General features: G+C 71.6%; 34 protein-coding genes and 1 tRNA gene. 7 read left to right on the plus strand and 28 right to left on the minus strand.

All coding sequences use genetic code 11. The annotated features are described in order from the left end of the window. The 5 genes from G5C51_RS12365 to G5C51_RS12385 all read right to left on the minus strand — a co-directional run. On the minus strand, positions 1–957 hold a 957-nt coding region (locus G5C51_RS12365), incomplete at its 3' end, for a lytic transglycosylase domain-containing protein (RefSeq protein WP_165236426.1). 120 nt (positions 958–1,077) lie between these two features. Then, positions 1,078–1,983, minus strand: coding sequence for a serine hydrolase (locus tag G5C51_RS12370; protein ID WP_165236428.1), 906 nt, complete (start codon positions 1,981–1,983; stop codon positions 1,078–1,080). 103 nt (positions 1,984–2,086) lie between these two features. Continuing rightward, a complete protein-coding gene (gene polA, locus G5C51_RS12375; RefSeq protein WP_165236430.1) occupies positions 2,087–4,822 on the minus strand; it encodes a DNA polymerase I in 2,736 nt (911 codons plus the stop codon). A gap of 26 nt (positions 4,823–4,848) precedes the next feature. Further along, the gene (locus G5C51_RS12380) at positions 4,849–5,397 is read right to left on the minus strand and encodes a DoxX family protein (RefSeq protein WP_165236432.1); all 549 of its coding nucleotides are present in this window, start codon (positions 5,395–5,397) and stop codon (positions 4,849–4,851) included. A gap of 93 nt (positions 5,398–5,490) precedes the next feature. Then, positions 5,491–6,192 (minus strand): TetR/AcrR family transcriptional regulator, encoded by a 702-nt coding sequence (locus G5C51_RS12385; RefSeq protein WP_165236434.1) that lies wholly within the window; start codon positions 6,190–6,192, stop codon positions 5,491–5,493. A 151-nt stretch (positions 6,193–6,343) separates the two neighbouring features. Between G5C51_RS12385 and G5C51_RS43760 the strand changes: the two genes are divergently transcribed. Beyond that, entirely contained in the window at positions 6,344–7,414 is a 1,071-nt protein-coding gene (locus G5C51_RS43760) for an IS701 family transposase (protein ID WP_165236436.1), read from the plus strand. Positions 7,415–7,428: 14 nt separating this feature from the next. Here G5C51_RS43760 and G5C51_RS12395 read toward each other — a convergent pair whose 3' ends face one another. Together G5C51_RS12395 and G5C51_RS12400 are read right to left on the minus strand one after the other, a co-directional pair. After that, a complete protein-coding gene (locus tag G5C51_RS12395; protein ID WP_165236438.1) occupies positions 7,429–7,929 on the minus strand; it encodes a PaaI family thioesterase in 501 nt (166 codons plus the stop codon). A gap of 93 nt (positions 7,930–8,022) precedes the next feature. Next, positions 8,023–10,320, minus strand: coding sequence for an FdhF/YdeP family oxidoreductase (locus G5C51_RS12400; protein WP_165236440.1), 2,298 nt, complete (start codon positions 10,318–10,320; stop codon positions 8,023–8,025). Positions 10,321–10,437: 117 nt separating this feature from the next. On the opposite strand from G5C51_RS12400, the gene G5C51_RS12405 reads away from it, so the two are divergent. Further along, positions 10,438–10,905: an SRPBCC domain-containing protein gene (locus tag G5C51_RS12405; RefSeq protein WP_206313745.1), complete on the plus strand. Its 468-nt coding sequence runs from the start codon at positions 10,438–10,440 to the stop codon at positions 10,903–10,905. Between the two features lie 76 nt (positions 10,906–10,981). Here the strand turns inward: G5C51_RS12405 and G5C51_RS12410 are convergent. Then, a tRNA-Leu gene (locus G5C51_RS12410) sits at positions 10,982–11,056 on the minus strand. A gap of 188 nt (positions 11,057–11,244) precedes the next feature. Between G5C51_RS12410 and G5C51_RS12415 the strand changes: the two genes are divergently transcribed. Next, positions 11,245–11,856 (plus strand): response regulator, encoded by a 612-nt coding sequence (locus G5C51_RS12415; protein ID WP_165236488.1) that lies wholly within the window; start codon positions 11,245–11,247, stop codon positions 11,854–11,856. Here the strand turns inward: G5C51_RS12415 and G5C51_RS12420 are convergent. The 13 genes from G5C51_RS12420 to G5C51_RS12480 all read right to left on the minus strand — a co-directional run bounded on the left by G5C51_RS12420 (position 11,804) and on the right by G5C51_RS12480 (position 30,188). Beyond that, positions 11,804–12,637, minus strand: a complete 834-nt coding sequence (locus G5C51_RS12420; RefSeq protein WP_165236442.1) for a phosphatase PAP2 family protein — start codon at positions 12,635–12,637, stop codon at positions 11,804–11,806. The genes G5C51_RS12415 and G5C51_RS12420 overlap by 53 nt on opposite strands. A 107-nt stretch (positions 12,638–12,744) precedes the next feature. After that, positions 12,745–13,461, minus strand: coding sequence for an ABC transporter ATP-binding protein (locus tag G5C51_RS12425; RefSeq protein WP_165236444.1), 717 nt, complete (start codon positions 13,459–13,461; stop codon positions 12,745–12,747). Further along, positions 13,458–14,321: an ABC transporter ATP-binding protein gene (locus G5C51_RS12430; protein WP_165236446.1), complete on the minus strand. Its 864-nt coding sequence runs from the start codon at positions 14,319–14,321 to the stop codon at positions 13,458–13,460. The genes G5C51_RS12425 and G5C51_RS12430 overlap by 4 nt, the downstream gene beginning before the upstream one ends. A 5-nt stretch (positions 14,322–14,326) precedes the next feature. After that, on the minus strand, positions 14,327–16,108 hold the full coding sequence (locus G5C51_RS12435; RefSeq protein ID WP_165236448.1) for a branched-chain amino acid ABC transporter permease: 1,782 nt from the start codon (positions 16,106–16,108) through the stop codon (positions 14,327–14,329). A gap of 5 nt (positions 16,109–16,113) precedes the next feature. Continuing rightward, positions 16,114–17,043, minus strand: coding sequence for an ABC transporter permease subunit (locus tag G5C51_RS12440; RefSeq protein ID WP_165236450.1), 930 nt, complete (start codon positions 17,041–17,043; stop codon positions 16,114–16,116). A gap of 98 nt (positions 17,044–17,141) precedes the next feature. Next, positions 17,142–18,395, minus strand: a complete 1,254-nt coding sequence (locus G5C51_RS12445; protein WP_165236452.1) for an ABC transporter substrate-binding protein — start codon at positions 18,393–18,395, stop codon at positions 17,142–17,144. Positions 18,396–18,639: 244 nt separating this feature from the next. After that, positions 18,640–19,239, minus strand: a complete 600-nt coding sequence (locus G5C51_RS12450) for a hypothetical protein (protein WP_165236454.1) — start codon at positions 19,237–19,239, stop codon at positions 18,640–18,642. Between the two features lie 73 nt (positions 19,240–19,312). Then, positions 19,313–20,194, minus strand: a complete 882-nt coding sequence (locus G5C51_RS12455; RefSeq protein WP_165236456.1) for a trypsin-like serine protease — start codon at positions 20,192–20,194, stop codon at positions 19,313–19,315. 88 nt (positions 20,195–20,282) lie between these two features. After that, positions 20,283–21,518: an endonuclease/exonuclease/phosphatase family protein gene (locus G5C51_RS12460; protein WP_165236458.1), complete on the minus strand. Its 1,236-nt coding sequence runs from the start codon at positions 21,516–21,518 to the stop codon at positions 20,283–20,285. Between the two features lie 13 nt (positions 21,519–21,531). Beyond that, the gene (locus tag G5C51_RS12465; protein WP_165236460.1) at positions 21,532–24,087 is read right to left on the minus strand and encodes a glycoside hydrolase family 78 protein; all 2,556 of its coding nucleotides are present in this window, start codon (positions 24,085–24,087) and stop codon (positions 21,532–21,534) included. Continuing rightward, positions 24,084–27,758, minus strand: coding sequence for a hypothetical protein (locus tag G5C51_RS12470; protein ID WP_165236462.1), 3,675 nt, complete (start codon positions 27,756–27,758; stop codon positions 24,084–24,086). The genes G5C51_RS12465 and G5C51_RS12470 overlap by 4 nt, the downstream gene beginning before the upstream one ends. Continuing rightward, entirely contained in the window at positions 27,755–29,044 is a 1,290-nt protein-coding gene (locus G5C51_RS12475; RefSeq protein ID WP_206313747.1) for an MFS transporter, read from the minus strand. The genes G5C51_RS12470 and G5C51_RS12475 overlap by 4 nt, the downstream gene beginning before the upstream one ends. Before the next feature lie 130 nt (positions 29,045–29,174). Beyond that, positions 29,175–30,188 (minus strand): substrate-binding domain-containing protein, encoded by a 1,014-nt coding sequence (locus tag G5C51_RS12480; RefSeq protein WP_165236464.1) that lies wholly within the window; start codon positions 30,186–30,188, stop codon positions 29,175–29,177. Between the two features lie 119 nt (positions 30,189–30,307). Between G5C51_RS12480 and G5C51_RS12485 the strand changes: the two genes are divergently transcribed. The 4 genes from G5C51_RS12485 to G5C51_RS12500 all read left to right on the plus strand — a co-directional run bounded on the left by G5C51_RS12485 (position 30,308) and on the right by G5C51_RS12500 (position 34,935). Then, on the plus strand, positions 30,308–31,759 hold the full coding sequence (locus tag G5C51_RS12485) for an L-fucose/L-arabinose isomerase family protein (protein ID WP_165236466.1): 1,452 nt from the start codon (positions 30,308–30,310) through the stop codon (positions 31,757–31,759). 157 nt (positions 31,760–31,916) lie between these two features. After that, entirely contained in the window at positions 31,917–32,615 is a 699-nt protein-coding gene (locus tag G5C51_RS12490) for a response regulator transcription factor (RefSeq protein WP_165236468.1), read from the plus strand. A 5-nt stretch (positions 32,616–32,620) separates the two neighbouring features. Further along, positions 32,621–34,015: a sensor histidine kinase gene (locus G5C51_RS12495; protein ID WP_165236470.1), complete on the plus strand. Its 1,395-nt coding sequence runs from the start codon at positions 32,621–32,623 to the stop codon at positions 34,013–34,015. A gap of 419 nt (positions 34,016–34,434) precedes the next feature. After that, positions 34,435–34,935: an NUDIX hydrolase gene (locus G5C51_RS12500; protein ID WP_165236472.1), complete on the plus strand. Its 501-nt coding sequence runs from the start codon at positions 34,435–34,437 to the stop codon at positions 34,933–34,935. A 21-nt stretch (positions 34,936–34,956) separates the two neighbouring features. Here G5C51_RS12500 and G5C51_RS12505 read toward each other — a convergent pair whose 3' ends face one another. The 7 genes from G5C51_RS12505 to G5C51_RS12535 form a co-directional block, all read right to left on the minus strand. Then, positions 34,957–36,198, minus strand: coding sequence for a DUF1501 domain-containing protein (locus tag G5C51_RS12505; RefSeq protein WP_165236474.1), 1,242 nt, complete (start codon positions 36,196–36,198; stop codon positions 34,957–34,959). A gap of 19 nt (positions 36,199–36,217) precedes the next feature. Continuing rightward, entirely contained in the window at positions 36,218–37,516 is a 1,299-nt protein-coding gene (locus G5C51_RS12510) for a DUF1800 domain-containing protein (RefSeq protein WP_165236476.1), read from the minus strand. 76 nt (positions 37,517–37,592) lie between these two features. Then, positions 37,593–39,026, minus strand: coding sequence for a pyruvate kinase (pyk, locus tag G5C51_RS12515; RefSeq protein WP_165236478.1), 1,434 nt, complete (start codon positions 39,024–39,026; stop codon positions 37,593–37,595). Between the two features lie 127 nt (positions 39,027–39,153). Further along, entirely contained in the window at positions 39,154–39,852 is a 699-nt protein-coding gene (locus G5C51_RS12520) for an SIMPL domain-containing protein (RefSeq protein WP_165236480.1), read from the minus strand. Positions 39,853–40,016: 164 nt separating this feature from the next. Next, positions 40,017–41,465, minus strand: a complete 1,449-nt coding sequence (locus G5C51_RS12525) for a lysine N(6)-hydroxylase/L-ornithine N(5)-oxygenase family protein (protein ID WP_165236482.1) — start codon at positions 41,463–41,465, stop codon at positions 40,017–40,019. Then, entirely contained in the window at positions 41,462–42,898 is a 1,437-nt protein-coding gene (locus G5C51_RS12530) for a pyridoxal phosphate-dependent decarboxylase family protein (protein ID WP_165236484.1), read from the minus strand. Before G5C51_RS12530 ends, G5C51_RS12525 begins: the two co-directional genes overlap by 4 nt. A gap of 165 nt (positions 42,899–43,063) precedes the next feature. Beyond that, on the minus strand, positions 43,064–43,926 hold an 863-nt coding region (locus G5C51_RS12535), incomplete at its 5' end, for an ERAP1-like C-terminal domain-containing protein (RefSeq protein WP_206313749.1).

Here is a 43,926-nt window from a genome sequence, read left to right on the forward strand (position 1 = left end):
GGGGTCGGGAGTTTCGCTCGGCGGGTCGCTCGGACCACCCGTCGAGGGCGGAGGGCTCGGCTTGTTCGACGGCGGCGTGCTCGGGTCCTTCGGACTCGGGCTCGAACCGGGCGTCTTCCCGCCGCCACCCGTCGGCTCATCACTCCGATGCCCCGGCAGCGCCCCCTTACCATCCGGCACCTCATGCGCGCCGCCGTCGCGGTAGAACTTCAGCCACGACAGCACCGTCCGCACATACGCGTCCGACGGGTTGTAGCTGAGGATCGCGCGCCGCAGATCGGCGTCGTTGGCGAGGTCGCGGCCGCCCGCGCACAGGTACTTCGCGGCGGCGAGGGCCGCGTCGTAGGCGTTGTTCGGGTCGCGCTTGCCGTCGCCGTTGGCGTCCTGGCCCCAGCGGTTCCAGGTGCCCGGGATGAACTGCATCGGGCCGACGGCGCGGTCGTGGGTCTTGTCCCCGTCGTACGCGCCGTTGTCGGTGTCGGTGATGTTGGCGAAGCCGTTGCCGTTGAGGACCGGGCCGCGGATGGGGCTCTTGGTGGTGCCCTCGGCGTCGACATTGCCGCCGCGGGCGTGGCCGGATTCGACCTTTCCGATGGCGGCGAGCAGCTGCCACGGCAGATTGCAGCCGGGCTGCGAAGTGTTGAGTTCGGCGGCAGCCTCCTGATACGCGTCGAGGAGGGTGGCCGGTATGCCCGCTTCGCCGCCGCCGGCCGGCGTCGCGCCGCTGCCTTCGGCCGGGGTCTTCAGCGGGGGGAGGTCGGTGTAGTACGGCCGCGAGTCGTCTCCGGATATGCCGGGCTCGTCGTCCGCCTGGGAGTCCGCGAGGTCGCTGTTCTTGCCGGGTTTGTCGGGGAGGAGTGCGGGGGCTCCGGAGGCTCCGAGCCCGGCCATGGCGACCGCGGCTATCGCCGCGCTCGCCGCCCCTCTTCGCAAACGTCGGCCGAAAGGCGCTGCCATTGCGTTACGTCCCCTCCTATGGCGCTTATTGCCGGGCATCCCGGCCCGCGGCCCGGCAATACGCGTGACAGTAACCCAACTTCAGGTGCGGATCTACCGGGCCCAAGCGACAGATTTGCGTCAGTCCTGGTCGGTCAGGACGCGGCCTTCCCGGCTTTGCGGCGCCGGGTCACCCAACTCGGCGTGGACGGCCCGCGCGACCCGTTCGACGGTGCGAACGCCGGTGTCCATGGAGGCGCTGCCCGTCGTCAGCACCGCGATGCGGTAGTCGCGGTCGCCGCCGCCGACCGTGCCGACGCTGTGCACGCGCCAGCCGCCCGAGGGGCGCGGCAGCCAGCCGTTCTTCAGCCGCACCCGGGCGCCTGCCGGGGCTCCGGCCGTTACGCCCCAGCGCTGGCCGGTGCGGATGTGGGCGAGCAGGTCGCGCATGTACGCGCGGGAGGCCGGGGTCGCGAGCGGCGAGTCCTTGCGGGTGAGGTGGTCGAGGAGGATGAGCTGGTCGCGGGCGGTGGTCTGGCTGAGGCCCCAGTAGCGGCCCCAGCCCAGCTCGGTGTCGCCGAGACCGGCCTTCTCGACGAAGCGCTGCATCCGTTCGCGGCCGACGTGGCTCCACAGCCGGCTGGCGGCGTTGTTGTCGGAGGCGGTGATCATCGGGCGCAGCTGCTGCTTCTCGGACGGGCTCAGCGTGCGGTGCTCCAGCTTCGCGCGGTACGCGACCGCCTGCATGATCATGAGCTTGGCGACGCTGGCGGTCTCGATGCGGCGGCCCGCGTGGTACGAGCAGTCGAGGCCGCGGCGGGCGTCGTGCACCGCGAACGCCGCGGTCCCGGGCCGCCCTTGCAGCGCCGTGCGCAGGCCGCGCTCCAGCTGCCGCGCGATCCCGGGGTGGTCCTCGGAGGCGCAGGTGACGGCGGCGGCCCGGGGGGTCGGCGCCGCGGCCGCCTGCCCCGGCAGCGCGCAGGCGAGCAGAGCCGCCAGCGTCACGGTGGGCAGGAAGCGAGGTGCGGCCGCGTGCGTAACGCGCATGGGGTGTACTCCGGCTGGCTGGTGGTCACATGAGGGACACACCAGCCTGCCGAACGCGATCACTTACCTGCCGCCGACGCGCCGGGCCGCGGCCGCCTTTCGCTCAGTGAGCAGCCGACTCCCAGTCAGGACCCACACCGACCGACACGTCCAGCGGCGCCCGCAGTTGCACGGCTCCCGCCATCTCCCGGCGTACGAGCTCCTCGACCTGCTCGCGCTCCCCCGGCACCAGCTCCAGCACGATTTCGTCGTGCACCTGCAGCAGCAGCCGCGAGCGCAGCTCCGCCGCCCGCAGCGCCTCGTCGACCCGCAGCATCGCGATCTTGACGATGTCGGCCGCGGTGCCCTGGATCGGCGCGTTGAGCGCCATCCGCTCGGCCATCTCGCGGCGCTGCCGGTTGTCGCTGGTGAGGTCCGGCAGGTAACGCCGGCGGCCCAGGATGGTCTCCGTATAGCCGGTGGCCCGCGCCTCGTCGACGACCCGGCGCAGATAGTCCCGTACGCCGCCGAAGCGCTCGAAGTACTGGTCCATCAGCTTGCGCGCCTCGGCCGCCTCGATGTTCAGCTGCCCGGAGAGCCCGAAGGCGGAGAGACCGTAGGCGAGCCCGTACGACATCGCCTTGATCTTCCGGCGCATCTCGGCGTCGACGCCGCTGCGCTCCACGCCGAACACCTGGGAGGCGACGGTGTCGTGCAGGTCCTCGCCGGAGGTGAAGGCCTCCAGCAGGCCCTCGTCCTCGGAGAGATGGGCCATCACGCGGAGCTCGATCTGGCTGTAGTCGGCGGTCAGGAGGGACTCGTACCCCTCCCCGACGACGAATCCGCGCCGGATGGCCCGGCCCTCGTCCGTACGCACCGGCACGTTCTGCAGGTTCGGGTCGGTGGAGGACAGCCGGCCGGTGGCCGCGACGGTCTGGCTGAAGGTGGTGTGGACGCGGCCGTCGGGCGCGATCGTCTTGATCAGGCCCTCCACCGTGGACCGCAGCTTGGACTGCTCGCGGTGGCGCAGCATGATCACCGGAAGCTCGTTGGTGGTCTGCGCGGCCAGCCACGCCAGGGCGTCGGCGTCGGTCGTGTAACCGGTCTTGGTCTTCTTCGTCTTGGGGAGGTTCAGCTCGCCGAAGAGCACCTCCTGCAGCTGCTTGGGCGAGCCGAGGTTGAACTCCCGCCCGGCCGCGTCATGCGCCTCCTTGACGGCCTGCTGCACCGCACCGGCGAACTGCTGCTCCATGGCCTGCAGATGCTCGCGGTCCGCCGCGATCCCGGCCCGCTCCATCCGCGCCAGCAGCGCGGATACCGGCAGCTCCATGTCGTGCAGCAGCTCGGCGGCGCCGACCTCGTCGAGCCGGGTGCCGAACGCCTCACCCAGGTCCAGCACCGCCCGTGCCTTACGCATCAGCGCATCTGCCTCGGCCTGCTCGTCGGCGCCGAGCGCCAGCTGCCCGTCGTCGGCCGCGGCGGCCGGCTCCAGCTCGCGGCCCAGGAACTCCACGGTCAGCGCGTCCAGCGCGAAGCTGCGCCGGCCGGGCTGCACCAGATAGGCGGCGAGGGCGGTGTCCATGCCGATCCCGGCGAGGGACCAGCCGTGCTCGCCGAAGACGCGGAAGAGTCCCTTCGCGTCGTGCACCGTCTTGGGCTTGTCCGGGTCGGCCAGCCAGGCGGCGAAGGCGCGCTCGTCGCCCTCGTCCAGCTGCGCCGGGTCGAACCAGGCGGCCGGCCCGCCGGCCGCGGCCAGCGCCACCTCGGCGACGCTGCCGGTGCCCAGCTTCCACGTGTCCACGGTGGCGAGGCCGAGCGGCTGCGCGCCGTGCTCGGCGAGCCAGCCGGCGAGCTCGCCGTCGCCGATGACGGTGCCGTCCACCTCGACCCCGGCCTCGGGGGCGGCCGGCTCGGCCTCGGCGACGCCCGGGTCGGCGGCCATCAGCCGGTCGCGGAAGTTCTGGTGCCGGAACTCCAGCGCGTCCAGCACGACATTGAGCGCCTCGCGGTCGTACGGCTGCCGCGTCAGCTCGTCCGGGCGGGCGTTCAGCTCGACGTCGCGCACCAGCTCGGTCAGGCGGCGGTTGAGCCGGACGGAGTCGATATGCGCCCGGAAGTTCTCGCCGCCCTTGCCGGTGATCTTGTCGGCGTTCTCCAGCAGGGCGTCGAAGGAGCCGAACTTGCTGATCCACTTCACGGCGGTCTTCTCGCCGAAGCCGGGGACGCCGGGGAGGTTGTCGGACGAGTCGCCGCGGATGGCCGCCACGTCGGGGTAGATGCCCGGCGGCACTCCGTACTTCTCCTCCACATAGGAGGGGGTCATACGGGCCAGCTCGGAGACGCCGCGCATCGGATACAGCACCGTGACGTGGTCCGAGACGAGCTGGAAGGAATCGCGGTCGCCGGTGACGATCAGGACCTCGAAGCCCTCGGCCTCCGCCTGCGTGGCCAGCGTGGCGATGACGTCGTCCGCCTCGAAGCCGTCCACGGCGAAGCGCCGCACATGCATGGCGTCGAGCAGCTCGCCGATCAGCTCGACCTGCCCCTTGAAGTCGTCCGGGGTCTTCGACCTGTTCGCCTTGTACTCGGCGAACTCCGCCGACCGCCACGTCTTCCGCGATACGTCGAACGCCACCGCGAGATGCGTAGGCGTCTCATCGCGCAGCGTGTTCGCCAGCATCGACGCGAAGCCGTAAATCGCGTTCGTCGTCTGCCCCGTCGTGGTGGAGAAATTCTCCGCAGGCAGGGCGAAAAATGCCCGATATGCCAGAGAATGTCCATCCAGCAGCATCAGGCGCGGTCGGGTCGTCTTCGGTCCGTTCTCAGCCACGAAAGCGATCCTCCCACGGACCACTGACATCGCCGTAACTCCGGACCACTCTCCCGCTACACCGCCCGCAGCACCAGCGTCACCGCCGCCGTCCCCGCGGCCAGGCCCAGCGCGGCGGCCGCCCAGCCGAAGCCGGAGCGCTGCCACGGCCGGCCCGCGTCCAGGGCCAGCCGGCCCGGGCCCGTGAAGGCGACGGCGGTGGCCGCCGTCAGATACGTCAGCGCCAGCTCGTATCCCTCGTAGACACCGGCTTCCAGCTCGGTCGCGATCGCGTTGATCATCGTGCCGACGATCGCCGCGCAGCCGAGCGGCGTCAGCAGCCCCGCGGCGAAGAGCAGACCACCGCCGGTCTCGCTGCACCCGGCGACCACGGCGAAGAGCTTGCCCGGCTCGTAGCCGTCCCCCGCCATCTCCCCGGCCTCCGCCTCGAGCCCACCACCACCGAACCAGCCGAACAGCTTCTGCGTCCCGTGCCCGGCGAGCAGCAGCCCGAAGACGACGCGTACTAGCAGCAGCCCGACGTCTTCTGCGCGCACGCCGGCCCGGGCGGCGGCGGGGCCGGCCTCTCCTGCGGGGCTCCTGATGCCCGAAGTGTCCATACTCATCCGCTCGTTCCCTTCGTGACGACAGCGCGCTCGGCACGATGCTGCTGGGCGGGCGGTGCGGATGGGCGGGACGGAGCGTGGATCGCGGCGGATTCAGTCAGGTCGCCGTGCCTCCGGCACACGGGCAGCCGCCTCGTAGCCGCTCAGGAACAAGTCCACACCGTTCTCGATGAGCCGCTCCACCAGCTGCGGATCCACGCCCCCGCTGTACTGACTCAGCACCAGGTGCGGATGCAGCACGAGCCCGGCCAGCTGCAGCGCCGCCACCTCGGTGTCCGCGATGCGCAGCCGGCCGCGGGCGACGAGGCGGTCGAGGGCCGCCGCGATCGCGGCATGCTGCCGCGTCGGCCCGCGCTCCAGCCAGGTACGGCCGAGTTCAGGGAAGCGCCGCCGCTCGGCGGCGATCAGGTCGCGCAGCGCGAGGACCTCGGGCGTGGTGAGGCCCTGCACCCAGGCGCGGCAGGTCTGCACGAGCGCGGCGCGCACGTCCACCGCCTCCGCCAGCCGCTCGTGGATCACTGCCTGGGACTCGCCGAGCGCCTCGTCGAGGGTCTGCCCGATGACGGCCATGAAGAGCCGTTCCTTGCTGCCGAAGTGGTTGTAGAGGGTGACCTTCGAGACGCCCGCCTCGGCGGCCAGCAGGTCCACTCCGGCACCGAAGCCCTCGCGCAGGAAGACCCGGCGAGCGGCGTCGAGGATCGCCTCGCGTTTACGGGCGGCACGCGGGCCACTGGGAACGGCCGGCGCCGGCGCGGCCTCGGCGCGGGTGCCCGCGGTCTTCCTGCGCGCGTCCATGAACGCTGCCTCTCCTAAGTGACTTCCGGCCCAGTCAACTCCGCCTATTCAACTGCACTGTTGAGTGCGCACGACAGCCGGTGGCCCTTGACAAATGAACCATACAGTTCAGTACGGTTGACCGAGTGCGCTCCCACCGGAAGGGACATCCATGCCACAGCGACCACCGCCCGACTTACCCGAGCTCCCCGCCCTGCTCGACGAATGGTGCGAGCATCTCTTCGCCTCCTTCCCCCGCCGCGACCAGCGCGAAAAAGGCAGGCTCTACCTCCGCGGCCTGCTCACCGCCCACGGCCGCAAATCCATCCGGCACATCGCCGGCGACCGCGCCGGAACCGCCCAGGAACAGCGCCTGCAGCACTTCATCACCGGCTCGACCTGGCCCTGGATGCCGGTACGGGCCGCCCTCGCCGACCGCCTCGCCGGCGCCGCACCACCGGCGGCGCACGTGGTACGCCCGCTCAGCCTCCCCAGATCCGGCACCCAGTCCGTCGGCATCGCCCGCCGCTACGACCCGTACCGCGGCCTCACCTACCGCGGCCAGCAGGCCATCGGCGTCTGGCACACCACCGCCCGGCTGAGCGCACCCGTGCACTGGCGCCTGCTCCTCCCCGGGGACCACCCCGCGGCCGAAACCATCCAGGACTGCGCCGCCGCTGCCGTCATGGAGGCCACCCGGCTCACCTGCCACCGCCGGCCCGTCATCCTCGATCTGCCCGCCACCGGTACGGCCCTGGATCACCTCACCACGGCCGGCCTGCCCGCACTGGCCCGCACCAGCACCCACGCGGCCTGCACCATCGCCGACCCCGCGCTGCGCGGCTACACCGGCCGCACCCTGCCCGCCCGCCGCATCCTCGCGCTGCGCGCCCGGTTACGGCACCGCACCCCCGGCGCCGTCACGGTCCGCGTCACGCTGCCGCACCGCTCCGGCCACGTGCTGCACTTGTTCGCGACCGGATCCGCCCCACCACACCTGTGGCTCGCCAACACCCATGCGGCACCGAGCGGCAGCCCCACCGCGCTCGTCGCCCGCGTACGCCAGGACCTCGCCCGCATCGGCACCCGTGTCGGCCTGGCGGACTTCGAAGGCCGCTCCCTGGCCGGCTGGCACCGCCACATCACGCTGGCCTCAGCCGCGCACGCGGCGACCGTACTCGCGCTGCGGACACCGGAAGCCGCCCCGGCCACCACCACCGGGGCCGTCAGGCACCTCGCCTGAGGCGGCCCGACCGCTCAGCCCGCCGCCCGCCCGTTCTGCGGTGCCACGTCCCGCAGCAGGCACGTCAGCCGCGCCGTGCACACCCGGCGGTGCTGTTCGTCCGAGATCACGACCTCGTACGTGGCCGTCGTCCGGCCCCGGTGCACCGGCGTCGCGACGCCCGTCACCACGCCGCTGCTCAGGCCGCGGTGGTGGGTGCAGTTCAGGTCCACGCCGACTGCCATCTTCATCGGGCCGCCGTGCAGCATCGCGCCCACCGAGCCGAGGGTCTCGGCCAGTACGGCGGAGGCGCCGCCGTGCAGCAGTCCGTACGGCTGGGTGTTGCCCTCGACCGGCATCGTGCCGACCACCCGGTCGGGGGACGCCTCGAGGACCTCCACGCCCATCCGCTGCCCCAGTGCTCCGGCGGAGAACAGCGCCTCCAGATCCACCCCGACGCCGGCGAAGCGGTTCAGGACCTCCGCCGGGAACTGCGTCTTCGTCCTGGTCGCGGTCCGGCTGTTCTGCTCGGCCATGGGGAGCGGCTCCGATCGGGTGCGGCCGCACGTCCTCGAGTCGAGCGGCCTTGCTGCGTACAACAGGTGATGGATGCAGTCTGCACCCTTACCTCACCGCACCGCTGTGACCGCCGTCTCCGACGTCGGCTCGAGCCGCACGACGAGTGACTTGCTCGCCGGCGTATTGCTCGTGTCCGCCGTCGCGTCCAGCGGGACGAGGACGTTCGTCTCCGGGTAGTACGCCGCCGCGCACCCGGGCGCCGTCGCGTAATGCACCACCCGGAACCCCGGCGCCCGCCGCTCGCGCCCGTCCTGCCACTCGCTGACCAGGTCGACATACGACCCGTCGGGCAGCCCGAGCCGCTCCGCGTCATCCGGATTCACGAGCACCACCCGGCGCCCGCCCTTGATCCCCCGATAGCGGTCGTCGAGCCCGTAGATGGTGGTGTTGTACTGATCGTGCGACCGCAGCGTCTGCAACAGCAGCCGCCCCTCCGGCACCTCCGGATACTCCATGCCCGCCGTCGTGAAATTCGCCTTCCCCGTATGCGTGGGGAACCGCCGCTCGTCGCGCGGCGCATGCGGCAGCGTGAAGCCGCCCGGCCGCTCCACCTTCCGCTCGAAGTCCTCGAAGCCGGGCACCACCCGGGAGATCCGGTCCCGGATCCGGCGGTAGTCGTTCTCGAACTCCGCCCACGGAACGACGGACCGCTCACCGAGCACCGCCTGCGCCAGCCGGCACACGATCGCCACCTCGGACAGCAACTGCCCACTCGCAGGCGCCAGCCGCCCCCGCGACGCGTGCACCATGCCCATCGAATCCTCGACGGTGACGAACTGATCCCCGGTCGCCTGCCGGTCCCGCTCCGTACGCCCCAGCGTCGGCAGGATCAGCGCCCGCGCGCCCGTCACGACATGCGACCGATTCAGCTTCGTCGATACGTGCACGGTCAGCCGCGCCCGCCGCATCGCGTCCTCGGTCACCTCGGTGTCGGGCGACGCGGAGACGAAATTCCCCCCGACCGCGAAGAACACCTTCGCGTCCCCGTCCCGCAGCGCCCGGATCGCCCGCACCACGTCATGCCCGTGCCGCCGCGGCGCCGCGAACCCGAACTCCTTCTCCAGCGCATCGAGGAAGGCCGCCGCAGGACGCTCGAAGATCCCCATCGTGCGATCGCCCTGCACATTGCTGTGCCCGCGCACCGGGCAGACTCCCGCCCCCGGCCGCCCGATATTGCCGCGCAGCAGCAGGAAGTTGACGATCTCCTTGATGGTGGGCACCGCGTGCTTGTGCTGCGTGAGCCCCATCGCCCAGCACACGACGGTCTTGTCGGCGGCGAGCACCATCTCCAGGGCCTTCTCGTACGCCTCCATGCCGAGCCCGGTCGCCTGCTCGAACGCGTCCCGGTCGAAGGCGCGGGCGCACTCCTCGTACGCCTCGAAGCCATGGGTGTGGGCGGCGACGAAGTCGTGGTCGACGGCGCCGGCCTCGAAGATCCCGCGGGCGAGGGCCCGGAAGAGTGCCTGGTCGCCGCCGATCCGCACCTGGAGGAAGAGGTCGGTGAGGGGGGTGCCGCCACCGGCGAGCCCGTGGGCCGTCTGCGGATTCTTGAACCGCACCATGCCCGCCTCCGGCAGCGGGTTGACGGTGATGATGCGGGCGCCGTTGGCCTTCGCCTTTTCCAGGGCGGTGAGCATGCGCGGGTGGTTCGTGCCCGGATTCTGCCCGGCGACGATGATGAGGTCGGCCTGGTAGAGGTCCTCGAGCAGGACGCTCCCCTTCCCGACTCCGAGGGTCTCGGAGAGGGCGGACCCGGACGACTCGTGGCAGAGATTCGAGCAGTCGGGGAGGTTGTTCGTACCGAACTCGCGGGCGAAGAGCTGATAGAGGAACGCGGCCTCGTTGCTGGTCCGTCCGGACGTATAGAAGACGGCTTCGTCAGGGGACGCGAGGGCGTTCAACTCCTCGGCGATGAGCGAGAAGGCCTTTTCCCAGGACACCGGTTGGTACGTGTCGGAGCCCTCGTCGAGGAACATCGGCTGGATCAGCCGCCCCTGCTGGCCGAGCCAATAGCCGCTGCGGCGGGCGAGGTCGGAGACGGGGTGGCGGGCGAAGAACGCGGGCGTGATGCGCCGCAGCGTGGCCTCCTCGGCCACCGCCTTCGCCCCGTTCTCGCAGAACTCCGCCGCATGCCGCTTGTCCGGCTCCGGCCAGGCGCAGCCCGGGCAGTCGAAGCCCTCCTTCTGGTTCACGCGGAGGAGGGTGAGGGCGGTGCGCCGTACGCCCATCTGCTGCTGCGACATGCGCAGCGCGTGGGTGATGGCGGGAAGACCGACGGCGGAGTCCGGCGGGGGGCTCACCTCGGGGGCGTCTTGAATCGGGTCGCCTGCGGGAGCTTTGCCAGCCATGGAGGGTCACCTTCTCGGAGGTTGTGCACGCTCTTCGCATCCTGCCACGGGCCGCCTTCGCCGGGTCCCCCGGCGTGGCTGCGGCGAGCCCTCGCCCGCGGGCGCATGATCGACTCCATGGAGAACACCACCTTGACGCACCCGCCTGTCGCGTACGCCTGCATGCTCGTCCGCACTCCGGCGGAGACGGCCTTCCGGGCCTTCGCCGATCCGGCGGTGACGACGCGGTTCTGGTACAGCAAGAGCAGCGGGCCGCTGGTGGCGGGGGCGTCGCTGCGGTGGGAGTGGGAGACGTATGGCGCGGCGGCGGATGTGTGGGTGGAGGAGGTGCGGGAGCCGGAGCTGATCCGCTTCGCGTGGGGGAATGCGGAGCGGCCGACGGTGGTGGAGGTGCGGTTTACGGGGCGGGGGGCGGATGCCACGTTCGTGGAGGTGCGCGAGACGGGGTTTATGGGGTCCGGGGCCGAGGTGGTGTCCTGGCTGAACGACACGGTCGGGGGCTTCACGACGGCGCTGTGCGCGATGAAGGCGTGGCTGGAGCACGGGATCGAGCTCGGTGCGGTGCCGGATCATCATCCGGCGTGAACTCCGCCGCAAACGAAAGATCGCCACCCATGTGGGTGGCGATCAGCGGAGTCGAACCTTCGAATCGAAGGAAAAGTGCCCCGGGTCGGACTCGAACCGACACTGTATGGGTTTTGAATCCATCGTCTGCTGCCAATTGGACTACCGGGGCCCAGCGGATCGCAGGTCTACGACCTACCAGCGTTAGTAGAGCTTACAGGAGGTAGGTACCCTCGTGGGTGCCCCCTGCCCCGGAACCTCACCGAGGAGCGCACCACCGTGAGCGCCGCCGACGACGCGACCACCCCGGCCACGCCGGATGCCGAGCCGAGCCCCGCGGATACCGCGGGGGACGAGCATGTGCCGCCGCAGACCACCCGCGTGGTCATTGCCGAGGACGAGGCCCTGATCCGGCTCGATCTCAAAGAGATGCTCGAGGAGGAGGGGTACACCGTCGTCGGCGAGGCCGGCAATGGTGAGGAGGCGGTGAAGCTCGCGCAGGAGCATCGGCCCGACCTCGTCATTCTCGATGTGAAGATGCCCGTCCTCGATGGCATCTCCGCCGCCGAGCAGATCGCGGCTGACTCCATTGCCCCCGTCCTCATGCTCACCGCCTTCTCGCAGCGCGAGCTCGTCGAGCGGGCGCGGGACGCCGGCGCCATGGCGTATCTCGTGAAGCCCTTCTCCAAGAGCGACGTCGTCCCCGCCATCGAGATGGCCGTCTCCCGCTTCACCGAGCTGAAGACGCTCGAGAGCGAGGTCGCGGACCTCACCCAGCGGCTCGAGACCCGCAAGCTCGTCGACCGCGCGAAGTCGATCCTGCAGACGCAGTACGGGCTGACCGAGCCCGCCGCCTTCCGGTGGATTCAGAAGACCTCGATGGACCGGCGGCTGTCGATGCAGCAGGTGGCCGAGGCCGTTATCGAGGACGACTCGGAGAAGAAGAAGGCGAAGAAGAAGGACGGGGAGTAGGGGCGGGGGTCGGCTGCACTCGGCCTGCCGCGGGCGGCGCCTTTCGTACGAGCCATTCCGTCACTCCCGTCGCCGGGCCGCGGCCGGCCAGCAGCAGCGCGCCCGCCAGTGCCGCGCCGAGGATGGCGCCGGCCGCCACGTCGTGCGGGTAGTGGGCGCCCACCAGCACGCGGAGCAGCGCCGCGGCCGCGCCCAGGGGCAGGGCCAGGGCGGCCCAGCGCGGGCGCAGCAGCGTTACGCCGATGGCCAGGGCCGCGGCGATGGTGGCGTGGTTGCTGGGGAAGGACCAGTCGCCCGGGGGCGGGCAGGTGGCGAGGGCGTCGACGCCCGGGACCGTACGGCACGGGCGGGCCTCGTCGACGGCGAGCTTCAGGGCTTCGCTGATGCCGTACGCCGCGACGGTCGCCGCTCCGGTCAGGCCGACGCCCGCCAGCGCGGAGGCGTCGCGCCGGCGCAGGGCCGTCCAGGCCAGCCATCCCAGCAGTGCGGCGAGCGCCAGCAGTGTGCCCTCGGTCGCCGCCTCCAGCAGGGTGTGCGCCCAGCCGGGGGTGTCGGCCGCCGCGTCGCTGAGGGTGCGGTACGCGTCCGCCGAGGCGCCGTCGCGTATCTCCACGGGGTCCGGGGTACCCACACCGCCGGGGGCGAGCCAGACGAGAGCGGCGACGGCCGCCGCGAGGAGTCCGGCGGCGAGCGCGAGTGCCCGAGCGGCGGCGGCGGCGGTAGCGGGGGCTGCAGCGGAGGCGGTGTTCGTGCGCTGTTCAGCTGGAGTTCGTCGTCCCATGACCGGGACGCTACGGGCGATCACTCCCCCGCTTCCGCCGTCTAACGGCAAGACCCACCCCTGACGAAAGTAAGGGGTGGGTCCGGTCTGCCGTAAAAAGCGAGCTGTCAGTCCTCGCCCAAGTACGCCTTCCTGACCGACTCGTCGTGCAGGAGCTCCTGCCCCGTACCCGACAGGACGATCTTTCCGACCTCCATCACATGCCCGTGATTCGCGAGCGACAGCGCCGCCTGGGCGTTCTGCTCGACGAGCAGGATGGTGGTGCCCTGCGACTTGAGCTCCTGGATGGTCTCCATGATCTTCTGCATCATGATCGGCGAGAGGCCCATGGACGGCTCGTCGAGCATCAGCAGCTTGGGACGCGACATCAGCGCCCGGCCCATGGCCAGCATCTGCTGTTCACCGCCCGACAGGGTGCCGGCGGCCTGCTTGCTGCGTTCGCCCAGGATGGGGAAGAGCTCGTAGGCGCGCTGGACGTCCTTGTCGATTCCCGCGGCGTCGCGGCGCAGGAAGGCGCCGAGCAGCAGGTTCTCCAGGATGGTGAGGCGCGGGAAGATGCGCCTGCCTTCCGGGGAGTGGGCGAGGCCCATGGCGACGATCTTGTGGGCGCCGACGCCATTGAGCGGCTGGCCGTCGAAGAAGATCTTGCCGCCGGCCGGCTTGAGCAGGCCGCTCAGGGTCCGCAGGGTCGTCGTCTTGCCGGCGCCGTTGGTGCCGATCAGGGTGACGACCTCGCCCGCCTCGACCTTGAACGAGATGCCTTTGACGGCTTCGATCTTGCCGTAGGCGACGCGGAGGTCCTCGACCTCGAGCAGTGCGGTCATCGGTCGGACTCCTTGCTGTGCTCGGCCGCCGCCACTTCGGCGGCTTCCTCCGCGCCCGGTGCGCCTTCGAAGGGGGTGCCGAGGTAGGCGGCGACGACGCGCTCGTCACTCTGGACCTGGGCGGCCGTGCCTTCGACCAGCTTCTCGCCCTGTACGAGGACGGCGACCCGGTCGCACAGGTTGAAGATGAAGCGCATGTCGTGCTCGATGACGAGGACGGCGATGCCCTGGTCGCGGATGGCGAAGACGAGGTCCTGGGTGGCCCTGGTCTCCTGCGGGTTCATGCCCGCGGTGGGCTCGTCCAGGAGGAGCAGGCCCGGTTCGCTCGCCAGCGCGCGGGCGATCTCGAGTTTCCGCTGCTCGCCGTACGGGAGGTTGCGGGCCAGGTGGTCGCGCTTCTCCGCCAGGCCGGTGAACTCCAGGAGCTCCATGGCGCGGGCTTCGCTCTCCCGCTCGGCGCGCTTGAAGCCGGGGCCGCGGAGCAGCGCCGACCAGAGGCCTTCCTTCGTCCGGGTGTGCCGGCCGACCAGAACGTTCTCCAGGACGGTCATGTTGGCGAAGAGCCGGATGTTCTGGAAGGTGCGGGCCACGCCGGCCTGGGTGACCAGGTGGGAGCGGGCCGGCAGGACCTTGCCCTTGTAGTTGACCTTGCCGTCGGTGGGCGTGTAGAGCCCGGTCATGCAGTTGAAGAGGGTGGTCTTGCCGGCCCCGTTGGGGCCGATGAGGCCGACGATCTCGCCCTCGTTGACCTGCAGGTCGACGTCGCGTACGGCGGTGAGACCGCCGAACCGCATGGTCACGCCGCGGGCGTCGAGGACGGTGGCGCCGGTCTGGGTGACCGGGATGGTGTCGCTGGTCATGTCGTTCACACCCCAACCTTGGTGAGGCCGGGTTCTTCGCCCTTGGGTACGTCGAGTTGCCCGGTTTCCTTGAACTCCAGTTGCTTGCGGCGGTCGGCGATCAGGCCCTCGGGGCGGAAGCGCATGAGGAGGATGAGTGCGACACCGAAGATGAAGAGCTGGTAGTCCGCCAGGAACTGCAGCTTGTTCGGGATGAGGTAGAGCAGCGATGCGCCGATCAGCGGTCCGGTGACGGTGCCCATGCCGCCGAGGATGACGGCGGCGAGCAGGAACGCGGAGTTCGGCGGCACGGCCTCGACGAACTTGTACTGGGTCGGGGTGACCGTGTACGTGACGTGCGCCTGGATGGTGCCGGCGAAGCCGGCGAGGGTGGCGCCGAGGGCGAAGGCGAGCAGCTTGAGCCGGAAGCCGTTGATGCCCATGGCGCGGGCGGCGGTCTCGTCCTCGCGGATGGCGACCCAGGCACGGCCGATACGGGACTGGTCGGCGCGCCGGAAGACCATCACGACGACGGCGGTGAACAGCAGCATCAGCAGGAAGTAGTTGGAGAACCTGCCGAGCTCGACGCCGAGGATCGTGTGCGGCTCACCGAAGTTGAAGCCGAAGATCTCCAGTTCGGGGATGGACGGGATGCCGTTGGGGCCGTTGGTGAGGTCAGGCCCTGAGGTGCCGTCCATGTTCTGCATGGCGATACGGAAGATCTCGCCGAAGCCGAGGGTGACGATGGCGAGGTAGTCGCCGCGCAGCCGCAGGGTGGGGGCGCCGATCACGACACCGAAGACCAGCGAGGCCAGGGCGCCGGTGAGGACGGCGGCCCAGAACGGGAAGGTGGTCCCGATCGGGGAGCTGGGGGCTCCGGAGACGAGGGCCGCGGTGTAGGCACCGACGCCGAGGAACGCCACGTAGCCGAGGTCGAGGAGGCCGGCGAGGCCGACGACGACGTTGAGGCCGAGGGCGACCGTGGCGAAGATCAGGATGTTCGTGCCCAGGGAGGCGTACTGGTCGCTGCTCTGGGTGAACGGGAACGCAAAGGCGGCGACGAAGGCCGCGGTCGCGGTGACGTTCTTGTGCTTGCCGGTGAGCCGGGCCAGCTGCTTGGTGAGGCCGGCGCGGCCGATGGCGGGCGCGAGGAAGGCGATGAAGATGACGTAGCCGAGGAACGGCGAGCCGTCTTCCGCGTCGATGCCGTAGGTGAAGGCGTACAGCCCGAGGCCGAAGGACCCGGCGATGATCAGGAGTTCGGCCCAGGAGGGCAGCTCCTTGGCTTCGCGCGCGGTCGGGGCCTTCAGGGAGTGCACGAACTTCTGCCAGGCGTTGGCCGGCGGGTCTTCCCCGGCGGGTACGTCGGCGGGAAGGCCGAGCGCGCCGAGGGCGAGGATCAGGGAGGCGACCAAGGCGATCCAGCCGCCGGGCTCGAGGTTGGCGAGCCCGCCGAGTTCCACCGCGATGGCGATGACCGTGAACGCGGTGGTGGCGAAGACGCCGAGGGCCAGCAGCCGGACGGCGCTGTTGCGGCCGCCGGGGGTGAGCCAGCGCAGTCCGCGTACGCCCTGGGTGGAGAGGGTGAAGGCGAGGACCAGCAGGGAGCCGACGAGGGTGAGCAGCTGCAGTCCGCCGGGGTAGCCGGTGACGGTCAGATTGCCCGGGAACTCGTCGGTCCAGGTCCAGGCGAGCCAGGTGGACGCGAAGGTGGCGACGGCGCCGACGAGGGTGGTCAGCCGGGCGCCGGCGGCGGGCAGGGGGATGACGCCCGCGGGCGTCTCGGTGGTGGGTGTGGTGACAGTCATGCGTATCACGCCCGATCCGCGACGCGTTCGCCGAGCAGGCCCTGGGGCCGCAGCAGCAGTACGAGAATGAGCAGGACGAAGGCCCAGACGTCCTTCCAGGCTCCGCCGCCGAAGGAGGCGAATCCGGGGACGTTCTCGATGTAGGCCGTTGCCATGGACTCGGCGAGGCCGAGCACGACGCCGCCGATCATGGCGCCGTAGATGTTGCCGATGCCGCCGAGGACGGCGGCGGTGAACGCCTTGAGGCCGGCGATGAAGCCCATCTTGAAGTTGACCTCGCCGTAGCGCAGGCCGTGCGCGATGGCGGCGATGGCGGCGAACGCGGCACCGATGGCGAAGGCCATCACGATGATGCGGTCGGTGTTGATGCCCATCAGCTTCGCGGTGTCCGGGTCCTGCGAGGTGGCCTGCATGGCGCGCCCGGAGCGGGTCTTGGAGACGAAGAGGCCGAGGGCGATCATGCACACCGGGGCGGCTATCAGCAGGAAGAGGTCGCCGCGCTCGATGCTGAAGGCGCCGAAGTCCAGGCGCGGGCCCGTGAATTCCGGGAAGGTGCGGGACTTGGTGGCGTCCGGGTACCAGGCCCAGATGGCCTGCTGGAGTGCGATGGACAGGCCGATCGCGGTGATGAGCGGCGCCAGCCGGGGGCCGCCGCGCAGCGGCCGGTAGGCGAAGCGCTCGGCGCCGACGCCGACGAGCACGGAGCAGACCACGGCGAAGAGGATCATGAGGGGCAGGGCGAGGGCCAGGCTGGTGCCCTCGGGCAGCCACAGGAACGCGGTGAGCGCGCCGAAGCCGCCGATCATGAATATCTCGCCGTGGGCGAAGTTGATGAGCTGAACAATGCCGTAGACCATCGTGTAGCCGATTGCGATGAGTCCGTACAGCGCGCCGAGTAGCAGGCCGTTGGCAAGTTGCTGCGGCAGATCGTTCACCGCGGGGCCTCCGAAGGGTTGTCAGATATGGCCGCGCGGGGGCGCTGTGGCGCCCCCGCGCGTTAGGTGCATCAGTGGGCCTGGTTACCTCGGGTTGGTCACTGACCGCCCTCGAACTCACCGCTCTTGACCGGGACGTGCTGCAGCTTGCCGTCCTTCTTCTTGACCTCGTAGAGGGACAGCTGCTTGTTGGTGGTGTCGCCGAACTCGTCGAAGCCGACCTCACCGGTGACGCCGGAGAACTTGATGTCCTGCATGGCCTCGGTGATCTGCTTGCGGGCGTCGTCGCCCTCGGGCAGCTTGCCGTCGTTCTTCTCCACGACGGCCTTCACGGCCTGGATGATCGCCCAGGTGGAGTCGTAGGCGTAGCCGCCGTAGGCGTCGTAGCCCTCCTTGTAGCCCTCCGCCTTGTAGCCCGACATGAACTTCTTGGCGGTGTCCAGGGTCTCCAGCGGGGCGCCGACGGAGCTGGCGATGTCGCCCGCGGCGTTGGCCTTGGCGAGCTTGACGTACTCGGGGCTGAACAGGGCGTCGCCGCCGACGGTCGGGATCTTCGCCCCGGCCTTCTTGATCTGCGCGGCGAGCGGGGCACCCGCGGGGTACTCCATGCCGGCGTAGACGAAGTCGGCGTTGGCGGCCTTGACCTTCGTGGCGACGGCGGAGAAGTCCTTGTCCTCCGGGTTGATGTGCTCGGTGCCCACGACCTTGCCGCCGAGCTTCTTGAACTCTTCGGCGAAGGTGCCCGCGAGGCCGGCGCCGTAGGTCTTCTTGTCGTCGATGACGAAGACCTTCTTGAGCTTCTTCTCCTTGAACATGTAGTGCGCCGCGTACGGGCCCTGGATGGCGTCCGTGGTCGAGGTGCGGAAGTAGGTCTTGAAGGGGCGGGCCTTCTGGTCGTCCTGCCACTTCTCGCCCTGGGTGAGCGCCGGGTTGGTGTTGGCCGGCGAGACCTGGACGAGGTTGGCGTCGGCGAAGACCTTCTGCATCGACTGGCCGACGTCGGAGTTCAGCGGGCCGACGACGCCCATGACCTCCTTGTTGCCGACGAGCTTGGTGGCGTTGGTCTGGCCCTGGGAGGCCTGCGCCACGTCGTCGAGGCTGGTCAGCTCGAACTTGACGCCCTTGACCTCTTTGTTCTTGTTCGCGGTCTTGACCGCGAGGTCGGCGGAGTTCTTGATGCCGAGGCCGAGGGCGGAGAGGTCGCCGGTAAGCGGCGCGTCCAGACCGATGGTGACGGTGGTCGTCTCGTCACCGCCTGACTTGTCGCCCTCGTCGCGGGAGCCGCACGCGGAGAGCGTGAGCGCTCCTACGGTGACCCCGGTGGTAAGTATGAGCAAGGAACGGTGACGCACGATCAGTCCTTTCCCCTGGCGGCCTCCTCGCATGAGTGGCCGTTTCGCGGTGCCGCATCCGTATGATCTGCGCCGCGGTGACTGGCCGTGACTCTAAGGCGCGGCTAACTCGTGTGGCAGAGGTGCAGGCCATGCTGTGACTCTCTTGTTATGACCGACACCACATTGGCCTCCCGGGGAGCGGTGACCTACCTCACCTCTTCGCAGAGCGGACACGCTCGGGGACTCAAAGTTGCTGTTGGGGTCATGTACCGGGTGAGGCGGCGCGCTTGGGGTGTTCGCATAGCGCACGGAGTGCCGCGGACAGGTCGGTGGCGTACCGGTCGCCGAGAATGGCGCTGTAAACCTGTATTGCGCGCGTGTTACGGAGCGTCACGTCGAGAAAGGCCATGCTGGCGTTGAGTGGTACCCCGGCGCACTGTTCGACCTCGAACGTAACGGTGAATTTCACCTTTTGGCCCGGCGGCAGCTTTATCGGCAGCGGCGGTCCGGCCTTCAGGTGGAGGCCATCGTAGCCCTGGGTGACATGGGTGAGAGCGGCACCGGTGGAAGATTCCGCCGTCAATCGAACGTGAAATACCTTTTGCCCGGAAATAGGGCCATCGATTTCGACGTAGTGCAGCTCGGTGGACTGCAGCGGATACGGCATCAGCGACTCGGTCGGCACCGTCGGCACCGGGGTCGCGGGCCTGGTGGCCAGCCCGTATCCAGTGAGTCCGGCGAGCAGCAGCAGCCCGGCCGTGATGATCACGGAGCGCCGGGTGCGGTCGGGCAGCGCCGTCCACCGGTCGGTGAGCCGCGGCTCGTCGTGGCCGAGCACCTCCGGCTCCGGCGGGGCGTCCATGCCGGAAAGCTAAGTGCGCCGCGGCGGCACGGCAAGTCGCTTGCCACCGCGGCGAGTTGGGGTGATAGGAGGGTCAGGGGAGCTTTACGTGCGGGGCCAGGAAGTCGCGGGCGCCCGTGGTGTCCAGGCGGTAGGTGACGTTGGTGGCGTAGCACGGGGTGTCGCCGGTGACGGTGGTGGCGGCGAGGATGAGTTTGCCGCCGATATGGGCGAAGTTGGGACCGCCGGAGTCGCCGTAGCAGGCGCCGCCGTCGCCCTGCTGCTCGTGCATGCTGAGGCGGATCCAGGCGTCGTTGAGGGCGTTGTACGACACCGGCGCCTTCATCCGTACGCCGCCGCCCGGGTGCACGTGCCCGCCGGGGAGCCGCTCGGCCTCCTCGGTGCCGTAGCCGACGACCGTGAAGTCGGTCTTCTTCAGACCCTGCGGGCCGAGCTTGGACAGCTGCCCGGCGGTGGGGAGCGTGGCCGGGGTGAAGCTCCAGCGCTTCGCGAGGGCCTTGGCGTCGACGTTCACCACGGCGATGTCGTGGGTGTCGGAGGACGGGCCCGGATAGCCGGGGTGGCTGACGGCGGTGCCCGGGACGGCGACGGCCGCCGAGATGGCGTCGGCGTCGCCCGGGTGCGCGGCGTGTGCGGCGTCGAGGGCGCCCTGCACGTCCTGGTCGAGGGATACGGAGAGCTTGGCGCCCTCGGGCCAGTCGGTGGTGCAGTGCGCGGCGGTGAGGAAGGTGTCGGCGTCGACCAAGGTGCCGGAGCAGAACCAGTCGACGCGGTCCGGGGTGGCCGGGTCGGCGTCGTTGTCGTACTGGACGATCAGGGCGCCGGTCTCGGTGCGCTCGGGGGCCGGGGTGGCGTTGTAGGAATTGATCGCGGCGGCGGGCTGCGCGGCGAGCACGGCGGCTATCGCGGCGGTGGCCGCGGCGGCGCCTGCGACGAGCTTCGGGGTACGTCTCACGAGCACCTCTCCGGTGTGTGGCGCCGCGGGGTGGCGGCGACTCGCTGGGTATTAAAGCGCGTCGCCGCCACCCCTGGACCCGGTTGGTTCAGCTCAGCTGCTCGGTGCGGCAATCGCGGGGCGGTTCGCCCGACTTGATCAGGCAGACCCGTAGCGCCACCGAGTCGGGGCCGGCGACCGAGCCCGTCGTGCTGTAGCAGGAGTCCGCCATCTGCGGGTCGGTCCTGGTGATGAACTCCGCGTTCGTCGCCGGGTCGTAGCCGGTGGCCCGGACCGCGTAGCCGTCGGCCTTCGTGTCGCAGACGCGCAGCTTCGCGGTGCCGTCAGCGAAGGTCGTGAGGTTGCCGTTGCCGGACTGTCCCTCCGCGCCCGCGACGACACCGGCCGACTTGCCGACGGCCTTCCCCGGCAGCTTGAGGTCGACCACCAGCGCGCGGTGGTCGGAGTCCGGCTGCTGCGGCACGGCGGCCGCCGCGATGTCGAGCGAGGGCGAGGCGTACGCGTAGTCGATCCGGGCGATGGGCGTGTCCGCCGGGAAGGTGCAGCCGGCGTCGCCGCGGTGCAGGGCCGTCCACGCGTCGACCCAGCCGGCGTCGGCGAACCAGGGGATCAGCCGGTCGTACGGGCGGGCGTTGAAGTCCCCGGTCATCACCACCGGCTCCTTCGCGCTGCCGAGCGCCTCGATGGTGGCGCGCGCCTCGCCCTCGCGCTGCGCGAGGCCTGGCTCGTCGTAACCGGCGGAGTAGTGCGTGGTGTAGACCCAGACCTTGGTGCCGCCCACGTCCACCTGCACGCCGTGCAGCCCGCGCCGCACATGCTCGCCCTCGGGGAGCGGGATGTGCTTCTCCTGCTCGATGGGGAATTTCGACAACAGCATGTTGCCGGCCTCGCCGGTGTGCCCGCCGGTGTTGTTCTCGCTGTTGGTGCGGTAGGTCGCGTACGGGTAGAGGTCCTTGAGGTTCTCCGCGAGCACGGTGGGCTGGTCGCCGTGCCAGGCGTCCTTGTGGTGGACCTCCTGGAGTCCGATGACGTCGGCGTTCTGCGCGCGTATCGCCGCCGCCGTACCGTCGAGGTCGTCGGTGCCCGGCACGGCGTCGTCGGCGTCGACCGGGATGCCGAAGTGGATGTTGTACGTCGACACCCGCAGCGTGTCGCCGGCCGCCGCGGGCGCGGGGTCCTTCCCATCGCAGTCGTCGACCCCCGGAGCCTCGGGGGCGGCCTCCGGTGCGGGCTGCGAGTGCGCCGTCACGCTGCCGCCCGCGAGCAGTGCGGCCGTGGCGAGGGCGGCGACGAGGTGGCGTCCGGCTCTCTTCCGATGGAGCATGCGTCCTCTTCCTTTAGGGGAGCGTGCAGGGGTCGGTGATCGTCCAGCTGTGCCGGCCGTGTCCCACGGCCACGGGCTCGCCGCCGTCGGGCAGATGCACGGTGGCGCGCGCCCCGACCGGCACCGCCACGTCGAGAGAGAACCGGCCGTCCGCGCGCCGCCAGGCGACGGACGCCTCCCCGTACGGGGTCAGATGGCGGGCGGCGGCGTGGTCGAGCGCGGCGTCGGGCAGCGGCCGTACCGTGATCTCCCGGTAGCCGGGGGCGGCAGGCGCGAGGCCGGCGACGGTCCGGTGCATCCAGTCGGCCACCGCGCCGAGCGCGTAGTGGTTGAACGACGTCATCTCGCCGGGGTTGATCGAGCCGTCCGGGAGCATGCTGTCCCAGCGCTCCCAGATGGTCGTCGCGCCCATGGTCACGGGATACAGCCAGGAGGGGCAGCTCTTCTCCAGCAGCAGCCGGTAGGCCAGGCCGGCGTGCCCGCAGGCCGTGAGCGCGTCGGCGATCAGCGGGGTGCCGACGAAGCCGGTGCTGATCCGAAAGCCGTTCTCCCGGACCAGCTCCGCCAGCCGCCGCCCCGCGTACTGCCGCTGCTCCGCCTCGGGCAGTAGCGCCCAGCAGACCGCCAGCGCGTACGCGGTCGGCGCGTCGCTGTGCACCGCACCGTCGGCGGCGACATACGTGCGGGCGAATGCCTCGCGGGTACGGTCCGCGAGCCCGGCGTAGTGCTTGGCGTCGGCGTCGCGGCCCAGCAGCGCGGCGGCCTGCGCGACGATCTCCGCGGACCTCGCCAGATGGGCCGTAGCCACAACGCCCGGATCGGCCTTCGCGGCGAACGGGTCGTCCGGCGGCGCCGTCGGGTCGAGCCAGTCGCCGAACTGGAAGCCGCCCGTCCACACACCGTCCGTGGTGAGCGAGGCGATCCGGTCCACCCAGCCCCGCATGCTGCCGAACTGCCGCTCCAGCACCCCGGCATCCCCGAATCGCTGGTGCAGCACCCACGGCACCACCGTCGCCGCATCACCCCACGCCGCGGCCGTGGGGTGCCCGTCCCCCGCCATGTCCGGGATGTCGCGCAGCACGTCCGGGATCACGTACGGCACCGAGCCGTCCGGCAGTTGGTCGGCCGCCAGATCGGCGAGCCAGGAGCCGAGGAACCCGGCGGTGTCGAAGAGGAAGCTCGCGGTCGGCGAGAAGACCTGAATGTCCCCGGTCCAGCCGAGCCGCTCGTCGCGCTGCGGGCAGTCGGTGGGCACGTCGAGGAAGTTGCCGCGCATGCTGCGGACGACGTTGTCGTGCAGCTGCTCGAGGTCGGGGTCCGAGCAGCTGAACCAACCGGTGCGGCGCAGGTCGCTGCCCACCACGACCGCCTGCAGGTCCTCGGCCCGTACGTCCGGGACACCACTGATCTCGGCGTACCGGAAGCCGTGGAAGGTCAGCTCGGGTTCGAGCATCGTCTCGGCGGCGTCGTCGAGCACGTAGCTATCGGTGGCCTTCGCGCTGCGCAGCGGGCGGGTGCCGAGCTCGCCGTCCTCCAGGACCTCGGCGTGCCGGACGACGACCTCGGCGCCCGCCGTCGCGCCGCGCACGCGCAGCCGCACCCGGCCGACCACGTTCTGCCCGAAGTCTGCCAGCGTCCGCCCCGACGGCGACTGCCATACGGACACGGCGGGCAGCACCTCGGTGACGCGGACCGGAGGCCCTTCGGGGGCGACCAGCCGGCCCAGGTCCTCGTCGAGTACGTCCACGGGGCCGGTCTCCGGCGCCACCGGCCGCAGATCGGTGCGCTGCCCGTCGTACAGGTCGTCGTGCAGGACGCCGCTGTTGCTGGCCGACCACCGCTCGTCGGTGCCGGAGACCTCCACCGAGCCGTCGGCGTACGTCACTTCGAGCTGGGCGAGCAGCGCCAGCCGGTCGCCGTAGTGGGCCCGCCGGCCGGTCCAGCCGAGGCGTCCGCGGTACCAGCCGTTGCCCAGAAGTACGTCGAGGGTGTTGTCGCCAGGGCGCAGCAGCGCGGTGACGTCGTGGACCTGGTAGCGCAGCCGGTGGTGATAGCTCGTCCAGCCGGGGGCCAGCACCTCGTCGCCGACGCGGCCGCCGTTGAGGGTGGCGCGGTAGACGCCGTGCGCGGTGGCGTACAGCCGGGCGGCGGCGATCTCGCCGCGCAGCGCCACGGTCCGGCTGAGGACCGGTGCGGGCGACCCGGCGGCGCCGAGCGTGCGCGGGCTGATGAACCGAGCGCTCCAGTCGCCCGGTTCGAGGAGCCCGGTCTCCGCCGTCGCGGGCGGGCTCCACGCGGTCCACCGCTCCCCCGCGGCCACGCGGACACGGACGGTCGCCCGGGTCCGCGAGGGCAGCGGGTCGAACGGCCAGCGGACCAGGACCTGTTCGCCCGACTCGACGCGCACGGCCGGCCCGTCGTCGAGGCGGATCTCGTACGCGGTCTGCCGCCACGCCGGGTCGTCCGTACGTACCTGCCACGACAGCCGCGGCGCGCCGGTGCCGAGGCCGAGCCCCTCGTCCCGGTGCTCGAAGCGGACCGCGGAGACGGTGGCCGGATCCTGCGTCATGCGTGCTCCTCGCTCGTACGGGCGTATCGCTGCAGCCGCACCGGGCCGAACAGTCCGGTACGCGTCTGACCTGCCGTGACGGCCATCGTCGGGGAGGCGTCGTCGAGGTATCCGGCGAGCGTGCCGCGCACCACCACCTCGAGCAGGTGCTCCCCCGTGCCGAGGGCGTCGGTGATCTCCGTCCGCCACGGGCCCCACACGAGCTGGTCGACCAGCCGTCCGTCGATGAGGACGTCGGCGGTGCCGCGGACCTCGCCGAGGTCGAGCACGACGCGGTCGGCGGCCGGCGGCGCGGTGATCACGGTGCGATAGCGCACCTGCCCGCCGAGCGCCCGCAGCCCGAGCTCCTCCCAACTCGCCAGCCGCACCGGGCTCTCGGCCACCTCGACCTCGATCGCCCCGTCGAGCAGCGCCCCGCCCCGGCGGCCGTCCACGGCCCGTATCTCCAGCACGACCGGGATCGCGGCGGCCAGCGGGACGGGCAGGGCGACGCGGCCGCCGTCCGGCTTGTACTCCAGGTCGCCGAGCCGTACGAGGACGTCCAGGTCGGTCGGGATCCGCAGGGCCGTCGTGCCCAGCGGGGCCGGGAAGCGCAGCCATTCGGTGCGCGGCCCGGGCGCCCGGTCGGGCACCACCGGTACGACGGTGTCGCCCGGTGCCGCGCCGGGTTCCAGCCAGTGGGCGCCCGGCAGCGGGTGCGGCCGCACCCGGGCGCACAGGAAGCGCGGGTCGCGCTCGTGGAAGCGGCGTACGGGCTCCGCCGCCCAGTCCGGGCCGCTGATCAGGCCGAGGCCTGGCGAGTCGAGGGCGACGGCGGTGCCTTCTGCGGGCCGGAGGGTGATCGTGTTCTCGCCGGCGCGGAGGACGCCGCTCAGGTCGTGCGGGTTCACGTGGACCTGCTGGTGGCCCGGATACGGGCTGAAGTCGCCCTGGCGGCCGACCTCGACGCCGTTGACCAGCACGCTGCACGCGCCCTCGCCGGCGACCAGCACCTCGGCGCCGGACGCGGGCACCTCGTCGAGGCGGAACGTATGGCTCACGTCGCCCGCGCCGGTCAGCCACTCCGGCCTGCGGTACGCGTCCGGGTCCGCGACCACGGCGAAGGAGGCGCGCAGCGGTCCGTCCCGCTCGGCGGTGAACTCGATCTCCAGGTCCACCGTCCGCCCGGCGGTGTGCGCCGGGAGCGGGCTGAAGGACTGGTAACCGCCGCCCTCCGACGGTAGTTCGGCGCCGTCCACCCACACCCGGCGCGCGGCGTTGGACCCCACGGCCAGGTGCAGCCCGGTGCGGTCGGGCAGCGGGAGCCCGGTGCGCACGGCGACCCGCTCCCCTCCCCCGACCCGCCGCCAGTCGAGGAACTCCTCCGGCACATAGCCCTTGGGGCCCAGCGGCTCCAGGTGCACGGGGTCCTTCTGGATGCCCCGCGACAGCGACCACTGCGCCTGCCGCCAGGTGCCGTCGGGGTCGCGGACGTCGGCGAAGGGCCCGTATCCGGCGGTCACCTGCTCCCAGCCGGCGCCGCCCTCGGCCGAGTGCTCCAGCCGCCACACCTCGATCGGCAGCACTCCGTCCCGCCCGGCCGCGGCGAGATCGCCGTGCCGGTTGTCCAGGGTGGAGGTCGCCAGCGCACTCCAGGGCCCGTCGACCGGGACGCTGCCGAGGGCGGCGCCGAGCGGCTCGCGGCTGGCCTCGGGCAGGTCCTCGCCCAGCACCACCAGTGCCACGGGCCCGTCCGCGAACGGCACGTCGAGCAGCAGCGCCCCGCCGTCCGCGGTCACCTCCAGCTCGGTGCGCTCGCCGGTCCGCGGATCCCACCGCTGCGCGCGGACCCGCGGCAGCCCGTCGATACGGAGCCGGGCCCGGCGGTCGCCGGGCGGCACGAACGTATAGCCGTCCGCGCGCAGCTGCCGCCAGTACTCGTCCCAACTGAAGCCGGTGGCATACCAGTCGTCCCGGCCCGGCTGCACGATCGGCGCCTTGGTGCCGCTGTGCTCGTCATGCGCGGCGAGCATCACGACGTACGTATCGCCGTGCCGCCGCAGCAGATACGGGGCGTCCGCCCGCACCCGTACAGGCCCTGCGGCCACCGCCTCCGGCACCTCCTCGGCCGTGGCCACCAGCAGCGCGTGCCCGGCCAGCGGCTCCGGCACCCGGCCCACGCACACGACGGTGCCGCCGGAGCGCGCGAACTCCACCAGCCGGCGCCCGGCCGCCGGATCCAGCAGCTCCACCTCGGGGAGCACCACGGTCCGGTACGTCTCGTCGCCGACCCGCAGGCCTTCCGGTACGGCCTCGCCCGCGGCGATCGTGTTCTCGTCGAGGGTGTCGTGGTCGATCCCGGCGCGCTCCAGGACGCCGCGCTTCTCCGCCAGCCAGTTGCTGACGCCGTTGAGCCCGTGGAAGCAGGCGGCCGCCCGCTCGGCCGGGGGCAGCGGCCCGTCCAGCGTCAGATACGCCTGCGAGGTGCTGGTGGGCGACAGCAGCACCGTGTCGCAGACATGCGTGCCCGCGGTCAGCACCGAGCACAGCCGGGTCACCGCGCCGGAGAACTGGTGGTACGCGGGCCAGTACGGCTGCCGCCAGCAGGTGGACGGCGGCGCCCACTCCCACCAGCCGCCGGCCGTCGAGTAGTAGACGGCGTGCGGGTCGTACAGATTCGCGCCGCGGCGCAGGAACGGCGCGAGCCAGTCGTAGGTCTCCTCCAGCGTGCCGCCCCAGCCGGAGGAGTGGAACGCCTCGATCCAGGTGCGCCGCCCGCCGTGCGCGTGCGCGAGCGAGCTGTGCACCTTGGGGTCGCCCCAGTGATCGCTGCCGGGCGCGCCGAAGCCGGCGTGCGTGCCCAGGTAGTCGCCGTACATCTGCACCCCGCCCACCGGGTCGCCCTCGCGGGCCGGGGACGCCTGGTCGAAGCCGCAGACCAGGCCGTGTTCGGCGAACCACGAGTCCAGCGGGTCGAAGAATGCCCGGCGGGCGAGGCGGGCGCGGTGCTCGTGGTAGTCCCGGCGGATACGGGCCGACGCCTCGGAGTCGCCCTCGAACAGCGCGGTGCGCAGCGGCATCAGGTCGTACCCGTACGCCTCGGCGAAGGTCTCCGCGAAGTCGCGCCCCCACGTGGGCATCGCCGGCAGCTCGTCCTGGAAGAACCCGGGGATCACGGTCCCGAACCAGTGGCCCACCTGGCGGGCGAGCTCACCGTGCACCTGGTCGAGCAGCGTCGCGCAGGCGTCGGTGCCCAAGTAGTCGAAGCCGCTGACCCGTTGCCCGATGGCCCCGTCCGGCCCGCGGTGCAGGGCGAGCCCGGCGAACTCCGGGTGGGCGGCCGTCAGCCGCCCCTGGAAGTTCGCTCCGGAGAAGCCGATCTGGTCGTACATCCAGAGCCGGAAGCCGAGGCGGCGGGCGTCCTCGCAGGCGCCGTCGAGCAGCTCGACCCACCGCGGGCTGAGGAACGGCGGGTCGTCGGCGAGCGAGCCGAACATCGGCCCGGCGGGCGCCAGACCCATCACCACGGCCTGCCGGACGCCCTGGGACACCAGCTGTTCCATCTGCCACCGCAGCCGGTCCCGGGTGATCTCGGCGCCGCTCCACCACCAGATCGGCAGCGGGGTGAATTCGGGCCCTGGATCGGTGAAGCGGGCGAGGAGTCCGTACGAGGAATGGAGCCGGGAAGTCACGCCGTGGCACGCTCCGCTTCGATCTGCTCCAGCGACTTGCCGGAGGTATTGGGCATGAAGAAGTAGCCGATGGCCCCGCTGATGACGAGGAACAGCGACAGCAGGAAGGCGACGGGGCCGATCCCGGCGCCGGCCAGCGTCGGCACGAAGAGGCTCCAGATCCCGAGGCAGGTACGGGCGACGCCGAAGGTGATGCCCTGCGCGGTGCCGCGCAGCATGGTCGGGAACAGCTCCTGGCTGAACACCTTGTAGAAGGCCTCACCGGCCAGCGCGGCGCCGATGGAGAACAGGAAGATGTTGAGGATGATCACCGGCACGGTGAAGGGCAGCACCATGAACACGGCGTAGGCGACGATCTGCAGCACGGCGCCGATGCCCCACAGCAGCTTGCGCGTCGAGTGCCCGCGGTCGGCGAGCCGCATGAACACGAAGACGGTCGCCACCCCGCCGAGGATGAAGCCCGAGGAGGACAGCGCCACGCTCGCGGCCTGGCCGCCGGCGTTCAGCGTCTTGATGAAGTACGGGGTGAAGATGCCGGCGGTGCCGGCCGCGATGTTCCAGAAGAGGTAGATGCTCCCCGTCCAGAGCAGCGCCTTGAGATGCGGGCCGCTGAACAGCGCCTTCACGTTGTGCCGCGGCGCCGACTCCGCTTCGGCGGCGGCCCGCCAGCGCGGCGACTCCGTCAGACCCTGGCGCAGCGCCCAGGTCACCAGGGCCATCACGAACAGATGCAGGAACACGATCCGGATGCCCAGCAGGTCGAGCGAGGAGAGCACCAGGGCCAGCACCAGCACGACGACCGGGCCGAAGTTCCAGGCGACTTGAGTGAAGCCGAGCAGCTTGCCGCGCGCCTTCGACGGCGCGAACTCGCCGACCAGGGCCAGCGACGTGGGGACGTCGGCGCCGACCGCGACACCGACGACGAAGACGCCGATGAAGAGCATGGGTGCGTTGAAGGCGAGCGCGATGCACAGGATGCCCGCGGCGTACACCAGCAGGTCGTACTTGTAGATGCGCTTGCGGCCCAGCTTGTCGCCGAGCCGGCCGCCGATGAACGCGCCGATCGCGCAGCCGATGGCGTTCGGCCCGATCGCGGCGAGCGCGCCCAGCGCGTCGCTGCTCAGGTGCAGATACGACTCGAAGAGGGCAAGCCCCGCGCCCAGCGCCACGATCGAACCGGCGTCCAAGTACGAGGCCATTCCGGCCAGGACGGACCATCTCCACTGCTCTTTGGTGATGGTGCCGTCGTCCTCGACGGTATTGGGGTGGGTCGTTTCCTGGGCCATGACGTAGCGGCTCCTCACAGCGCTGAGCGGGGACGTGTGTAGAACGTTCTACGAGGATTGAAACGTCTCAACCGTGGGGGCAACGGCTACGGCCGTCAAGGGGCGGTGCAGAAAAAGGTTGTTGGGGCGGTCAGCCGCGGGGCGGCGGCGCGGTGGTCCTGCGGATCACCAGACTCGGCGTCACCGACCTGGTCAGGGAGCGGGTCCGGCGGTCCTCGATGCGCTCCAGGAGCAGCCGGGCGGCCATCGCCCCCATGTCGCCGCCCGCCTGGTCCACGCTGGTGAGTTGTACGGGTTCGAGGGCGGCGACCGCGGTGTTGTTGTAGCCGGCGAGGGACAGCTCCTCCGGGATGCGCAGCCCCAGTTCGGCCGCCGCCCGGAAGACGCCGGTCGCCGCGACGTCGGCGCCGGCGAAGATCGCCGTGGGCGGTTCGGACGCGGACAGCAGCTTTACGGCGCCCCGGTAGCCGCCCTCGTCGGTGAACGCGGCGGGCACGATCCGTAGCGGATCCGCCAGGCCGTGCGCGGCCATCGCCTCGCGATAGCCCTCGCTCGCGACGACCGCGGGCGGCCGGGTCCAGCCGCTGCCCTCGACGGGCGGCGAGGAGATCAGCCCGATCCGCCGGTGGCCCAGGCCGACGAGGTGATCGACCACTTCGCGGGCCCCGGCGGCGTCGTCGTTCACGACCAAGTCGTAGTGCGGCGAGGCGTCGTGGTGGCCGATCACCACGGTCGGGACGGCGGTGGCGGTCTTCTCCACCTCCTGCCGCCCGAAGGTCGGGGCGATCAGGATCAGGCCGTCGACCTGCCGGTCCACCATCGCGAAGGTGGCCTTGTACTGCTCCTCGGGGCCCGCGCCGCTGTAGCCGATCAGCATCGCGTACTCGGTGTCGCCGAGGACCCCGTTCATGCCGTCGAGGAGGTCGGCGAAGAAGGCGTTGCGGATGCCGTCCATCAGGACGCCGATCGTGTACGTCCGGCCGCGCATCCCGCGCGCCGCGGCGTGCGGGCGGTAGCCGAGCTCCGCCATGGCGGCGCGGACCCGGTCGCGCATCTCCGGGCTCACGCCGTACGCGTTGCGGAGCACCTTGGAGACCGCGGAGGTGGACACGCCGACGTGCTGCGCCACATCCGTGATCGTCACGCGCCCGCGTCCCGCCGTACCCATCAGGCCGCTCAGAATACGCCTCCCCATTGACGGCCCCGGAGAACGGGGTCTAGCTTCCGCGAAGAGCCCTTTGAAACCTTTCACTGAGGATCATCATGACGTCTGCCACGACATCCGCCCGTATCCCCGCCGTCGCCCGCCGCCCGAAGGTCGGTCTGGTCGCGGGTGGACTCGGCGCGTACTGGCCGCAGTTCCCGGACCTGTTGCCGCAGCTCGAGCGCTCGGCGGCCCGGGTCGCGGAGCGGATGGGCGACTTCGACGCCGAGGTGATCGACGTCGGCTTCATCTCCGACGCCGAGGAGGGCGCGGCCGCGGCGGCGAAGCTGCGCGCCGCCGACTGCGACCTGATCGTCGGCTTCCTGACCACCTACATGACCGCCACCATGCTGGTCCCGATCGCCCAGCGCAGCGGCGCCCCGGTGCTGCTGATCAACCTGCAGCCGACCGAGGCGATGGACCACGCCACCTTCGACACCGGCCAGTGGCTGGCGTATTGCGGCGCCTGCCCGCTGCCGGAGATGGCCAACGCCTTCGAGCGGTGCGGCATCGACTTCCGCTCCGTATCCGGCTATCTGGAGGACGAGCGCGCCTGGGCCAGGATCGGCCGCTGGATCAAGGCGGCAGGCGTGCGCGCGGCGCTGCGCAACGGCCGGCACGGCCTGATGGGCCACCTCTACCCGGGCATGTACGACGTCTCCACCGACCTGACGATGGTCACCGGCAATCTCGGCGGCCACGTGGAGGTGCTGGAGTTCGACGACCTGCGGGTGCGGGTGGAGAAGGTGAGCGACGCCGACGTCGAGGCGAAGCTGGCCGAGACCCGGAAGGTCTTCGAGCTGGACGAGACGGTGGTCTCCGAGGACCTGGCCTGGGCGGCGAAGGTCTCGGTCGGCCTGGACCGGCTGGCCGCCGACTTCGACCTGGACTCGCTCGCGTACTACCACCGCGGCCTGGACGGCGAGACCCACGAACGGCTCGGCGCGGGGATGATCCTGGGCGCCTCGCTGCTCACCGCCCGCGGCATCCCGGCGGCCGGCGAGTACGAGCTGCGCACGTCCCTCGCGATGCTGATCGCCGACCGGCTCGGCGCCGGCGGCTCCTTCACCGAGCTGCAGGCGCTCAACTTCCGCGACGCCGTGGTGGAGATGGGCCACGACGGCCCCGGCCACCTGGCCATCAGCGACAGCCGCCCGCTGCTGCGCGGCCTCGGCGTCTACCACGGCAAGCGCGGCTGGGGCGTCTCGGTGGAGTTCGAGGTGAAGCACGGCCCGGTCACCGCGGTGGGCCTCGGCCAGTCCCGGGACGGCCGCTACCGCCTGATCGCCTCCGAGGGCACGGTGGTGGCGGGGCCCCGGCTGAAGATCGGCAACACGACGTCACGGGTGGACTTCGGGCGCGATCCGGGCGAGTGGTGCGATGACTGGTCCGCGAGCGGCATCGGCCATCACTGGGCCCTGGCGACCGGGCACGTCCTGCCGGAGCTGCGGGCGATCGCGGATCTGACGGGGCTGGAGCTGCGGGAGGTGCCGTCTTCCGGGCAGGGGTGACGGCGGGGCGCGTAGGGGCGGGCGGCCTTGGCCGGTCCGGCGGATCCTGCCGGGTCGCGAGGTCGGACCGCACCCCTCCTCACTGGCGGCACACTGGCGGCACCCCCTGCCCGCCGGCGGTATCCGCCGGACAGGCGCTTGCTGCGAGGATGGCGGGATGGAAGAGGGGAAGGGCCGCCGCCTGCTGGTCGTCGATGACGAGCCCGCGATCGTCGATGTGCTCGCGACGTCGCTGCGTTTTCTCGGATACGACGTCGCCGAGGCGACCACCGGACGCGCCGCGCTGGACGCGGTCCGCTCGCACGCGCCGGATCTCGTGCTGCTCGACGTGATGCTGCCCGACCTCGACGGCTTCGAGGTCGTGCGGCGGCTGCGGGCCGGCGGGGCGCGGGTGTCGGTGGTCTTCCTGACCGCCCGGGAGGGCGATGTCGTCAGCGGCCTCGACCTGGGCGCGGACGACTACATCACCAAGCCGTTCCGCCTCGCCGAGGTCGCCGCCCGGGTCCGCGCCGTGCTGCGCCGCGCCGACGGCGGCTCCGGCACCCCGGCCGATGACACCGTGCTGCGCTGCGCCGACCTGGAGCTGGACCCGCGGACGTACGAGGTGCGCCGCGGCGGCACGGCCGTGGAACTGTCGCCGACCGAGTACCGGCTGCTGCACCATCTCCTCGCCAACGCCGGCCGCGTCCTCACCCACGAGCAGCTGATGGAGCACGTGTGGGACTACGGCGCCGCCGACACGGCCGTGCTCAAGTCGTACATCTCCTACCTGCGCCGGAAGGTCGACTCCCTCGGCCCACCGCTGATCCACACCCGCCGCGGCATCGGTTACGTGCTGCGCGCCCCCGAGGCGTGACCGCGATGCCCCGCTCCCTCCGCGCCCGCCTGCTGCTCGCGCTGCTGGCACTGGTGGCGGTCGTGCTGCTCGCCCTGGACGCGGTCGTGTACGGGGCGCTGCGCGGCTATCTGCTGGACCGCACCGACACGTCGCTGCGCGGGGTGCAGAGCCGCGTGGTCAAGCAGGTCCGGCAGGGGCTGCCGCCCGCGCAGGGGCTGGCGGCGGACGCGAAGATGCTCGGCACATCGGAGTACTTCATCGAGATCCGGCGGCCGAATGGCACCGTAACGCCGCTGGTCAAGGGCCTGCGCAATCCGGACGATGCGCCGCCGAGCCTGCCGGCGGAATCCCGTCCGGGGAAGCCGCTCACCGTCGGCGCCGTCGACGCCGACGGACCCGACTACCGCCTCCTCACCCGCCCTCTCCCCAACAACCGCGGCACGCTGGTGACCGCCGTCCCGCTCACGTCGGTGGACGGGACGCTGCGCCGGCTGCTGCTGATCGAGGGGGTGGCGACCGCCGCCGCGCTGGCGCTGCTCACGGCGGCCGGGCTGTGGATCGTACGGCGCGGCCTGCGCCCACTGGAGTCCATGGCCCGCGACGCCGATGCGATCGCCGCGGGCCGCGGCGGCCACCGGGTCGCACCGGCCGATTCCGGGAGCGAGGTGGGCCGCCTCGGCCTCGCGCTCAACACGATGCTGGACGGGCAGGAGGCCACGCAGGAGAGGCTGCGCCAGTTCATCGCGGACGCCTCGCATGAACTGCGCACCCCGGTGACGGCAATCCTCGGCTACGCCGATCTGCATGCGCAGGGAGCGCTGCCAGGTCCGGAGCAGGTCGGGAAGGCGATGGACGGCATCGCGGGCGAGGCGCTGCGGATGCGGCGGCTGGTCGACGACCTGCTGCTGCTCGCCCGCCTGGATACGGTACGGGCCCCGGAGCGCGGCGCGGTCGACCTGGGCGAGGTGGCAGAGGCGGCGGTGGGCGCGGCGCGGGCGGTGGCGCCGGAGCGCCGGGTCGAGTTGGAGGCGCCGCGTGGCGTGGTGGTGTACGGGGACGAGGAGCAGCTGCGCCGGGTGGTGGACAACCTCCTCGCGAACGTAAGGACCCACACACCACCCACCACGACGACCCGGATCCTCGTCCACAGCACGACGGATGGTGCCTGGGCAGACCTCGTGGTCACGGACGACGGCCCGGGAATCCCGGCGGAGTCCCTACCAAAGGTCTTCGACCGCTTCTACCGAGCCGACCGCTCCCGCAGCGGGAAGGGGAGCGGCCTCGGCCTGGCGATCGTGGCGGCGGTGGCGGAGGCGCATGGAGGGCGTGTGGAGGTGGCGGCATCGCAGGCCGCGGGCCCGGCCGGCGCTGGTGGCGGGACGAGGGTGACGGTGCGACTGCCGCTGCCGCGGGGGTGAGGCTGCCGCGGGGCGAGGATCACGGCCGAGCCGCCAAGCCCAAAGCCGCCAAACCCCAACTCGCCAAGCCACCACGCCGCCAAGGCACCGCCCCCAACTCCCCAACCGCCGCCCGGCAGCCCGGGCGCGCCCCGCTCCTCCTCCCTTCCGTAGCCAGCTAATCCACTGGCGCCGGGATCAAACAGGACTCGGCGACGCTGCCGTCACCATCCGATGCCAAGCTGTCCGGCCCTGACGGCGGGAGAGTTGGCATCGGATGGTGACGGCAGCATCGCCGCCCCACGTCCGGTGCCGGTGCGAGAAACGGAAGGCTGGCTACGGAAGGGAGGGGCGGGGTGCTTCGGCTGCCGGGCGGCGGCTTCGGCGGCGGATAGAGAGGCGACGCCGCAAGCCCCCCACGCCTCTGACACGATGCGCTGATGCGAACACCCAGGCAGGCAGCCAGAGTCGCGGTGCTGGACCCCGCGGGGTCGGTCTTCATGTTCCGGTACGACAACGAGGAGGTCGGCGTCCACTGGGCGATGCCTGGCGGCGGCCTCGACCCGGGCGAGACGCCGCTGCAGGGGGCTGTGCGCGAAGTGCGCGAGGAGACCGGCTGGACGGACCTCGAGCTCGACGGCACGGTGCTGTGCCTGTGGGAACACGACTTCACCAGGGCCGGCGTCCCGGTGCGGCAGCATGAGCACATCTTCCTCGCGTACGGCCCACGCCGGGACCTGGCCGACGACCTCGCGGCCGCACATGCCGCGGATGGCATCCTGCACGGGCTTTGGTGGTCGCCGGAGGACCTGTCCGGCGATACGGAGCCACTGTGGCCCCCGCAACTTCCCGAACTGCTGGCTGCGGTGCGGCAGGACGGCCCGCCCGCGACGCCGGTGGACCTCGGGTACGTCCCGAACGGGTCCGTAGCCGGCCGCTGAGCTCTTGGACCCGCCGCCGCGTCAGACGAACTCCAGCGTCCTCTCATGCCCGTCCAGCACCTCCCCAGGCTCCGTCCCCAGCACCCGCTCCAGCAGCGTCGCGTACACATCCCTGAAGTCCGTCGTCGTCTGCAGGTCGTCGTCCTTCAGCTTGGTCAGCGACGGCTGGTCGCCGTAGAAGCCACCCTTCACCGGCTCCCCCAGGACGAAGACCGGACCCGAAGTCCCATGATCCGTCCCCTGGTTGGCATTGGCCTTCACCCTCCTCCCGAACTCCGAATACACCGCGACCACGACCTTCTTCCCCCGCACTTCCTCCAGGAAGCCGCTCAGCGCCTTGTCCATCTCGCCGAGCAGTCGCGACTGGGTGTTCTTCTCGTTCGCGTGTGTGTCGAAGCCGCCCAGGCTGACGCTGAAGACCCGCGTCGGCACCCCGGCCTTGATCGCCTTCGCGACCACCGCCAGCTGCGCGCCCAGCTGCCCCTGCCCGCCCGCGGACGCGCCGTCGTCGGCCCCGTCCTCGCCACCGTCGCGCGGCTCGCCCGGGTCCACCTGCGCGGTCTCCCGCTCCGCCCCGAACTCCCCCACCACCTTGGTGAGATCCCCCAGCGACGCCGCCGCCCGCGCCTGCAGCGGATGCACGCCCTCCTGCGCCTGGGCGAGCTCGCGACATACCTGCTGCCACGGCTTGGCGAGCCGCAGCCCGCCCAGTTGCACGGCCGCGCCCGCGGTCTTCTCTCCCGCCAGCAGCGGCGGCAGCGTGGCGCCCACGGACACGGCCCGCAGCGGATCCGGGTCCCCCGCCACATCCAGCCACCGGCCCAGCCACCCCGTCGACGCCGGACTGCCCGGCGACCCTGTCTGCCAGATCGACATCGAGCGGAAGTGGCTGTGATCAGGCCGCGGATACGACACCCCGCGGACGATCGCCAGGTGCTCCTTGTCCCAGAGCTTCTTGAAGCCCTTCATCGAAGGGTTCAGCCCCAGCTCCTCCCCCAGCGGCAGCACCTCGTCCTCGCCGTACGCGAGATCGGGCCGGGCGTCGCGATACGCCCTGTCCCACGCCGGTACGACCGTGCCCAGGCCGTCATTCCCGCCGTACAACGTGACCAGCACCAGCGTCCGCGCCTCGCTCGCCCGGCTCGCCTCCGTGCTCGAGCCGAGCAGGTCGTCGACGCTGTACGCCGTGGCCCCGGCGGCGAGCGCGGCGCCGGCGGTGACGCCGCTCGCGGTCAGGAACTTGCGTCGGGTCCAGGTGTCCACCGGTCAACTCCTCCTCGGCCTAGGCCAGTACGAGATACTCGGGCGCCGTAAGCGCGATCGCCGTCACCCGCCGCGGCTCCTTCGCCGCGCCGTCCAGCACCCGCGCCGTCGCCGCACTCCACTCGGGTACGCCGAGCAGCCGCGCCAGCGCCTCGGGCCGCCCCCCGCGGGCGGTCCTCTCGATCGGTCCGAGGTCGGCCTGCCGTACGAGCTGCTGCGCGAAGCCGATCCGCACCTTCGCCGCCGCGGTGGTCAGCCAGGCGGCGCCGTGCGGCCAGCCGCCGACGTTGGGAGGTGCGAAGGGGACCTGGCCGAGGCCGTTGAGGGTGCGCATCAGCTGTCGCCGCTGCTTCTTCTCCAGCTCCCGCGGCCGTACGCCGAGCGCTCGCATCGCGCCGACGACGTACTCAACGGGCTGCTTCACCAGCACGCTGCCCGAGTCGGAGAAGGCCGGGTCCGTAAGAATCGCGCGCACCATCCGCGTCAGATCACGGCTCGCCGCGATCCGCTCCAGGCTCTCCTCCGACGGCCCGTCCTCGGCCGACACCAGCCGCGCCCACAGCCGCGACGCCACATGCCGGGGACACGCGGGCTGCTCGACGAGATGGTCCACCAGCGCCATCGCGGTGAAGTCGGTCTTCGTCCCGAGCACGGTCTGCGCGCCGTCCGCATGCTGCCGCGGCCGGAAACGAGGTTGCCACTCCTCGCCCTTGCGGTCGACGGCCCACCCTGTCAACGCGGCGGCGGCCTGCCGCACATCCGCTTCCTCGTAGTGGCCGACCCCAAGTACGAAGAGCTCCATCAGCTCGCGGGCGAGGTTCTCGTTCGGCGCCTTCGCGGTGTTCCCCGCGGCGTCCAGCCAGAGCATCAGCGCCGGGTCCTTGACCATGGCCCGCGCCATGGCCTGGAAGTCACCACCACCCAGCCGCCGCAGCGTGGCGTTCTGCGCCAGCATCGCCTGACCGGACTTGACCTTCTGGATGGACGTCGCCCAGTGGTCGTGCCACAGCAGCGTCCGCTTCTCCACCCACGGCCGCCGGGTGGCGACCATCCGGTCCAGCCACCAGATGGTCAGCGCCTCCCGCTGCCCGCGTACGGCCTCCCGGTACGCCTTCTTCGCGCCCTCGTCCCCCTTGCGCTTCCCGCGCATGGGCAGCGGCCCGAGCTCGGGCGGCGGCGGCGCGTCCGGATCGTCCCCGGGCGCGAGTACGCGACCGACAGCACTGTCGAATCCGCCCCCGCCATCACCGGCACCCGTACTGAACCCGGTCCGCTGCAGCAGCCGGACGACCCGCGCCCGCTCCTCAAGAACTGCCATGGACAGAACGCTGACGGCATCCCGTCACACCACCATGTGTCCAAGGTGGGAATTCGGTGGGAGCTGCCCCAGAGAGCTACCTCGGCGCGTCGTCCTCACCGATGTGATGCACCCGCACCAGATTCGTCGACCCCGGCACGCCAGGAGGCGAGCCCGCCGTAATGACGACGACGTCGCCCTTCCGGCACCGCCCGATCTTCAGCAGCTGCTCATCCACCTGCGCGACCATCTCATCCGTGGTCTCCACGGTCGGCCCCAGGAAGGTCTCCACGCCCCACGTCAGATTCAGCTGGCTGCGCGTGGACTCCACCGGCGTGAACGCCAGCGCCGGAATCGGCGAGCGATAGCGCGTCAGCCGCCGCACGGTGTCGCCCGACTGGGTAAAGGCGACCAGATACTTCGCCCCGAGAAAGTCCCCGATCTCGGTGGCGGCCCGCGCGACCGCGCCGGCCTGCGTGCGCGGCTTGCTGGATTCGGTCAGCGGCGGGAGGCCCTTCGCGAGCATGTCCTCCTCCGCCGCCCCGACGATCCGCCCCATCGTCTTCACCGTCTGAACGGGATACTTGCCGACGCTCGTCTCGCCGGACAGCATCACCGCGTCCGTGCCGTCCATCACCGCGTTGGCGACATCCGACGCCTCGGCCCGCGTCGGCCGCGACGCGTCGATCATCGAATCCAGCATCTGCGTCGCCACGATCACCGGCTTCGCGTTCCGCTTCGCCAGCTTGATCGCGCGCTTCTGCACGATCGGCACCTGCTCCAGCGGCATTTCCACGCCAAGATCACCGCGCGCCACCATCAAACCGTCGAAGGCATCCACGATGCCCTCCAGGTTCTGCACCGCCTGCGGCTTCTCGATCTTCGCGATGACGGGGAGGCGGCGGCCCTCCTCGTCCATGATCCGGTGCACATCGCGGATATCGTGCGCATTACGGACGAACGACAGGGCGATCAGGTCGGCCCCGGACCGTAGCGCCCACCGCAGGTCAGCCGTGTCCTTCTCGGACATCGCGGGCACCGACACAGCCACGCCGGGGAGGTTGAGCCCCTTGTGGTCGGAGACCATGCCGCCCTCGATGACCATGGTGTGCACCCGCGGCCCGTCCACCCCGGTGACCTCGAGCGTCACCCGCCCGTCGTCGACGAGGATGCGCTCGCCGCGCGAGACATCCGCGGCCAGCCCGGGATACGTGGTCCCGCACACCTGCCGGTCGCCGTCGACGCTGTCGACGGAGATGGTGAACTCATCGCCGCGTTCGAGAAGTACAGGCCCCTCACGGAAGGTGCCCAGCCGGATCTTCGGCCCTTGAAGGTCCGCGAGGATGCCGACGCTGCGCCCGGTCTCGTCGGCGGCCTTGCGCACCCGTGCGTAACGCTCCTCGTGCTCCGCGTAGCTGCCGTGGCTGAGATTGAATCTCGCCACGTCCATTCCCGCCTCGACCAGTGCCTTGATCTGGTCGTACGAATCGGTCGCGGGTCCCAGCGTGCAGACAATCTTGGCTCGGCGCATGTTTCGACTCTATGTCTTACCGGCCAGTAGAGAACTGTAGACCGCCTACCACCCAACGACTATTGCGTGAAAGGGTATTGACAAGTTGTAAAACGTGCGGCCGTCCGCTCGAATGAGCAATTCGGGGTTACAGCGCAGGCCGCGTCATCGTGAATCGCGCATTCACGTGCGCGTGGACGAGCTGCCGCTGCGGTTCGAGATCGAGCGCGGGCGCGTGGTCGGCCGCCATATCCATCTCCGGCATCGCCCGCGCCGAGGCGAAGGACATCGTCCGAGTCAACGGCTGCGCCCCCTCCGCCCCTTCATCCGCCAGCTCCACGATCGCGTCCAGCTCCGCGCCCAGCGCCTCGGCGTACTCCCGCGCCCGCGTCACCGCCTCCTTCACCGCCTGCTGCCGCGCCTCCCGGTACACCGGCGAGTCCGGCCGCAGCTGCCACCACGGCCCGTCGACCTGCGTCAGCTCCAGCTCGGCGACCCGCGTGACCAGCTCACCCAGCGCCGTGAAGTCGCCGAGCGTCGCGGTCAGATGGACCCGCCCGTGATACGTCCGCACCCGCTCCCCGCGCCCGCGCTTGCCCAGCTCGGGGGAGACGCTGAACGCGCCGGTCTCCAGCTTCTCGACCGCCTCGCCGTAGCCCTTCACCAGCTCACGCGCCGCGTCATTGCGCCGCGTCAGGTCCTCCAGCGCACCCCGCCGGTCGGTGCCGCGCGCCGAGACGCTGATGCCGATCTGGGCGATCTCCGGATCGACCTCGAGCCGGGCCTCGCCGCGGACCGCGACCCGCGGGGTGTCAGGGGTTCCGTACGGAGTGGGAGCAGTAGTCATGCGCCCACTCTGGCACCCGGCCCCGGCTCACCGCAGCGCGTGCGACGCCGCCTTTCGGGTACGGTCCGCGGCCGCCGCGTGGGGCCTGCGCCGAGTCCCCCGTCGTCGCGCGAAGCGCGGCGCAGCGGTGTCCGGTGCGTGCGATCGGCGTGCGGCCTCGATGGTCATGTGGCGGAGCCACCTGTCCATCGGGGCTGTGCGACGAGCGTGCGTGCCGGGCGCCGGGGCGCAGGCGGGGGGCTCGGCGCAGGCCCCAGCCCGAACGTAGTGAAGGCGCTCCGGTCCGGCACCGGATAGGGCTCCTTCCCGGTGAGGTCGTTGAGGATGACCGCGCTGCGATGCGCGGCGAGCCCCAGGTCGGGCGCCCCTACCCCGTGCGTGTGCCGCTCCGCGTTCTGCACGTAGATCTTGCACCCGGCGTCCACCACCGACCGGTCCAGCACCAGCCGGTAGTCGGCGTCGATCCGCGGCCGTTCGGCGCCGTCCCTGCGCACGTACGGGGCGAGCGGCGCGAGCAGCGAGTCGAGCGGCCGCTCGCGGTAGCCGGTGGCCAGCACCACCGCGTCGGTGTGCAGCCGCTCGCGGGACTTCTGCTCGGTGTGCTCCAGGTGCAGCTCGATACGGCCGGCGCCGATCCGGCCCGCGGTGCGCACGGCGACGCCGGGCGTCATGACCACGTCGGGCCATCCCCCGCCCAGCGTGCGGCGGTAGAGCTCGTCGTGGACGGCGGCGAGGGTGTCGTGGTCGATGCCCTTGTGCAGCTGCCACTGCCGCGGGACGAGGTCGTCGCGTACGGGCTCGGGCAGGCCGTGGAAGTAGCGGGTGTAGTCCGGGGTGAAGTGCTCGAGGCCGAGCTTGCTGTACTCCATGGGCGCGAAGGCGCCGGTGCGCCCCAGCCAGTGCAGCCGCTCGGCGCCGACCGGGCGGGACCGCAGCAGGTCGAGGAAGACCTCGGCGCCCGACTGCCCGGAGCCGATCACGGTGACGTGCCGCAGGCCGAGGAAGCGCTCCCGGTTGGCGAGGTAGTCGGCGGCGTGCACGACCGGGACGGTCGGGGTGTCGGCCAGCGGGCGCAGCGGGTCCGGGATGTACGGCTCGGTGCCGACGCCGAGGACGAGGTTCTTCGCCTGCACGCGGCCGAGCGCCTCGGCCTCGCCCAGCTCGTCGATCTGGGTGAAGTCGACCTCGAAGCAGGCGCGTTCGGGGTTGAAGCGGACGGCGTCGGCCTGGTGGCCGAAGTGCAGGCTGGGCAGCGATTCGCTGACCCAGCGGCAGTACGCGTCGTACTCGGCACGGTAGGGGTGCAGCCGCTCGGCGAAGTAGAAGGGGTAGAGGCGGTCGCGGCCGCGCAGGTAGTTGAGGTAGCTGAAGCGGCTGGTCGGGTCGGCGAGGGTGACCAGGTCGGCGAGGAACGGGACTTGGAGGGTGGTGCCGTCGATGAGCAGTCCGGGATGCCAGGAGAAGCCGGGGCGCTGGTCGTAGAACCGGGTGGTCAGGCCATCGGTGCCGTCCGCGAGGGCGGCGAGGGAGAGGTTGAAGGGACCGATGCCGACGCCGACGAGGTCGAGGGGCTGGGGGTCGGTGTCCGGTGCGTCGGGGGTCGTCGGGCTCATCGAACGGGTGCGCCTTCCTGGTGGGCCTCGGCCGTGAGCTTGAGCAGGGCGGCGAGGTCGCTGGGCTGTGCGTGGGGGTTCAGCAGCGTGGCCTTGAGCCACAGCGGCCCGCCGGCGTGCGGGCGGGCGCGGCCGAGCACGGCGTGCCCGTCGGCGAGCAGCCGGCGGCGGACGCCGGCCACATCGGCGTCGGCGGCGGCGGCGGGGCGGAACAGGACGGTGGTGAGCGCCGGTTGGGCGTACAGCTCGAAGCCGGGGTGGGCGTCGACCAGCGCGGCGAGGTGGTGGGCGGCGGCGACGGTCCGCTCCAGGAGGTCGGCGAAGCCGTCCCGGCCGAGCGCCTTCAGCGTCGCCGCGATCTTCAGGATGTCGGGCCTGCGGGTGGTGCGCAGCGAGCGGCCGAGGAGGTCGGGAAGCCCGGCCTCGGTGTCGTCGTCGGCATTGAGGTAGTCGGCGCGGTGGTCGAGCGCCTTGAGGTCGGCCCCGTCCCGTACGGCGAACAGGCCGGCGGCGACGGGCTGCCAGCCGAGCTTGTGGAAGTCGAGGGTGACGGAGTCGGCTTCCGACAGCCCCTTCAGCAGGTGCGCGAGCCGCGGGGCGAGCAGCAGCAGCCCGGCGTACGCGGCGTCGACGTGCAGCCGGGCGCCGCGGATGCGGGCGGCGGCGGCGAGTTCGGGCAGCGGGTCGAGGGCGCCGGTGTCGGTGGTGCCGGCGGTGGCGATGACCAGGGCGGGGTTACGGGTGTCCCGTAGCACCTGGCGGACCGCGAGCGGGTCGAGAACGCCGGTCGGGGTGGGCACGGTGTGCGGGCGGCGCAGGCCGAGCAGCCAGGCGGCGCGGTGGATGGAGTGGTGGGCGTTGGCGCCGCAGATGATCTGCACACCGGGGCCTAGGTGTTCGCGGGCGAGGAGCAGCGCGAGCTGGTTGGCCTCGGTGCCGCCGGTGGTGACGAGGGCGTCGGGCCGGGGCGAGTCGGGGTAGACCTCGTCGGCGAGCGCGGCGGTGGTCTCGGCCTCCAGGGCGGAGGCGGCCGGGGCCTGGTCCCAGGAGTCCATGGACGGGTTGAGGGCGGCGGCGGCCAGGTCCGCGGCGGCGGCGAGGGCGAGGGGCGGGGTGTGCAGGTGGGCGGCGCACTGCGGGTCCGCCGGATCGGCGGACCCGGCGGCGACCGTGCGGACGAGGTCGCGCAGGCCCGAAGCCCCGACTCCCGTGGCCGGCAGCAGCGGCCGGGCGGCCTGCCGCACCCGGGCGGCCACGGCCTCGGGGCCGCCGGCGGGCAGCGGCCCCTGCCGTTCCGTGGCGCCCTCCTCCAGGGCGGCGAGGACGGCGTCGACGTACGGTCGGAGCGCCCGCGCTCCTGCGGCGCCACCCGCGAGGGCGTCAACCTCGGAGTGGTCGGGCCGACCGGGGCCTTCGGCGGTGGCCGCGTGCATGGGCGTGCTCCTTGCGGGGAATCCGGGGGAGGCGGGTGGTTAGGCACGCCTAAGCTAGGCCTGGACTCCGCGGATTATGCGCGCATACAGGGGAGTTCGCCCGTACGTGGGACGCGCATGCGGGGTTGAGCGCGTCGGTCTGATAATGGGCAAGCGTCCGACCCGTCAGTGTGCGGCGCGCACCTCCAGCGCCCGGCGCAGGTCGTCCTGCTGGTCGGCCAGCTTGCGGCGCAGCGCCGGGGTGAGGTCGTCCCGCTCCAGCGCGGCGGCGCAGTGCCGCAGCGTGTCCTCCTCGACCAGGACGGACGGGAAGCCGTGGCTGCCCGCCTGTGCGGCGATGGCCGGGCCGCGGCGCTCGGCGAGCGGCACGACGGCCTCGAAGTACCGCGGTACGTAGGCCCGTACGAGATCGCGCTGCTCCGGCCGCCAGAAGCCCTGGGCGGTGGCGGCGAACAGGTAGTTGGACAGTTCGTCGTTGGCGTAGAGCTGCTCCCAGGCGGCCTGCTTGGCCGCCGGGTCCGGCAGCGCGGCGCGGCAGCGGGCCGCGCCCTCCTCGCCGGTGGCGCTCGGATCGCTGGCGAGCTCGGCGTCGATCTTCGCGGGGGTGGCGGCACCGAGCACGCTCAGCCGCAGCAGCGCCCGCCAGCGCAGCTCAGGGTCGAGGACGGGCCCGCCGGGGACGGTGCCGGCGGCAAGCCAGTCGCGCAGCTCGTCCGGGGTGGTGGCGGAGTCGATGAGGGTGCGCACGGCGGTGAGGCGCAGGCCCGCGCCGGCGTCCGGCTGTGCGAGGAAGCCGCGGCAGATCCCGGTGAGGGCGGCCAGCGCTTCGGAGCGCCCGCCCGGCTCCAGATAGCGGTCGGTGACCTGGGCGCGGGCGAAGGTGAGCACGCCCTGGACGATCGCCAGGTCGCTCTCGTGCGGCAGGTGGCGGGCGGCGAGGTCCAGGTAGTCGGCAGGCGGGAGTTCGGCGTCGCGGACCAGGTCGCGGGCGGCGTTCCAGGCGACGGCGCGGGCGAGGGGGTCGGGGA

The sequence above is a fragment of the Streptomyces coryli genome, assembly GCF_011044975.1.
GTDB lineage: Bacteria > Actinomycetota > Actinomycetes > Streptomycetales > Streptomycetaceae > Streptomyces > Streptomyces coryli.

Excerpts from the sequence above, each read along its gene's own strand:
- G5C51_RS12370 (WP_165236428.1), bottom strand. The coding sequence starts at position 1,983 with ATGCGCGTTACGCACGCGGCCGCACCTCGCTTCCTGCCCACCGTGACG.
- polA (WP_165236430.1), bottom strand. The coding sequence starts at position 4,822 with ATGTCAGTGGTCCGTGGGAGGATCGCTTTCGTGGCTGAGAACGGACCG.
- G5C51_RS12380 (WP_165236432.1), bottom strand. The coding sequence starts at position 5,397 with ATGAGTATGGACACTTCGGGCATCAGGAGCCCCGCAGGAGAGGCCGGC.
- G5C51_RS12385 (WP_165236434.1), bottom strand. The coding sequence starts at position 6,192 with ATGGACGCGCGCAGGAAGACCGCGGGCACCCGCGCCGAGGCCGCGCCG.
- G5C51_RS43760 (WP_165236436.1), top strand. The coding sequence starts at position 6,344 with ATGCCACAGCGACCACCGCCCGACTTACCCGAGCTCCCCGCCCTGCTC.
- G5C51_RS12395 (WP_165236438.1), bottom strand. The coding sequence starts at position 7,929 with ATGGCCGAGCAGAACAGCCGGACCGCGACCAGGACGAAGACGCAGTTC.
- G5C51_RS12400 (WP_165236440.1), bottom strand. The coding sequence starts at position 10,320 with ATGGCTGGCAAAGCTCCCGCAGGCGACCCGATTCAAGACGCCCCCGAG.
- G5C51_RS12405 (WP_206313745.1), top strand. The coding sequence starts at position 10,438 with ATGGAGAACACCACCTTGACGCACCCGCCTGTCGCGTACGCCTGCATG.
- G5C51_RS12420 (WP_165236442.1), bottom strand. The coding sequence starts at position 12,637 with ATGGGACGACGAACTCCAGCTGAACAGCGCACGAACACCGCCTCCGCT.
- G5C51_RS12425 (WP_165236444.1), bottom strand. The coding sequence starts at position 13,461 with ATGACCGCACTGCTCGAGGTCGAGGACCTCCGCGTCGCCTACGGCAAG.
- G5C51_RS12430 (WP_165236446.1), bottom strand. The coding sequence starts at position 14,321 with ATGACCAGCGACACCATCCCGGTCACCCAGACCGGCGCCACCGTCCTC.
- G5C51_RS12435 (WP_165236448.1), bottom strand. The coding sequence starts at position 16,108 with ATGACTGTCACCACACCCACCACCGAGACGCCCGCGGGCGTCATCCCC.
- G5C51_RS12450 (WP_165236454.1), bottom strand. The coding sequence starts at position 19,239 with ATGGACGCCCCGCCGGAGCCGGAGGTGCTCGGCCACGACGAGCCGCGG.
- G5C51_RS12460 (WP_165236458.1), bottom strand. The coding sequence starts at position 21,518 with ATGCTCCATCGGAAGAGAGCCGGACGCCACCTCGTCGCCGCCCTCGCC.
- G5C51_RS12465 (WP_165236460.1), bottom strand. The coding sequence starts at position 24,087 with ATGACGCAGGATCCGGCCACCGTCTCCGCGGTCCGCTTCGAGCACCGG.
- G5C51_RS12475 (WP_206313747.1), bottom strand. The coding sequence starts at position 29,044 with ATGGCCCAGGAAACGACCCACCCCAATACCGTCGAGGACGACGGCACC.
- G5C51_RS12485 (WP_165236466.1), top strand. The coding sequence starts at position 30,308 with ATGACGTCTGCCACGACATCCGCCCGTATCCCCGCCGTCGCCCGCCGC.
- G5C51_RS12490 (WP_165236468.1), top strand. The coding sequence starts at position 31,917 with ATGGAAGAGGGGAAGGGCCGCCGCCTGCTGGTCGTCGATGACGAGCCC.
- G5C51_RS12495 (WP_165236470.1), top strand. The coding sequence starts at position 32,621 with ATGCCCCGCTCCCTCCGCGCCCGCCTGCTGCTCGCGCTGCTGGCACTG.
- G5C51_RS12500 (WP_165236472.1), top strand. The coding sequence starts at position 34,435 with ATGCGAACACCCAGGCAGGCAGCCAGAGTCGCGGTGCTGGACCCCGCG.
- G5C51_RS12510 (WP_165236476.1), bottom strand. The coding sequence starts at position 37,516 with ATGGCAGTTCTTGAGGAGCGGGCGCGGGTCGTCCGGCTGCTGCAGCGG.
- pyk (WP_165236478.1), bottom strand. The coding sequence starts at position 39,026 with ATGCGCCGAGCCAAGATTGTCTGCACGCTGGGACCCGCGACCGATTCG.
- G5C51_RS12520 (WP_165236480.1), bottom strand. The coding sequence starts at position 39,852 with ATGACTACTGCTCCCACTCCGTACGGAACCCCTGACACCCCGCGGGTC.
- G5C51_RS12525 (WP_165236482.1), bottom strand. The coding sequence starts at position 41,465 with ATGAGCCCGACGACCCCCGACGCACCGGACACCGACCCCCAGCCCCTC.
- G5C51_RS12530 (WP_165236484.1), bottom strand. The coding sequence starts at position 42,898 with ATGCACGCGGCCACCGCCGAAGGCCCCGGTCGGCCCGACCACTCCGAG.